General features: G+C 44.1%; 40 protein-coding genes, 1 other RNA gene and 3 pseudogenes. 36 read left to right on the top strand and 8 right to left on the bottom strand.

Annotated elements, in window-relative coordinates; all coding sequences use genetic code 11:
- The first annotated feature begins 73 nt into the window (after nucleotides 1–73).
- From rnr to FU659_RS12870, 6 genes are all read left to right on the top strand, one after another.
- Nucleotides 74–2,914: a ribonuclease R gene (rnr, locus tag FU659_RS12895; protein ID WP_147947995.1), complete on the top strand. Its 2,841-nt coding sequence runs from the start codon at nucleotides 74–76 to the stop codon at nucleotides 2,912–2,914.
- A gap of 95 nt (nucleotides 2,915–3,009) precedes the next feature.
- Complete coding sequence (smpB, locus tag FU659_RS12890) at nucleotides 3,010–3,492, top strand: SsrA-binding protein SmpB (protein ID WP_147947955.1); 483 nt, start codon at nucleotides 3,010–3,012, stop codon at nucleotides 3,490–3,492.
- Between the two features lie 178 nt (nucleotides 3,493–3,670).
- Nucleotides 3,671–4,035, top strand: a transfer-messenger RNA (tmRNA) gene (gene ssrA, locus FU659_RS12885).
- Between the two features lie 703 nt (nucleotides 4,036–4,738).
- Entirely contained in the window at nucleotides 4,739–4,975 is a 237-nt protein-coding gene (locus tag FU659_RS12880; RefSeq protein ID WP_147947954.1) for a hypothetical protein, read from the top strand.
- Nucleotides 4,976–5,217: 242 nt separating this feature from the next.
- Entirely contained in the window at nucleotides 5,218–5,544 is a 327-nt protein-coding gene (locus FU659_RS12875; RefSeq protein WP_147947953.1) for a transposase, read from the top strand.
- A 20-nt stretch (nucleotides 5,545–5,564) separates the two neighbouring features.
- Nucleotides 5,565–6,401: a Mu transposase domain-containing protein gene (locus FU659_RS12870; protein WP_222708537.1), complete on the top strand. Its 837-nt coding sequence runs from the start codon at nucleotides 5,565–5,567 to the stop codon at nucleotides 6,399–6,401.
- Nucleotides 6,402–6,949: 548 nt separating this feature from the next.
- Here the strand turns inward: FU659_RS12870 and FU659_RS12865 are convergent.
- Nucleotides 6,950–7,222 carry an HU family DNA-binding protein gene (locus FU659_RS12865; protein WP_147947951.1) on the bottom strand — a complete coding sequence of 91 codons (273 nt, stop codon included), beginning with the start codon at nucleotides 7,220–7,222 and terminating at the stop codon, nucleotides 6,950–6,952.
- Between the two features lie 112 nt (nucleotides 7,223–7,334).
- On the bottom strand, nucleotides 7,335–7,538 hold the full coding sequence (locus FU659_RS12860; protein WP_119792120.1) for a cold-shock protein: 204 nt from the start codon (nucleotides 7,536–7,538) through the stop codon (nucleotides 7,335–7,337).
- A gap of 173 nt (nucleotides 7,539–7,711) precedes the next feature.
- Between FU659_RS12860 and FU659_RS12855 the strand changes: the two genes are divergently transcribed.
- Entirely contained in the window at nucleotides 7,712–8,629 is a 918-nt protein-coding gene (locus tag FU659_RS12855; protein WP_147947950.1) for a tyrosine-type recombinase/integrase, read from the top strand.
- A gap of 653 nt (nucleotides 8,630–9,282) precedes the next feature.
- Here FU659_RS12855 and FU659_RS12850 read toward each other — a convergent pair.
- A complete protein-coding gene (locus FU659_RS12850; RefSeq protein ID WP_147947949.1) occupies nucleotides 9,283–9,513 on the bottom strand; it encodes a cold-shock protein in 231 nt (76 codons plus the stop codon).
- A gap of 63 nt (nucleotides 9,514–9,576) precedes the next feature.
- Nucleotides 9,577–9,777, bottom strand: coding sequence for a cold-shock protein (locus FU659_RS12845; RefSeq protein WP_056625586.1), 201 nt, complete (start codon nucleotides 9,775–9,777; stop codon nucleotides 9,577–9,579).
- A 319-nt stretch (nucleotides 9,778–10,096) separates the two neighbouring features.
- Here FU659_RS12845 and desA point away from each other — a divergent pair, with 319 nt between their 5' ends.
- The 7 genes and pseudogenes from desA to FU659_RS35435 all read left to right on the top strand — a co-directional run bounded on the left by desA (nucleotide 10,097) and on the right by FU659_RS35435 (nucleotide 17,537).
- Complete coding sequence (desA, locus tag FU659_RS12840; protein WP_147947948.1) at nucleotides 10,097–11,161, top strand: Delta(5) desaturase DesA; 1,065 nt, start codon at nucleotides 10,097–10,099, stop codon at nucleotides 11,159–11,161.
- A 69-nt stretch (nucleotides 11,162–11,230) separates the two neighbouring features.
- Nucleotides 11,231–12,367 carry a sensor histidine kinase gene (locus FU659_RS12835; RefSeq protein ID WP_147947947.1) on the top strand — a complete coding sequence of 379 codons (1,137 nt, stop codon included), beginning with the start codon at nucleotides 11,231–11,233 and terminating at the stop codon, nucleotides 12,365–12,367.
- Nucleotides 12,364–12,963, top strand: coding sequence for a response regulator transcription factor (locus FU659_RS12830; RefSeq protein ID WP_147947946.1), 600 nt, complete (start codon nucleotides 12,364–12,366; stop codon nucleotides 12,961–12,963). The genes FU659_RS12835 and FU659_RS12830 overlap by 4 nt, the downstream gene beginning before the upstream one ends.
- Nucleotides 12,964–13,283: 320 nt before the next feature.
- Entirely contained in the window at nucleotides 13,284–13,634 is a 351-nt protein-coding gene (locus tag FU659_RS12825) for an IS110 family transposase (RefSeq protein ID WP_261807805.1), read from the top strand.
- 1,173 nt (nucleotides 13,635–14,807) lie between these two features.
- A pseudogene (locus FU659_RS12820) lies at nucleotides 14,808–16,347 on the top strand (GNAT family N-acetyltransferase).
- Between the two features lie 18 nt (nucleotides 16,348–16,365).
- The gene (locus FU659_RS12815; protein WP_147947945.1) at nucleotides 16,366–17,247 is read left to right on the top strand and encodes a nitrilase-related carbon-nitrogen hydrolase; all 882 of its coding nucleotides are present in this window, start codon (nucleotides 16,366–16,368) and stop codon (nucleotides 17,245–17,247) included.
- A gap of 131 nt (nucleotides 17,248–17,378) precedes the next feature.
- Nucleotides 17,379–17,537, top strand: coding sequence for a hypothetical protein (locus tag FU659_RS35435; RefSeq protein ID WP_187274123.1), 159 nt, complete (start codon nucleotides 17,379–17,381; stop codon nucleotides 17,535–17,537).
- Between the two features lie 287 nt (nucleotides 17,538–17,824).
- On the opposite strand, the gene FU659_RS12810 is transcribed toward FU659_RS35435, so the two are convergent.
- Entirely contained in the window at nucleotides 17,825–18,010 is a 186-nt protein-coding gene (locus FU659_RS12810) for a hypothetical protein (RefSeq protein ID WP_187274122.1), read from the bottom strand.
- 239 nt (nucleotides 18,011–18,249) lie between these two features.
- Here FU659_RS12810 and FU659_RS12805 point away from each other — a divergent pair, with 239 nt between their 5' ends.
- From FU659_RS12805 to FU659_RS12735, 15 genes and pseudogenes are all read left to right on the top strand, one after another.
- Nucleotides 18,250–19,482: an anhydro-N-acetylmuramic acid kinase gene (locus tag FU659_RS12805; RefSeq protein ID WP_261807804.1), complete on the top strand. Its 1,233-nt coding sequence runs from the start codon at nucleotides 18,250–18,252 to the stop codon at nucleotides 19,480–19,482.
- Between the two features lie 26 nt (nucleotides 19,483–19,508).
- Nucleotides 19,509–21,047: an ABC transporter substrate-binding protein gene (locus FU659_RS12800; protein ID WP_147947944.1), complete on the top strand. Its 1,539-nt coding sequence runs from the start codon at nucleotides 19,509–19,511 to the stop codon at nucleotides 21,045–21,047.
- A gap of 56 nt (nucleotides 21,048–21,103) precedes the next feature.
- Entirely contained in the window at nucleotides 21,104–22,045 is a 942-nt protein-coding gene (locus FU659_RS12795; protein WP_147947943.1) for an ABC transporter permease, read from the top strand.
- Nucleotides 22,046–22,061: 16 nt separating this feature from the next.
- Nucleotides 22,062–22,895 (top strand): ABC transporter permease, encoded by an 834-nt coding sequence (locus FU659_RS12790; protein ID WP_147947942.1) that lies wholly within the window; start codon nucleotides 22,062–22,064, stop codon nucleotides 22,893–22,895.
- 2 nt (nucleotides 22,896–22,897) lie between these two features.
- Entirely contained in the window at nucleotides 22,898–24,073 is a 1,176-nt protein-coding gene (locus FU659_RS12785) for a serine hydrolase domain-containing protein (protein WP_147947941.1), read from the top strand.
- Between the two features lie 29 nt (nucleotides 24,074–24,102).
- Nucleotides 24,103–25,100, top strand: a pseudogene (locus FU659_RS12780) (ABC transporter ATP-binding protein).
- The gene (locus FU659_RS12775; RefSeq protein ID WP_147947940.1) at nucleotides 25,081–26,049 is read left to right on the top strand and encodes an ABC transporter ATP-binding protein; all 969 of its coding nucleotides are present in this window, start codon (nucleotides 25,081–25,083) and stop codon (nucleotides 26,047–26,049) included. Before FU659_RS12780 ends, FU659_RS12775 begins: the two are co-directional and overlap by 20 nt.
- Before the next feature lie 24 nt (nucleotides 26,050–26,073).
- Nucleotides 26,074–26,991, top strand: a complete 918-nt coding sequence (murQ, locus tag FU659_RS12770; protein WP_147947939.1) for an N-acetylmuramic acid 6-phosphate etherase — start codon at nucleotides 26,074–26,076, stop codon at nucleotides 26,989–26,991.
- Nucleotides 26,992–27,014: 23 nt separating this feature from the next.
- A pseudogene (locus FU659_RS12765) lies at nucleotides 27,015–28,090 on the top strand (dipeptide epimerase).
- A 38-nt stretch (nucleotides 28,091–28,128) separates the two neighbouring features.
- Nucleotides 28,129–28,632 carry a GNAT family N-acetyltransferase gene (locus tag FU659_RS12760; RefSeq protein ID WP_147947938.1) on the top strand — a complete coding sequence of 168 codons (504 nt, stop codon included), beginning with the start codon at nucleotides 28,129–28,131 and terminating at the stop codon, nucleotides 28,630–28,632.
- Nucleotides 28,633–28,768: 136 nt separating this feature from the next.
- A complete protein-coding gene (locus FU659_RS12755) occupies nucleotides 28,769–29,608 on the top strand; it encodes a MurR/RpiR family transcriptional regulator (protein WP_147947937.1) in 840 nt (279 codons plus the stop codon).
- Nucleotides 29,609–30,683: 1,075 nt separating this feature from the next.
- A complete protein-coding gene (locus FU659_RS12750) occupies nucleotides 30,684–34,166 on the top strand; it encodes a 5'-nucleotidase C-terminal domain-containing protein (protein ID WP_147947936.1) in 3,483 nt (1,160 codons plus the stop codon).
- Between the two features lie 1,211 nt (nucleotides 34,167–35,377).
- Nucleotides 35,378–36,490, top strand: coding sequence for an SPFH domain-containing protein (locus FU659_RS12745; protein ID WP_147947935.1), 1,113 nt, complete (start codon nucleotides 35,378–35,380; stop codon nucleotides 36,488–36,490).
- 85 nt (nucleotides 36,491–36,575) lie between these two features.
- Entirely contained in the window at nucleotides 36,576–37,550 is a 975-nt protein-coding gene (locus FU659_RS12740) for a TFIIB-type zinc ribbon-containing protein (protein WP_261807803.1), read from the top strand.
- Nucleotides 37,551–37,967: 417 nt separating this feature from the next.
- The gene (locus FU659_RS12735) at nucleotides 37,968–38,510 is read left to right on the top strand and encodes a DUF3231 family protein (RefSeq protein ID WP_147947934.1); all 543 of its coding nucleotides are present in this window, start codon (nucleotides 37,968–37,970) and stop codon (nucleotides 38,508–38,510) included.
- 157 nt (nucleotides 38,511–38,667) lie between these two features.
- Here the strand turns inward: FU659_RS12735 and FU659_RS12730 are convergent, their stop codons facing one another.
- Complete coding sequence (locus FU659_RS12730; RefSeq protein ID WP_147947933.1) at nucleotides 38,668–39,453, bottom strand: FAD-dependent oxidoreductase; 786 nt, start codon at nucleotides 39,451–39,453, stop codon at nucleotides 38,668–38,670.
- Complete coding sequence (locus tag FU659_RS12725; RefSeq protein WP_187274120.1) at nucleotides 39,410–39,784, bottom strand: FAD-dependent oxidoreductase; 375 nt, start codon at nucleotides 39,782–39,784, stop codon at nucleotides 39,410–39,412. The genes FU659_RS12730 and FU659_RS12725 overlap by 44 nt, the downstream gene beginning before the upstream one ends.
- A 533-nt stretch (nucleotides 39,785–40,317) precedes the next feature.
- Between FU659_RS12725 and FU659_RS12720 the strand changes: the two genes are divergently transcribed.
- From FU659_RS12720 to FU659_RS12705, 4 genes are all read left to right on the top strand, one after another.
- Nucleotides 40,318–41,553 carry an S-layer homology domain-containing protein gene (locus FU659_RS12720; RefSeq protein ID WP_222708536.1) on the top strand — a complete coding sequence of 412 codons (1,236 nt, stop codon included), beginning with the start codon at nucleotides 40,318–40,320 and terminating at the stop codon, nucleotides 41,551–41,553.
- 137 nt (nucleotides 41,554–41,690) lie between these two features.
- Nucleotides 41,691–44,108, top strand: coding sequence for an Ig-like domain-containing protein (locus FU659_RS12715; RefSeq protein WP_147947930.1), 2,418 nt, complete (start codon nucleotides 41,691–41,693; stop codon nucleotides 44,106–44,108).
- Nucleotides 44,109–44,375: 267 nt separating this feature from the next.
- A complete protein-coding gene (locus FU659_RS12710; protein ID WP_147947929.1) occupies nucleotides 44,376–45,617 on the top strand; it encodes a hypothetical protein in 1,242 nt (413 codons plus the stop codon).
- Between the two features lie 332 nt (nucleotides 45,618–45,949).
- On the top strand, nucleotides 45,950–47,155 hold the full coding sequence (locus FU659_RS12705; RefSeq protein ID WP_147947928.1) for a hypothetical protein: 1,206 nt from the start codon (nucleotides 45,950–45,952) through the stop codon (nucleotides 47,153–47,155).
- A 574-nt stretch (nucleotides 47,156–47,729) separates the two neighbouring features.
- On the opposite strand, the gene FU659_RS12700 is transcribed toward FU659_RS12705, so the two are convergent.
- Nucleotides 47,730–49,208, bottom strand: coding sequence for an alpha/beta hydrolase (locus FU659_RS12700; RefSeq protein WP_147947927.1), 1,479 nt, complete (start codon nucleotides 49,206–49,208; stop codon nucleotides 47,730–47,732).
- A 122-nt stretch (nucleotides 49,209–49,330) separates the two neighbouring features.
- On the opposite strand from FU659_RS12700, the gene FU659_RS12695 reads away from it, so the two are divergent.
- The 3 genes from FU659_RS12695 (at nucleotide 49,331) to FU659_RS12685 (ending at nucleotide 57,547) form a co-directional block, all read left to right on the top strand.
- The gene (locus tag FU659_RS12695) at nucleotides 49,331–52,429 is read left to right on the top strand and encodes a hypothetical protein (protein WP_147947926.1); all 3,099 of its coding nucleotides are present in this window, start codon (nucleotides 49,331–49,333) and stop codon (nucleotides 52,427–52,429) included.
- A 50-nt stretch (nucleotides 52,430–52,479) separates the two neighbouring features.
- Nucleotides 52,480–56,802, top strand: coding sequence for a carboxypeptidase regulatory-like domain-containing protein (locus tag FU659_RS12690; RefSeq protein WP_147947925.1), 4,323 nt, complete (start codon nucleotides 52,480–52,482; stop codon nucleotides 56,800–56,802).
- 280 nt (nucleotides 56,803–57,082) lie between these two features.
- On the top strand, nucleotides 57,083–57,547 hold the full coding sequence (locus FU659_RS12685; protein WP_147947924.1) for a hypothetical protein: 465 nt from the start codon (nucleotides 57,083–57,085) through the stop codon (nucleotides 57,545–57,547).
- Nucleotides 57,548–57,671: the final 124 nt, after the last annotated feature.

The following is a 57,671-nucleotide window of genomic DNA, read 5'->3' as shown; positions in this document are numbered from 1 at the left end:
GGAGTAAGGGATTCTGTTACGGTGAATGAAGGCTAAGCTCAACCAACAACAAGAAGGTGAAGAGAATATGAGTATGACAACAGAGAAAGAAATACTGCAGCTCATGCAAGAAGAGGCTTACAAGCCGATGTCTTATAAAGAGCTAGAGAAACATTTTGGGATTGAAAGCGCGGCAGAGTTTAAAGATTTTATCAAGTTATTGAATCAATTAGAGGAAAGCGGGCACATTCTCCGAGGCGGGAATGATCGCTATGGCGTTCCTGAACGTATGAATTTAGTACGCGGCAAATTGCAGGCCCATGCTAAGGGCTTCGGTTTCCTCATTCCGGACGACCGGGAACATCCAGACGTTTATATTAATGCGCACGATCTGAACACCGCCATGAATGGGGACATTGTTTTCGTCAAAATAACGTCCAAGAGTCAAGGCGGAGGCCGCATGGAAGGCGAGGTCGTACGCGTTATTACGCGTGCCAACACACAAGTTGTGGGCGTTTTTCAAAGTCAGGAAACGTATGCTTTCGTGATTGCCGATGATAAAAGGATGTCACGGGATATTTTCATCCCTCAGCATGCTTTTATGGGTGCCGTTACGGGACAGAAGGTTGTCGTGAAAATTGTTAGCTACCCGGAAGGCCGAGCTGCGGCTGAAGGAGAAGTTATTGAGATACTTGGTCATAAGGATGATCCAGGTGTTGATATTTTAGCAATCGTACGTAAATTTCAACTTCCTGAGGCATTTAATGAAGAGGTATTGGCTGAAGCGGAAGCTGCGCCGGATGCTATCTCAGAAGAAGAGATCGTTGGACAAGGGCGTCGGGATCTTCGTTCGAAACGCATTGTGACTATCGATGGAGAAGATGCCAAGGATCTGGATGACGCGGTAAATGTGGAAGTTTTGGAAAATGGCAATGTCCGACTAGGTGTCCATATTGCAGATGTGAGCTATTATGTGGGGGAAGGTACTGCGCTGGACATTGAAGCTTATAACCGTGGGTGCTCCGTATATTTGACGGATCGTGTGATCCCGATGCTGCCGCACCGCTTATCCAATGGGATCTGTTCCTTAAACCCTAAAGTAGATCGTCTGACCATGTCCTGTGAAATGGAATTCGATGAGAATTTAAAAGTGGTCAATCACGAGATCTTCACAAGTGTTATTAAAACCAGTGAGCGTATGACATACACGAATGTCCGTAAGCTTTTAACAGGTGAGGCAGAGCCTGAGGTAGTGGAGCGCTACGCCTATTTGATGGAAGATTTTAAACGAATGGAAGAACTAGCGGCAAGACTGCGTTCCAGACGGATGAAACGGGGAGCCATTGATTTTGACTTCGAAGAGTCTAAAATAATTGTGGATCCCGACGGCAAACCGACGGATATCGTGAAAAGAGAGCGCTCGGTCGCCGAAATGATGATCGAAGAATTCATGCTGGCCGCGAATGAAACCGTCGCGGAACACTTCCAGTGGATGAAGGTTCCGTTCCTGTACCGTGTGCATGAAGACCCAGATTCCGAGAAACTGATGAATTTCATGGAGTTTGTAACGAACTTCGGCTACACGATCAAAGGCAAGGGGAATTCAATCCATCCTCGTGCTTTGCAGACGCTGTTGGAAGAAATCAAAGGTACACCTGAAGAAACGGTGTTAAGCAAAATCATGCTGCGCTCGATGAAACAGGCGCGTTATGACGCTCAGAGCTTGGGACATTTCGGGTTGGCGGCAGAATTTTATTCCCATTTCACGTCTCCTATTCGACGTTATCCGGATTTAATTATTCATCGCGTCATTCGTGAAGTGCTTGAGAACGGTAATTTATCTGATAAACGTCATGACTATCTTTCTTCCCGCATGACCGACATCGCGCAGCAATCTTCCGAGCGCGAGCGCGTTGCTGTGGATGCTGAACGTCAGACAGAGGCATTGAAGAAAGCCCAGTATATGCTGGACAAAGTTGGTGAGGAATTCGAAGGCATCATCTCCAGTGTGACAGGTTTTGGGATGTTCGTAGAGCTGGATAATACCGTTGAAGGATTGATTCGTTTAAGCGATTTGACGGACGATTACTATAATTTCCATGAGAGACAGTTTGCTCTCGTTGGTGAACGTACATCTAAGATCTATCGGATCGGTGACGAAATTAAGATCCGTGTGGCTCGTGTGAATATGGATGAGCATACGATTGATTTTGAATTGCTGGATATGAAGCCTCGCAGCGTTAGAAGAGATTTACCTAACCGAGGGGGCGGCAAGTCAGGTTCTGGCTTTAAGGGATCAGCTGGCTTTAAAGGTTTCCGCGGGAAACCGGGCGGCCAAGGCGGCGGTAAAGCCGGTAAAGGCAAAAATGGCTTTGGGGGTAAAGGTGGCGGATTCGTCAAGCCTCAGGGCGCCGGTAAGCCTGGTCGTGGCACAGGATTAAGCGCGGATAGTCAGCAAGGCGCTCCTGCAGGGGAAAGCGGAGCATTAAGCACGCGTACCGGTGAAGAGCGCAAGAATGAGCGCTCAGCTCGCGGTAAAGCCAGAGCAGGCCAGGAGAATGGCAAAGCCAAAGGCGACGCTGTTGGCAGCGGAGCGGGCCAGGAGCAAAGCAAAGCAGGGCGCAGCAAGGGTGGAAGCACGCCGTGGAGCGAAAAGCGCGGCAAAGTTGGAGCTGGCCGCGGCAAGGCGCGCGGACCTAAGCTGAGCGAGGGCGGCAGCTTGAGCGCGCGGCTTGAGGCTGTAGGCGCAGGCCGCACGGAGAGCGGCGCCAAGAAGGGCGGCGGCAAGCGAGGCATCGCGCTTGAAGCAGGATCGCCTGCTGAGCGCAGCAGCGGCGGCAGTGATTGGGCGAGCGGCGTGAACGCGCTAGCCAAGGGCGGCCGTCGGCGCAGCGACGACGGAGGTAGTGGCGGAGACAAGAAGCGGCGGAGATAGTCGCCGCTTCTTGCTTTTCCGCCACGGAATTGCTACAATAGATTGCACATTGTAGCAAGATTTACCTGCATGAACGTGCGGGAGGAGGATCTCACGTGGCAACCAAAAAGGCCGATGGCAAATTACTCGCCCAGAATAAGAAAGCTTCACACGACTACTTTATTGAAGAAACGTATGAGTGTGGTCTTGTCCTGACCGGCACGGAGATCAAATCCTTGCGTTTAGGCAAAGCTAACATTGGCGACAGCTTTTCAACCATTCGTAATGGGGAAGCTTTCGTGCATAACATGCACATCAGCCCATTCGACCAAGGTAACCGGAGCAATCCAGATGATCCTACACGAACGCGCAAGCTCCTTCTCAAAAAGGCACAAATCGCGAAGATGCTAGGGCAAGCGAAGCAAGAGGGGTACACACTCGTTCCGCTTAAGGTGTATATTCGTAATGGCTACGCGAAGCTTTTGGTCGGTATAGGTAAAGGGAAGAAGCAATTCGACAAGCGTGAATCCGCGGCGAAAAAGGATGCGCAAAGAGATATTCAGCGTGCCCTTCGCGAAAAGCAGAAGATTGCCAGATAAATGGCACGGCAGGCAATTGGGAGGATGAACCTTAACTTCCATGAACCTAGTCGTTCAATTTTCTTTTGCTTGTGTTATAATAACTAAGCAGCACAGATTCAACAGCAATTATGCTCAAGATTTTTAACTAGCAGCGTCTTTTACCTTCATCTATCGTTGATAGATACGAAGGCAATCCGGGGGTGTTCTTGGATTCGACGGGGATAGTTTGGGCACGGGTTGCGGGTAGTGGGGCCGCGTCCACTATAAAACGCTAAAGCCTATTAAATGGCAAAACACAAAACAACTACGCTTTAGCAGCTTAATAACCTGTTAGCGTGCTTCTACTCAGCATCGCCCATGTGACTGGGATAGGGGCTCAACTATAGTGGGATACGACGTTTGGTCTCCGCCTGGGGTCGGACGTAGGAAGACAATCAGGCTGACCCAACGCATAGCCGGTTACGGGGCGATGCTCGGGTGACATCAAAACTGTGACTACACCCGTAGATGCCTGTGTGGCGATATTTTCGGACAGGGGTTCGACTCCCCTCACCTCCATACAAATGAAGAAGCACCCTTGCGGGTGCTTTTTTCATTTGTATGGGTGATATAGAGAGGAGAACCCCTCGAGGGTTCAGTCCGCGCGGACTGGAGCGTAAGCGGAGGGAGCACGGCATTGAAATGTACCTCTAGGGTTGTCATCATCGAGCATGCTTCGTAGCAATTTAGTCGAGATTTCAATACTCCCCTCACCTCCATCTTGAAACCCGCTCCTGGAGCGGGTTTTTCCCATTTTTAGTCTGAATTTATAGTCCAAAACCTAGTGAAAATCGATCGATTTGGAAAGTGCTGTAGTCCAAATGGCTACAAGGATTGGTCTCTAGTAGTAGGTGAACGAGACTAAATTAATAGACGAGCTTATAGATGCTTACTTAAATAACAATTTTGAAATCCTTTGTCTGGATCTACATACTGGTCAAGTCATTTTAAAAATTGATGAAGCTTAGATAGGGACCCTGGGTTGAACATGGCTGTTTGATGACAGCGGTGGCAGTATATTTTCCTCATGATTCCACATAATGATTTGAAAGAGTACCCTATACGGTACTCTTTTCTGTATGTTTGAAACATATATACGGTGATTACTAACCTAGCAAATTTAATATGGCACGACTGCGCGTATCCTATTTTGTGGAGAAATAAGAACCTTTGTCGAAAGCAAAATCTCTTAGAGGGTTTAACAAATGGATGTAGAAAGCCTGACATGAAAAAAGAGTTGAGGAGAGGTGAAACTATTAAGCAATATAGAAATGATATTGGCACCATCGAGGAAGTTGTGATGACTTACACAAAAGATGTGGAAAGATTGGCTCTTGGGTTGATCAAAATGAGATTGAATTATAATTGGCTAAAAGAAGACCTAACACAACAAGGATTCATTGGATTAATTGAAGCTGTATTTGCTAATCTAAAAGTGTACCACTTACATAGCGCCTGCTAATGTAAAAGTTGACCACCCTGAGCCAAGTCCCTGCTATGCTGAATTAAGGATTAGCAACCAGGGGAAAAGGGCATGTATGGGATGGAAGACAAAGAGTATGTAAGGAAACGACATTCCGTGAAGGTTGGTCTATCCGTGAGCTAAGCAAGCAATTGAAGATTGCTAGGCAAACCGTTCGTAAAATGCTAGATGATGCGGAAATTCCTAAAGATAATCGCGGGCAAGAACGGGCCTGCCCGGTCATGGACCCGTACCGGGCGTTCATCGAGAACATTCTTCTGGAAGACATGAAGGCTCCGATCAAGCAGCGTCATACATCAGCAAGAATATTTGAACGGCTTTCCGATGAGTACGGATTTACAGGCGGAGAATCAACAGTCCGCCATTACGTAAGAAAGCTAAGGGTGCCGCTGCCGGAGTGTTTCCTCAAGCTTGAAGCGAACCCCGGCGAGCAGATGCAGGTTGACTTCGGTCATGCAGAAGTAAGCATTGACGGTCAGCGGGTTAAGATCTGCCTGTCAAATATAGCGCTGTCCCGTTTGTCGTCGCCTTTCCAACCGAACGGTTAGAAGCTTTCCTTGAAGGCCATGTGCGTGGCTTCAACTACTTTGGCGGCATTCCCAAGGAAGGTCTGTACGACAACGCCACGACTCAAGTGGTTAAGGTCCTCGCTGGACCTGACCGTGAAGAACATGAGTGGTTCTCCAGCTTGCGCGCTCACTACTTATTCGACAGCCATTTTTGCAGACCGGCCCATGCCAATGAAAAAGGCACCATCGAGTCTCTTGTAAAATATGTGAGAAGTCGGGCGCTCGTTCCCGTTCCATCCTTTGCTTCATGGGACGAGTGTAACGCCCACCTGCTGCGCTGGTGTGAGAAGGAAAAGGAGAAGCATGCGGATCGCTGGCAAGAAGAAAAGGCCGCTCTTCGGGCACTGCCAACCACTTCTTTCTCGTCTGCCCGTCCTCTGCCGGTCAAGGTGAATACCTACTCACTCGCTACCGTGGATCGAAATCAGTATTCCGTACCTTGCCAGTACACCGGCCAGATGATCATAGCCAAAGCGTATGTGGATCGGATCGATCTCATCGTGGGAAGCCAGATCGTCTTCACTCACACAAGATGCTACAGGCGCGGGGAGGTCTTCATGGAGATTGGGCACTACCTCTCCGTGCTTGAACGGAAGCCACACGCCATTACGCATGCTTCTGTTGTCCGGCAGCTTCCAGCCGTATTCGGCAGACTGCGGGAGAAGATGCTAGCCGCCCACAGCCGTGGCTACAAAGACTTTTTAGCCGTCCTGCTGCTCCTTCGTGAATACGCCTTGTCCGATGTGGCGACAGCGCTTGAAACGATGGATGAGGCAGATGTTACCGCGACCACACTACGGCAACGCTTATCCCCAATGGACACGTCAGCGCAGTAATAAGATTAACTAACCCTAAATCAACTTAACTTTTGACCCAATTTAACCCATATTTTGTTACGATTCTTTTCACACACTTTTTTGGATTTTCTTGATAGATAGATCAAGCTTTTTTTGTGCTTTATCCATTTTTAGAAATGAATTTCCGAAACTTACCAAGAGGTTTCTGACCTTTCGATTCGAAAAGGCCATGTAAAGGAGGCAACCAAACAAAAGGCATCCCCCCCAAACAGTGAAGAAAAATGAAGAAAAAACGCAGGAAATCATTATCAACCACGAACTTTTCTTAATTGTCCTTACAGGTCGGTTGTAAAGAATCATTTCTCCAATTATGATATATCATCCCTTTCATTACTTGTGTCATTCTTTAAATTGCTCAGATTGGCTGCTTTTGTCTGCAAACCCTGTTTGGAATAAAAATTAATAATGTCATCAATAGTAGAAAATACGACACTAACGTTCGAATCATGTGTACTTATGTTGATAGAAAACCGCTTTTCTGATGTAGTAACATCTTTATTTTATATTAGCATTTGGTGACTTTAAGCTTAATTTAAAGCTTCTTTCAGAGTAATTCCTGCCGTGAATATAGGAACTTTACCTGCCGAAAGTTGCACCTCTTCACCGGTTTTGCGGCTTTTTCCCATGCGTGCTTCACGATTACGGACATCAAATTTCCCGAAGCCGACTAATTGAACTTCTTTGCCTTGCTTTAAAGCTTCAAAAATGGAGTCCAGCACTTGTGTTACAGCTTTTTCAGCGTTCTTTTTTGAAAATCCACTAGATTTAGCTACTTCTTCTACTAATTGTTCTTTGTTCATTTACGATACCTCACTTTTATGATTATAAATTATGAAAATGACAGCCTTCGTGCATGGATGCAAGCAAGAATAAACAAAAAGCTGTCCCACGATTAGGACAGCTTGAAAGATTTTAATATACTTTAGAAACGTTTTCAGCCTGCGGTCCGCGATTGCCTTGGGCCACATTGAACTGGACGCGTTGACCTTCATCCAATGATTTGTAACCATCACCATCAATCGCGCTGAAATGAACGAATACGTCGTTTCCGTCTTCGATTTCGATAAAGCCAAAGCCCTTTTCAGCATTAAACCATTTAACTGTACCTGTTTGCATAGAATTCCTCCAAAAATTAAAATTAATTTAACCATGACCATTTCAATGACCACTAATTAAGATTAGCGGTCATTAGGGTGTTATCAAAGCATACACTTGATGTCCGCTAATGTTTCGGTTAAGATAAGAATACCATGTCCGCTAATGTAAGTCAAGATTTGGAGGCTTTGCTAATGAGAGAGACACCGGGGATTTCGGAACAGGGCGAGCAGATCATTCAGGACTTCATTCACGCACTCACCACCCACGAAGATTTGAATCCCAAAACACTAAAGGAGTACGCAAGCGACTTGAAACATTTTATCGGTTGGTTTGAGACAGCCGACCACCAAGAGGAAGAGGTTATATTTCGAATTGAAGATGTGGCTACTCCAACATTAACACGATATCGGGAAGCCGCTCAAAAAGTAATGGAATTAAAACCGGCGACCATTAATCGACGGCTAATAACCCTGAAACGTTTTTTCGAGTGGGCCTTGTCGGAATCCAGGATTCGCCGCGACCCTTCGAAGCCGGTTAAATTGGTTCCGGAAGAAAAGGTAAGTCCCAGGCAGATGACAGACAAAGAAGAAGCTGCATTGATCGCTGCGGCTGAGCACGGGGGTTCCATTCGGGATCAGACGATTCTTATCGTGATGTTTCATACCGGCTTACGAACAATGGAAGTATGCGATCTGGCTCCCGGAGATATTCAAATCGGTAAACGCAGCGGTCAGCTTACGGTTCGATCCGGAAAACGGAATAAACAGCGAGAAGTACCTTTGAACAATACGTGCAGAACTGCTTTAGAAAAATATCTGCCAGTCCTTCCTTCGGATAGTCCTTATCTGTTTCCATCGGAGAAAACTGGCGATCGATTAACCGAACGAGCTTTACGCCATGTGATTCAAAAATACATGAAATCGGCGCGGCTCGAAGGATTGAGCGCCCACGATCTACGGCACCGGTTCGGTTACGTGATGGCAGAAAAAACCCCGTTGCACCGCCTGGCGCAAATTATGGGACACGATAGTCTGGACACAACGATGATTTACGTCAAGGCGACTCGTGCGGATCTGCAATCGGAAGTAGAAAAAATAGCTTGGCAATAAGGGGATGAGAACGATGTACGCGAGAGTAAGGGAACTGCTAACTCCGGAGGAACGGATGCAATATTCTAAGTCATTTTAGAAAGCAGTATCATGCAAGGTCTGTCAAATCCTGAATCAACTCCAATAGGTACGCTACTCGGCTCGAAATTGTACAGTATTTAGTTTCCCGTCATTGCTAGGGACACACTTTGTCTTTGAGCGTTCCCTAATGCTTAGCGTATAAAATACGCGATTATCTAAACGAGCATGTGAAAAAACCTTGAAATATAAAGGACTCATTTCAGGCCTGATAGTCCCTCAAATTCTGCCGTGGCAGCCGATTTTGCTTCCGTGGAACAATGACAAAAAAACGGCTCTGTTCGCATCGATTGCGAAAGAGCGTTTTTTGTTTTTCTTAGGATTTCTCGAAATAGATGCCTAACTCACTGAAGGTCCCAGGATTCATCTTAAGATCTTTGGCTGATTTCGCAATATGGCATCAGGAAAAATCATCTATTTTCACGACCGCCAAGTTGGAAACCAAGATGACCGTTTTGACCGGCAAGATTTCCATCAAGGCCAAAACCAACGCCATGGCCACCACCTATATGGCCGCCAGCGTGAACACCAATCCCATGACCGCCACCGATTTGACCGACGGTGCCATAAACAGACTAGGAGATCAGCCTGCCTTTATGAAGAGACTTCATATTTTTATTGGAGTTAGAAATGATAGGGAGCATTTTCAAGCTACTAATCATGGGAGAAAGGCAGTGATGGCAAGTTGGGACGTACTCAAACGAAAAATTGTCCCGAATCCACCCCTTACAATCTTCTTTATTGCATGCCCATACTTTCGTGTTTTCCTGAACGAGATCCTCTAACGATTTTCTTCGAAAATACATAGTTTTCTCCTCCTTAGATAAAAAAACTGCCCTTAACACTTGTTAAGGACAGTTCACTGTGAATTACAGTTTTACAACATTTTCGGCTTGAGGACCGCGGTTACCTTGAGCTACATTAAATTCAACGCGTTGTCCTTCGTCCAACGATTTGAATCCATCCCCTTGAATCGCGGAGAAATGAACGAATACGTCATTTCCGCCCTCCATTTCAATAAATCCAAAACCTTTCTCTGCGTTAAACCATTTCACTGTTCCTGTTTCCATAATAAAATTACCTCCAAATTGTTATTAACATGCTTTTTTAAACAAAAAAAATCACACATTGAAAAAGGTACCATTACACAAATGATCACTTTTTCAATATGTGAGTTTATGTTAAAGCTGTTTACAACCTAATAGTAGCACACAAAAGTGTGATAAGCAAATTTGTATTGTTCTCCTTTTCCTATATGACATATGTCATACCGTCTACATGATGTTTATGACTGCAACAAATTGAAAAAGGTATATATAATGAAGATAGGATACTACAACTGATATTCGCTAACAAGTCCTGTGCACCATATCGAGGAGGAACTATACTATGACACAATCCACTCTAACCAGCTTAAAAAAACAGGTTGCCCCTTATGAAAAATCAAATACGAGGGCTAGTATCAAACAGCTAATTAACACCTTAGGACCTTTATTCGTACTATGGTTAGCTGCGTATCTAAGCCTATCTATATCATATTGGATCACACTACCAATTACGATCATCGCATCCGGTTTCGTTATACGAACTTTTATCATTTTCCATGATTGTTGTCATCAATCGTTCTTCAAAAGCCGTAGAACTAACGAAATAATCGGTACGATTACGGGTATCCTTACACTCTTTCCCTATCAGCAATGGAAGAATAGTCATTCTATCCATCATGCAACGAGCAGTAACCTCGAGAAACGTGGAATAGGTGATATGTGGGTACTTACCGTCGACGAATATGCGGCATCTTCCTTATGGGTCAGATTTGCGTATCGGTTATATCGGAATCCATTTATTATGTTCGGACTTGGTCCCATCTTTTTATTCCTATTTACGAACCGCTTTAATACGAAAGGTGCAAGACGCAAGGAAAGAATCAGTACATATATGACGAATGTCTCCATCCTTGCTTTATATGGGTTACTGATCTGGATAATTGGATGGCAGTCGTTTGTTCTGATCCAAGCTCCAATCATGTTCGTAGCGGGCTTGATGGGAATCTGGCTGTTTTATGTACAACATCAGTTTGAAGACTCTTACTTCGAGAAAGAGGATGAGTGGAGTTATGTGAAAGCCGCGGTAGATGGAAGCTCCTATTATAAGCTGCCCAAGCTTTTGCAATGGATAACAGGAAATATCGGGTTTCACCATGTACATCATTTGAGTCCGAAAGTGCCAAATTATAATTTGGAGAAGGCGCATAATGCAACGCCTCCGCTTCAAAAAGCAACGACCATTACAATCGGCACCAGTTTGAAGTCGCTAGGTTTCCGTCTATGGGATGAGCGTAACAAAACGTTTGTCGGTTATAAAAATAATAAACAGGTACACCTTAAGGAAGATGGGAAAGATCCTTTGGGGAACCCAATAAAAGTCCTTAAGTCGAGCTTACAAGGGCAGTAAATACATCGTTTCATGTTTATGCTAAAATATAATTAAAACTATGTTGAAGAAAAAGAGGCTAAATGGACCATGCACAAGTGGTATCAAATATTTCATAAAAACACCGGTCTTAGTCCGTATGTGTGGGTTGTCTTTTACATTCTTCCTTTTTATTTCATATTCCGTTCTTCTGACACGTACCAAATTGTATTAGGCACAATCATGATTATTGTATTCTTTAGTTGCTACGTGCTTTCCTTCGTTTCTAAAGGATGGATTGTATACTTTTGGACTAGCGTACAAATTATTATTTCGATTATCATGGCTTTAGTATTCAGCTATGTGTACTTCTCACTGTTTTTAGCATTTTTTATTGGCACGATGAAAAGTCGGGCAGGATTTATTACGTTGTACTGCATTCATCTAGTCTCCACGATTGTAACGATTAACTATGGATTGGTATCCCAAAATCCTGTGTATTTTACGCAATTGCCTTTTATCATCATTAGTGTAATTGGCGTTATTCTCATTCCAGTCACCACGTTCAACCGAAATAGGAGTGAAAAACTCCAGGGACAGCTAGAGGATGCAAATAAGCGGATTTCCGAGTTGGTAAAGCTAGAGGAGCGTCAAAGAATCGCCCGCGACTTACACGATACACTTGGTCAGAAACTCTCATTAATTGGTTTGAAGAGTGATTTGGCTGGGAAATTAATTAGCAAAAATCCGGCGCAAGCACAAATCGAAATTAATGATGTTCGTCAGACAGCTAGAATTGCGTTAAAGGAAGTTCGGGAAATAGTAACACAAATGCGCGGTACGAGACTAGTGGAAGAGATGTTTCGAATCAAACAAATTTTGAAGGCTGCAGAGATCGACCTCATTTTGGAGGGAGATCCGAAGTTAACCAACACTTCCCTGATCAATGAAAATGTGTTGAGCATGTGTTTGAAGGAATCGATTACGAATATTATCAAACATAGCAGTGCTACTACGTGTTCGATTTCCATTGAGCCATCACCAAGCGATCTCGTTATCAAGGTTTGGGACAATGGGATCGGTATGACGAAAGAATGTCTTGTGTTACTTGGAAATGGATTGAGGGGCATGAAAGAGCGGCTTGAGTTTGTAAATGGTTGTATGGAAATTGTCTCAGAAAATGGAACTTTGATTGTTTTTAAAGTGCCGAATGCCTTCATACCAATGGAAAGGGAGGTAAGAATATGATTCGAATTGTGATTGCCGAGGACCAACGGATGCTGCTGGGCGCACTTGCTTCCTTACTTGATTTGGAAGAGGATATGCAGGTCGTTGGTAAAGCAAGCAATGGCGAGGATGCTGTGAAACTGGTTAAACTGCATAAGCCAGATATTTGTGTCATGGACATCGAGATGCCAATAATGAACGGTTTAGATGCGGCGGAGGAACTAAAGGGACTGGGTTGTAAAGTCATTATATTGACCACGTTTGCCCGTTACGGGTATTTTGAAAGAGCCGTGAAGGCAGGTGCCAACGGTTATTTGTTGAAAGATAGCCCAAGCGAGGAACTGGCTACCTCGATTCGGAGTGTAATGGCTGGTAGGCGAATCTATGCCTCAGAGCTGGTAGATGAGACTTATAATGAAGAAAATCCTTTGACCGAGAGGGAAAAGGAAGTGCTGAACCTGATCGCCGACGGTAAAAATACCAAGGAAATCGCTGATCACATGTATATAACAAGAGGTACCGTTCGCAACTACATTTCTGCTATTCTCGATAAGCTCAATGTCAGTAACCGAATTGAGGCTATTATGCGTTTCAAAGAGAAGGGATGGTTCAAATGACAGGCCAAAAAAAGATAATCGGGTACCCATAGACTGGACACTTTGAAAAAAGGTGTTTAGGTTTGTGGGTACCTTTTTGTATACTATTTGGGTTCAAGCTGAAAGTGAGTAAGAGTCACAACGCTGAATATGAGTGTTTGTCCCAATCCCATCAGCAGTCATTAGTTAATGAAATTATCAACAGGGAGCATCGCAGAAGTAATAATGAATTTAATGTCGTTGTAGATGCAACAACAGGTGTAACTATAGAAGCATTTTCTTATCGTTAGAATATGAGCATTTTTATGACAGCAAATACAAGTACATAGTTTAACAGCTAGATGCTCGTCAGCACCATTGCTACGCTAACGCAGAACGATAGCACACTACGAAAAGCCGGTCTTAATCTAGCTGAAAGTACATTGGGAAAACGAAAGAGACAGATCGTTATATCGAAACGAGGAGATTCTACCTTACGTAAATACTTGTTTCTCGCTACCATCCAGCTCATTGGTGTCAATCCTGTATTTCGAGAATTACATGAGTATAACGTTAAAGTTAAGCATATGAAGAAGCAGAGATCTGTATTTAAACTGCTGGGAAAAGTGGCTCGAATCTTAATTAGTATTGTCCAAAAAGGTGAAGCGTTCACGGCTGAAAAGGCAAGTCACATCATTGCACAAGCTGCATAACACTGCAAATACCACGTTTTTTGACTCATTCGCAGGATTTTACAAAGAAAGCACGGAGAACCGAGTTCCTGCCCGAGAAGGGCTTTGACCCGTCCGCTAAACGCAATCGGTCTCCACATCTTGGATAAGTATGACGATGGAATGTTAGGGCTTAGGCCCGTAGAGCCATGGGATGGTAAACTTCCAGGTATTCGTGGAATATGCGTGCAGTAGAGTGAATTTAGGGGAATGGAATTTAAGGCTCCTCTGTTCCCGCACGCTTAAAATTAAAGAATTTAATCCGTAGGACTTCGTTTTCTAAGCGGTCGTTATTTTCAAGGTGATGAAATCCTGCGAATGAGTGAGTATACGTTAGATAAACCATTAAAACCGAGGGACGGGCAGTATAGTTGAAAAAGGAACTTAATTTTAAATCTCCAATATCTAATGTAATCGGATAGCTAAAAATTTGATGACAGACAGGAGTTAGATGCACTGATAAAAGGTTCAGAGAAATATTTTGGTAAATATTTTAATGCGAGTGTTCCTTGACAATAAAGTTGCTTAATTTTTATCTAAAAAACCCAATAATACCAACATACCTTTCAAACAGATTTTACAATAAAGTCGTTTAACTATTTCGAGTGACTTTTAATGCAAATTTGAGTAAATACGTTTGAGTCCACTCAAAGGTCAATTTCATCGTGTGTCTTTGTTTTTTGCTCTTACTGTGCGGCACGGACGTGGCAACGGCGGGGCCGGAAGAACGATATATTCTATGGTTCTTCCCTTGTCGATCTGCTCCTTTATATATAGCAACAGAATGATCTCGTTTTCCGAGAAGACGTAATGACCCAGTTGGTTCTACGGAAAAAAGGCGGGAAAGTGGGAGGCCCATCGTTTGACGGTCGTTTGGCTGACGCTCAGAAGCTCGGAGGCTTCCTTAGTTTTTACGGTTTTCGCGTTCAAGGCAATCACCCCATTCGCAAGTGTTGCTTACTAATTCGAGGTCGTCAAACCGCCCCCTGCGCCGCTGACAAAGGAAGTGCCGATTCGTTAAACAATGTGTTATTACGAGCGTTTCCGCATTTTCAGTCCCCAAAATAACAAAACCGCTACTACATCCCGATACTAGGGACAAGAAACAATGTGGTATAATATAGTTAAACGCATTTATAAAGGGGTCACATTTCTATGACAACCGATCAAATTTCGCAATTCGAAAAGAAAATCATCATCCGCAACATTGAACGCGAAGATTTCGATAAAATCATCGCGCTGCAAAATATTTGCTTTCCGAACATGGGTCCCTGGAAGCTGGATCAATTGGAAAGTCACGTCCGGACGTTTCCCGACTGGTCAAATGTGCGTCGAGCTCGACGGTGATATTATCGGCTCCTGTTCTAGCCTGATCGTGAACTTCGACGATTATTTGGAGCAGCATACGTATTCCGAAATCACGGACAAGGGCTATATTCGCAACCATAACCCCCGGGGCGGGAACCTCTATGGGATGGAAGTCATGGTGCATCCGGATTTCCGTCGCATGAAGATCGGCAGAAGGTTATACGAGGCAAGGAAACGGCTGGCGGAGCAGCGTAACCTCAAGAGTATTATCGTAGGGGGACGCATCCCGGGGTATCACAATTATTCCGATAAGTTGTCGCCAAGAGCTTACGCGGAGGAAGTGTTGCAGCAGAACATCTACGATCCGGTGCTGACCTTTCAGATGATGAACGGATTTACGCTGAAGAGGATCATTACTAATTATTTGTCCGATGACGCCGATTCTGAGAATTTCGCGGCCCTATTAGAATGGAATAATATCGAATACAGGCCGAGCATCAACAAGACGCTTTATAAAATGTCTTTCCCCGTCCGCATTTGCGTGGTCCAGTATATGATGAAGAAGATCGATTCTTTCGAGGAATTCGCCACTCAGTGCGAGCATTACGTGGACGTGGCATCGGATTACAAGTCCGATTTCGCCGTTTTCCCGGAGAACTTCACCATGCAGCTGCTTTCCTTCTTGGATGAACGGTCTCCCAGCTTGGCCGTCCGGAAGCTCACGACATATACGACCAACTATGTGGAGTTATTCTCCGAACTCGCGGTCAAATACAACGTAAATATCGTAGGCGGCTCCCACTTCGTCGAGAACAATAACCGGATCTACAACGTGGCTCACTTGTTCCGCCGGGACGGCTCAATTGAGCAGCAATACAAGCTGCATATTTCTCCGAACGAGCGGAAGTGGTGGGGCATCAACGGGGGTAGCTCACTCGGGGTGTTCGACACGGATTGCGGTAAAATATCGATTCAACTTAGCAGCGATATCGAGTATCCGGAGTTGTCGCGTATCGTCGCGGAGGAGGGAGCGCAGATTATATTCGTTCCTTTCTGCGCGGAAGATAGGCAGACGTTCCTAAGGGTGAAGTACTGCGCACAGGCCAGGGCGATCGAGAACCAAGTGTTCATTGTGACCGCGGGAACGGTAGGAAATCTAACCCATGTGGACAACGTAGACGTTCAGTACGCCCAGTCCGGTATCTATACGCCGGCCGATTTCTCCTTCTCTCGCGACGGCATCGCGGGGGAGTGCAGCGAGAATACGGAGACGGTCATCATGGCCGAGGTAGACATGGAAACGCTGGAAAGGTACCGTAAGTCCAACGATGCATTGTCGTTCAAGGATCGCCGGACGGACATCTATTCTTTACAAATTCGTACTTAAAACATACCAGAGGTGCATATGAAGAAGTTAAAGATAGCAACAACGCAATACGGTCTCACCGATATCCGTACCGAAGAAGAGTTCTGGACGGGAATCGATACGAAGGTTCGGGATGCTGCCGAGCAGGGCGCCTCCATGATCGTGTTCCCGGAATACATGACGGCTCACTTGCTAAGCTTAGAGCCGTCGATGCTGCACGATGAAGCGTGTTATTTTCTGGACGGGCTGACGGATAAATATATCGAGTTCTTCGGAGAGATAAGCCGAGAATGTGATATTGCCATACAAGCGGGGACGCATATTTGCTTAGAGGAAGAGGGCGAGTACTCGAACAAGGCATTCCTTTTCTTTCCAGACGGACGGGTGGAGACGCAGAGCAAGGTGCATCTTACGCCGGAGGAGCAGATTCGCTGGCCTCTGGTCGCGGGTGACGAGCTTAACGTATTCGACACGGAGTGGGGCAAGATGGCGATCTTGACCTGTTACGACATCGAGTTTCCGGAGCTAGCGAGGGCAGCCGCGCTTCGCGGCGCGGAACTGCTTCTATGCCCTTCCTATACCGATAGTTCCTTCGGGTACCATCGCGTGCGGCATTGCGCCCAAGCGAGGGCGATCGAGAATCAGCTGTTTGTCGTATTGAGCGGCCTCGTCGGAGCCTTGTCCGAGGATCGTCCTCAGGTGGACATTGGTTTTTGCCAAGCGGGCGTATTCACCCCATGCGATCTACCGTTCGCCGCGGATGGCATCTTGCAGGTCGGAGAAACGAACGAAAACAGGACGGTGCTGGCCGAACTTGACTTCCACAGGCTCCGAGAGAATCGCGAACGAGGCGCGGTAGCGCCCTTCTACGACCGCCGCCCCGATCTATACGAACACGAACACCAGAAGACGCTACTGTAAACCGAAAAGCCGTTTGGCCCCTGGAAGAGATGAGTCGCGCAGGTATGGCGCAATTGATGAGGGCGTAACGGCTTCGCACATCTCAGAGTAGCTTCGGAACGTAACACCCTCGTAATAAAGGAGGGGCTTTTATGTTCTTTGAAAATGATAGAAAAGGTAAGAAAAAAAATAAGATTACGACTTGGTCTAACAAAATGAATTCCTACTATTCAAATGTTTCAGATAAAAATTTTCAAACTGATTTGAAGTCTGCCGGCTTTAAAGTTAGAAATAAACCACAAAGCAATTAAGTTTTTGATAGGATGCAAACGAGATATCTCGAACAAAGTTGTAAAACACAAAATAAAACTAAATAAATTTTACAGTACTTTACCCGAGAATCCCCTCGTTTTTTTGTAGCCAACTTGTAGCCAAAAGATCTAAATCAGGGTAAAAACAGCTAAATTTAAACAACATCAATTAACATGATCAGATCCCTGAATGCCGCATAAAATAACACTTCTTAACACTTTTAAAGGAATCCTAAAACCAGTTAAAACGGACGGGACAACTGTTCGACTCCCCTCACCTCCATCTATCAAACCCACAACGGGACCTTAAAGATAACTTCTACATGCTTTTCATAGACGATTACCTTTTCCACATAGCTGACGATGAACTTCTTGATCTCAGGAATGTCTCGCTTAGCGACGTGGTCTCCCATCTGAGAAAGCAGTTGTCGCAGAGATTCTTCTGTGATAGCTGCTTTTTCGCTTTTTGACAAAACACATTGTGTAAAACCCAGAGCAGTGGATTCGTATAAGATTGCGGATGTGTTTGTACATGATAGAGACATAAGTCCAATGGGGATTGTAATTTTATTTCATAAAAAACATTGAAATATAAAATAAAATTCCATATAATATAATTATCAGATTGCTAATGGAAAAAGTGTAGGTCGAATAAATGACAACGCTTTCTCGACTGATTTTTCATAATTAAAGATGAAAGGGAGGTGCAAATATGCAAGAGAATGGCAGCAGTTTCGGCATGTGGAGTGATTATAGAAGCAAGTACGAACACATGATGATCGGTCTCATGTCGGGGACGTCTTTGGACGGAGTTGATGCAGCGCTCGTTCGTATTAAATCGGATCCATCGGGGAAATTGACGGAAGTTTCATTAGTCGATTACGTATGCGTCCCCTACTCGGATGAGCTGAGAAAGGAAGTAATCGCGCTTTGTTCCACCGAGCATGCGAGAATTGACAAGCTTGTTTGTGCGCATTTCGGCATTTCCGAATGGTACGCCTATACTGTTAAGCGGCTTCTTCAATCGGCAAAATTGAACAGCAGTGACATTGATGCGGTTTGTATGCATGGTCAAACCGTATGGCATGCACCCGAAACGAAGATGTTTCCGGGTCCTGAATCGGATTTTGCTGTGAAATCAACGTTGCAAATTGGAGAAGTTTCCGTAGTCCATGAGCGGACAGGTATTCCTGTAATTGGTAATTTCCGATCTCGTGATATGGCTGCGGGGGGAGAAGGGGCACCGCTTACTCCTTACTTGGATGCGCTGCTTTTCGGTAGTCCTCATGAGGGCAGGGTTGTACAGAACATCGGCGGTATCGGCAATGTGACGGTCATACCTGCAGGGGCAGAGCGCGAGCGTATCTCCGCTTTCGACACTGGTCCAGGGAATATGGTCATCGATGCCGTTGTCCGAGCAGAAACGAACGGCCGTCAGCATTATGATCCGAACGGTTCCATTGCAGCTGAAGGAAACGTGAATCAGGAACTTATCGCGCTGTACATGCAAGATCCTTATTTCTCTCGAAAGCCGCCAAAGAGCACGGGGCGTGAATTTTATGGTGCTGCTTTTGCTCAGCGGTTTATCGAAGAAGCGAATCGGCGCTCACTTTCATTTTCCGATACGGTTGCAACAGCAACGGCGCTGACAGCGGAGAGTATAGTTCGCGCGATTGAGGACTTTGTTCTTCCTGATACGCCTGTAGCTAAGTTACTGGCATGTGGGGGCGGGTCATCCAACATGACTTTAATGGATATGATCCGGAAACGGCTTCCGCAAGGTGTTTCGCTGCATAGAACATTGGAGTTCGGCATACCGGATAACGCTAGGGAAGCAATCGCTTTTGCCGTATTGGGACATGAGTCGCTAATGGGTCGTCCAAGCAATCTGCCGGCAGTTACAGGGGCGGGAAGATCAGCCATATTAGGTACAATGAGTTTATAACATTACTATTTACCAGGAGGGTCAAAATGAAGAAAAGTGCAATTTTTACACTTATCCTTGCTATTTCAATGGTATTTACGGCTTGCTCGAGCAAATCCCAAGAAAGCGCGAAAGTAGAAGGTAAGGCGGCAGGTCCAACACAACTTATCGTTGCCGCTGAGCAAGAGCCAGTCGGACTAGATCCCAATAAAGTGCCTGCTGCATCTAGTAAGCGTATTTATTCGCTCATTTACGATTCTCTTACAACGATGGATGGCGACTTTACCGTGAAGCCAGGACTTGCAGACAAATGGGGATTCTCACCAGATGGTAAAGTGCTGACGATGAACCTGCATCCTGGAGTGAAATTCCATAACGGTCGTGAAATGACCTCGGATGATGTGAAATATACGTATGAAAGAATTCTTAATCCAAGTACAGGAGCGCTTTCTAAGTCTTCCTTTAGTAGTATCGCATCCATTGAGACACCAGATAAAAACACGGTTGTCTTCAAATTCAAAACACCGGATACGGCATTCCTAGCTAATGCATCCAGCGTATTTGCATCTATTGTTCCTAAAGAAGTGACTGACTTAAATAAGGAAGCGGTAGGTACGGGTCCGTTCATGCTGGAGAAAATGGAAAATGGACAGTATGTGCTGCTTAAGAAAAATCCGAATTATTTTAACAGCGCTCAACCAAAAGTAGATTCCATCAAGTTTCAACTCATGAAAGATGAGTCCGAGCGTCTTGCAGCACTTCGTTCGGGATCGGTCGATATTTCCATGGTTTCGAATGAATCGGCAAAGCTTCTCGAGAGTGCAAAAAGCGTAAAAGTGATCAACTACTTGTCGGGTGAATACGGTTACTTCGGAATGAACGTGAAGAAGAAACCTTTTGACGATCCGCGAGTGCGCCAAGCTATTTCTTACGCTATGGATCGTAATGAGATCGCCAATACGGTATACAAAGCTCAAGGTGTTCCGAGCGGACCGATTTCACCGGCTTTGAAAGCGTATGCACTTCCTGTCAGTGAATTCCCGGCTTACACGAAAAACATCGATAAAGCCAAACAGCTTCTGAAAGAAGCTGGTTACGAGAACGGCTTTGAAACAGCCATCGATACCGAGGCTATGTATCAAGATCTGGTTGACTTATCTCAAGTTATTCAGCAACAGCTGCAGCAAATCGGTATTAAAGTAACAATTAACAAAATGGAAGAAGCGGCTTATATCGCGAAATGGAAGTCAAAAGATATGGTAACGATGGTTGGACGTAACTCTTCAGGCACAAATCCAGACCGTGCGCTTCGTTTCTTCTTTGCAACTGACGGCAGCGCAAACGTATGGAATTATTCCAATAAAGAGTATGACGCTCTCGTTCAGAAAGCGCTCGAAACAACAGATGATAAACAACGAAAAGAGATTTATAATCAGGCTCAAAAAATGGTAGTCCAAGATGCGCCAAACGTGTTCCTTGCTTCTCCGAAAATTTTCTATGCGGTTAGCAATCGTGTTCAAGGATTCAATCCGACCGCAGCAGGCGAGCAATATGCAATCATTCAAGCTTCTGTTTCTGGCAAATAGTATTTGAAAAATGGGCGGCTGTCAACGCCGCCTTTTTTTCATAAGGGGGGTACATTTTGGGACGTTATATCTTACAACGCATGATCAGTCTTGTTCCCATTTTGTTCGGTATTTCCGTTCTTGTATTTCTTATTCTTCATCTTGTGCCCGGTAATCCTGTTCTAGTTATTCTAGGAACGGAGGCAACTGAAGAATCGATTAAAGCACTCACGCTTCAGCTAGGGCTTGATCAGCCGCTTATTATGCAGTATCTAAAATGGATTGGCGGCGTTCTGCATGGTGATTTTGGCGTATCGGTACGCAGCGGAGGCAATATTTTACCTGAACTGCTCAAAAGATTCAACGTCACTTTACAGCTTACTGTGGTATCAATTCTGATTTCTTGGATAATAGCGATCCCGGTCGGTATGCTGTCCGCGGTTAAAGCGAATAAGCCAGTGGATATCATTGCTCGAAGCATCTCCATGCTGGGCATTTCTGTACCGAGTTTTGCGATTGGCACACTGCTCTTGTTAGTCATGTCACTTGGATTTAATTGGTTTCCTCCGCTTGGATTTGTGAGCTTGTGGGATGATCCGGCAGGCTGGTTCAAAAAGCTAATTCTGCCTTCGATTACTGTCGGTGTCGTACTGGCAGGAGGTTTAATGCGCATGACGCGCTCCGCATTTATGGAGACGCTGGACCGGGATTTTATTCGCACAGCTCGGGCTAAAGGCAATACAAACAGACAAGTGTTAATTCATCACGCATTCCGCAATTCATCGATTCCAATTCTGACTCTGGCTGGCATGCAGTTCGGATATTTACTTGGTGGCTCGGTGATCATTGAGCAACTGTTCTCGATTCCTGGGTTAGGACAATATATTTTGGATGGCATTTACCATCGCGATTACCCAGTTGTGCAAGGCGGCGTGCTGTTTGTCTCTGTTATCTTCGTATCCGTTAATTTACTCGTGGACATTATTTATTCGAAAATAGATCCTCGTATCAAGTATTAGAAAAGGGGATTCATACATGCATACATTCAGACGCAGATTTTTTCAGAACAAGACGGCCATTGTAACTTCTGCCTTTTTACTGCTGATTTGTCTCGGTGCGCTATTTGCTCCGTTCCTAGTCAAGTTCGGACCTACTGTTATGGCAAATGAAAGTCAGCTTATTGGTAGCGGCAACGGGCATATCATGGGGACAGACCAGTTTGGACGAGACATTTTCAGTCGAGTGCTTTATGGTGCGCGCGTTTCGATTTGGGTAGGAATTTCTTCAGTAGCGTTAAGCGCCGTAGTCGGTACGCTTTTGGGGCTTGTTGCAGGCTTCTTCGGCAAGAGGATCGATTCAATAATTATGCGGTGTATGGACGTATTCTTTGCTTTTCCGGAAATTTTGCTTGCGCTGGCCATTGTCGCGACCTTCGGTCCGGGAACTTCCAAAACGATATTAGCTATTGCCATCGTAAATGTGCCGGTATTTACACGGACGGTGCGAGGCGCGGTTCTTTCCGTCAAGCATTTGGAGTATGTGGAAAGCTCTGTAGCAATAGGAGCTAGTACTTGGCGTATTTTGTCTAAAGACATTTTGCCCAATATTAACGCACCGCTTATTGTACAAGCGACTATGGCGATTTCTGGAGCTATTCTTACGGAATCGGCGCTCAGCTTTTTGGGCCTCGGCATTCAGCCGCCAAACCCTTCATGGGGAGGCATGATATCAGAAGCGAGAAGATACATGGAGCTTGCTCCTTGGATGATCGTTTGGCCTGTGGCTGTGATGACAGCTACGATTCTGGCATTTAATTTATTCGGAGATGCGATAAGAGATCTGCTGGATCCAAGGCATCAGGGTAGGTAACGATGGTGAAATGGGAGAAAGTTCCTACAACAGTTCGAGAACAAACGTTGGCATCCTTAATGGAATCAGGTGTTCAGCAGGGGATCTTTCCTGGGGGAGTTGCTTGCTTGATCCAAGAAGGTGCGGTGAACGTGCTTACTTGCGGAATATTAAGCCCAGCGACACTTACGGGCAAGCCAAGCGAGATTTTTCGCTCGGATACGTTGTTCGATTTAGCATCACTCACGAAAGTGGCGGTTACGCTGCCATGCATATTGCTAACCGTTCAGGAAGGCAGACTGCGGCTTGATGATTGTGTTACAACGTATTTGCCTGAATTAATCAGTGGCTTTGATGCGATCCGAAAACGAGAAATTACCATTCATCATCTGCTTACGCATACATCGGGCTTGCCTGCTTGGCGCCCGTATTTTGCAATTCTGCGAAGCAAAGAGGAATATTTGCAGGCGATTACCGTAGAACCGCTTGAGCGAGAGCCGGGTGAGGCAGTAATCTACAGCGATCTAGGCTTTATGCTGTTAGGTTGGGTGCTTGAACGCATCTGGGGAGAACGTCTTGATCATATTGCGCAGAGTCTTGTTTTCGATCCGCTAAGTATGAAGACAGCTTGGTTCCGACCTCGCGATACAGAGGAGATTTATAGTGCCAGTGTGGCGCCAACGGAGTTGGGTAATGAGTTTGAACGAGGCATGGCGCTTACGTACATGGATAAACTGGAGAGCGGCATGCTGCCGGAAGGATCGTTTGGTCTTTGCCGTGAGCAGCTGAGTGGGCTTAACTGGCGCCTAGAGCCGATTTGCGCGGAAGTGCATGATGCGAATTGCTATTATGGAATGCAAGGCATCAGTGGTCATGCCGGATTATTCAGTACGATATGGGATTTGGAACGCTATATGAAGATGTGGAGGGAGCAATCCCTCATTATGGAACCATTATGCCAAAGCGCGGTTCGCTGTCATGCAGAAAGCGGGACATTAAAACGAGGGCTTGGCTGGGAACTTTATGCGAATGAGCTTTACGGACATACAGGATTTACTGGAACATCCATCTACCGACATGATCGAATGGATATTACAGTGATCGTCCTAACTAACCGCATTCATCCCGTCGTGAAGGAAGGAATGATTGAATGGCGGGCAGCGCTCCGTCATGCATTATTTTCATCACACACCAATTGATTAGAAACCAATGAAAGGAGGAGTGGCTAATGACACCAACCACCTCTTTACTGGAAATACAAGATTTGTATGTAGGCTTTAAGAAACGTAATCACACAGTAGACATCGTAAACGGGATTAGTTTGACTTTGAATAAAGGTGAAATTGTAGGAGTAGTCGGTGAGTCTGGGTGCGGCAAGAGCGTTACCAGCCTTTCTGTGCTTCGATTGCTTGCGAGTAATGCAGTCTTGAGAGGAACGATCCGTTTCGATGGAACCGATCTTGCCAAACTTTCTCAAAAAGAAATGACAAAAATTAGAGGCAATCAGATTTCGATGATTTTTCAAGAGCCGATGACATCGCTCAATCCGCTCCACTCCATTGGCAAGCAAATCACGGAGCCTCTTATCCGCCACGGTAAAATGCCAAACCGGGAATTGAAGGCCAAAGCGATCGAACTACTGACGGTTGTAGGCATCTCAAGGCCGGATGAAGTGTATTACGCGTATCCTCACGAGCTGTCTGGAGGTATGCGGCAGCGGGTGATGATCGCTATTGCGATGGCTTGCACGCCGAAATTGATTATCGCCGATGAGCCTACGACAGCGCTTGACGTCACCATTCAGGCACAGATTATCGATTTGATGAAATCGATCAGCAAAAAGTATGGTACTTCGTTCATGTTAATTACACATGATCTCGGCGTTGTAGCGGAAATATGCGATCGCGTGGTTGTCATGTACGCAGGTGAGATTGTTGAAGAGGCGGATGTTCGTACGCTTTTCAAAAATCCTCAGCATCCATATACGATAGGCCTGATGAAATCCATTCCGAGCGCCTCCGAGACGAAAGAACGTCTAGAACCGATTCCGGGTTCCGTGCGCCGGCGGGTGAAATGCCCGAAGGATGTCGATTCGCTCCGCGCTGCGCGCATGCCTCGGAGAAATGCTCTGTGAAACCACCGCTTATTGAAACGGATAGTCATCATCGTAGCCGTTGCTGGCTTTTTGCCGAAAAGGAGGGACAGTATGAGCGAAACTTTGCTTGAAGTCAAAGGCCTAACTAAGCACTACGTTAACAAAAAAGGGCTCTGGGGAGCAAAAAAAACAGTTCGAGCCGTGAATGGTATCGATTTGACTTTGTATAATGGCGAAGTGGTGAGTATTGTCGGTGAATCGGGCTGCGGCAAGTCTACATTGGGCCGTTGTGTACTTCGACTTATCGAGCCTTCAGCAGGATCTGTCTACTTCGAAGGCAACAATATTTTGGAGATGGACAATAAAAGTCTGCGTGCTGTTAAGAGAGATATGCAGTTCGTTTTCCAAGATCCATATGCTTCTCTAAACCCGCGGAGTACAGTTGAAGACATTATGATGGTTCCACTAGAGGTGCATCGCATCGGTGATAAAATCGAGCGCAGGCAAAAAGTGCAGCGAATGATGGATATCGTTGGCCTGTCCAAACAGCATTTGAATCGCTATCCGCATGAATTTTCTGGCGGGCAACGTCAGCGTATTGGGATTGCGCGCGCGTTGATTCTGCAGCCAAAGCTGATTATCGCCGATGAGCCGGTTTCCGCATTGGACGTTTCCGTACAAGCGCAAATTCTGAACTTGATGCAGGATTTAAAAGAAGAGTTCAAGCTGACATATATGTTTATATCCCATGATTTAAGTGTAGTCCGTCATATTTCAGATCGCGTGGCAGTCATGTATCTAGGCAAAATCGTTGAAATTGCCGATAAAAACGCGCTTTACTCGAATCCGCAGCATCCTTATACGAAAGCGTTACTGTCTTCTGTGCCTGTACCGGATCCTGAAGCAAAAAAAGAACGGATTTTGCTGGAAGGCGATGTTCCGAGTCCGTCCAATCCTCCATCGGGCTGCACGTTTCACACGAGATGTCCTTACGCGATTGAAGCATGCAAAACGATCGAACCGACGCTGAGGCCGTTGAGTGATGGGCGCATGGCAGCTTGCCACTTATTGCATCCTTAAGCCGAAGGAAAGGAATTAAAACATATGTCTAATGAACTGAAAGATTTGACAACAGAGCGAAGAAGCGGAGAAGCAATGCCGCTTGATACATGGGATAGCTTTGAGATTGTAAGAAGGATGAATCAAGAGGATCGCAAGGTCGCGGATGCGGTGAACGAGCAGTTGGCATTTGTTGCAAAAGCGGTTGATCTGATTACAGGCTCACTAGAAAAAGGTGGCCGGTTATTTTACTTCGGGGCTGGAACAAGCGGCAGGCTGGGTGTTCTGGATGCTTCGGAGTGTCCACCAACGTTCGGTACGGATTCTGACCTCGTGCAAGGGGTAATTGCCGGAGGCGAGGCTGCGTTGTTGAAAGCAATTGAAGGCGCAGAGGACTATTTCGATGAAGGTGTGGAAGATGTCGGAAAGAACGGTGTTCGTGAAGGTGATGTTGTTGTAGGTATTGCGGCAAGCGGACGTACTCCTTATGTCATGGGTGCGATGAGCGAAGCGCGCCGGTTGCATGCTTTTACGGTGTCCGTTTCTTGCAATGCCAATGCTGAAATGAATGAGCTTGCCGATGTACCGATTTCGGTCGTTGTAGGTCCAGAGATAATCTCCGGCTCCACGCGTCTGAAGGCAGGTACTGCGCAGAAGTTAGTTCTGAACATGCTGACAACCGCTTCTATGATTCGTCTTGGCAAAGTCTATGGCGATTTGATGGTCAATGTACAGCCTACGAATTATAAGTTGCGCGAAAGAGTGAAACGTATCGTTGCAGATGCGGCAGAAGTCACCTACGAGCATTCGGAGAAGCTGGTTGCGATGGCGAATGGTGATCCCAAAGTAGCGATTGTGATGCATAAACGATCTGTAAATGCAGATCAAGCTAGGACACTGTTGCAGCTTTATAATGGACGGATCAGACCGTCTATCGATCATAAAGACAACAACGAATCTTAGTCAGTGGAACGAGGGAATTGATTATGAAAATAGTGGATATCTCAACGCAAAGAATTGCCGTTCCCCTACGAAAACCATTTAAGACAGCGCTTCGCACGCTTCACACCGCGGTATCAATCGTTGTCAAAATAACGGATGAAAGCGGCCGCGTTGGATGGGGAGAAGCTCCACCAACGCTGGCTATAACAGGTGAACAACTCGAGGGGATCGAAGCTTTTATCAATTGGATGAAGCCTCAGCTCATCGGCATGGAGCCGCAGGAACTGGAACGCATCATTGCGCTGCTTCACTGTGGTTCGGTTCGAAACTCAAGCGCTAAGGCCGCCTTGGACATGGCGCTCTATGATTTGGCAACGCAGCAATGCAGTATGCCGCTCTATCGTTTTCTAGGCGGCTATAGAAATGAATTGCAAACTGACTATACGGTCAGTTTGAATTCACCGAAGGAAATGGGCGAAGACGCAGAAGCCTATGTTAAATCCGGATTTACCGTTCTGAAAATTAAAGTCGGCATTGGTGACATTACTGAAGATATAGAGCGTGTGAAGGAAATTCGTAATCGAGTCGGTAAGGGAATTAAATTACGTCTTGATGCCAATCAAGGTTGGAAAGCGAAGCAAGCGATTCAAGCGATTCGAACGATGGAAGATGCAGGTCTTGACCTGGAGCTGGTTGAACAGCCTGTACATGCGGATGATATCGAAGGACTTGAACGGGTGACTCGCTCTGTCGATACATTGATAATGGCGGATGAAAGCGTGTGTAGCCCTCAGGACGCATTCCGTATCCTTAATAGGCGCGCGCCGATTTGATTAACATTAAATTGATGAAAGCCGGAGGCATTCATAAGGCGATAACTATTAATCGTTTAGCAGAAGCTTGTGGGGTAGAATGTATGGTCGGAAGTATGATTGAAACGAGAATCGGTATTACGGCTGCAGCTCATTTTGCTGCTGCAATGAGTAATGTGACGAGAGTTGATTTTGATTCTCCTCTGATGATGTCTAAAGACCCAGTAATCGGAGGCATCCGTTACGATGGTGTTCATATTTTTTTGCTGGAATCGCCTGGTCTAGGGATTACAGGCATAAACGAATAACTTTTTAATCTTTGCTCGAATAGGCGGGAGGTTCAGAAATGATCATTCGACAAATCACCGAAAGTGATGCAGGCGCACATCTTGAGTTATGCAAAACAATTGATGGCGAAAGTTCCTTCATGCTGTTTGAGGCAGGCGAAAGAAAGACGACAGAGGAAGAGCATCGGGAATGGATCTTTAAGATTCTTGCTAGTGGAAATTCCGTTATTTTTGTTGCTGAGACTAAGGAAGGAAAGCTAGTTGGATATTTAACCGCAGTTGGTGGAGAAGCCAATAGGAACAAACACAGTATGTACATTGTGATCGGCATCCTGAAGGCGTTTACCGGGCAACGAATCGGAACGAAGCTTTTTGATGCATTGGAAGAGTGGGCACGGACGAAAGGAATTACCCGCCTTAGCCTCGGATTGATGGAGCCTAATCAAAATGCTTTTGCTTTGTATATGAAAATGGGCTTTGAATTGGAAGGCAAAAAGAAGGAAGTTTTCAAGGTTGACGGACATTTCGTTGACGAGCTGATTATGGGAAAAAGGTTGATTTGAGCGACAGTATTTTTTGGACCGAAGATGCGTCCCGAACTGTGGACTTTCTGTACGAACGTCTTTAGAAAAACAAGTGATCGTATTGAAATGTTGGTATAATAGAGTGATTAATAGGGAATGGAAAGGAGAGCCGGAGATGGATGGAGGCCTAGTTCGGTTAAGGGAAATACTGGGTGACATTACGCCATCTGAGAAGAAAATTGCTAAATATATATTACAGCATCCGGAGCAGACCGTACAGATGTCCGTTGCTCTGCTTGCTGAAGCGAGCGGAGGTAGTCCCGCTGCAATTATTCGTTTATGCAAGTCGATGAGCGTAACAGGGTTTCAAGAATTGAAGCTGAAAGTTGCCGGCGATCTGCAGGGAAATAAAGCATTTAATTACAAAGAGATTCAACCCGATGATTCTATAGAGAATATCATTAACAGTGTATCCTCGAACAATATACAATCGATTAAGGATACAGTTAAAATTCTCGATGTGTCCATGATCTCCAAAGCGGTTGACGCGCTGCAGAATGCGAATCGCATATTTTTCTATGGCATTGGCGCTTCAAATTTGATTGCAATGGATGCTCAATATAAATTTTTGCGAATCAGTCGGATGAGCTTTTCGTTCGCCGATCCTCATCTTCAAATTGGATCTTCGACATCCTTGCAGGAAAACGATGTAGCAGTGGGTATCTCGTATTCGGGTGAAACGGCTCAAGTTATTTCTTGTTTGAATTATGCCAGAGAGTGCAACGCAACTACGATCAGTATTACAAAATGGGGCACTAACACGTTGAGCTCCTATGCTGACATTCCGCTTATGATCACTTCGACTGAGAATGAAATTCGCAGCGGAGCCACTTCATCGAGGATTACGCAGTTAAATGTAATTGATATTCTGTATCTTGGTGTTGCAAGCCGCAGTTATGATCAATCGGTTACCCATCTAGAAAAAAGCCGAAAAGCTATTCGTGAATTCGGATAAGAAGCAAGAGGAGGCCGTCAAGCGGGGGCGATTGGGCTACGATCCCAGTCCAAACCAAACTTCATACCATAAACTGAGAAAGTATCGCCAACTGCGTCTGCGTGACACATTTGATGGTACTTTCGCTTTTTTCAGTTCATATTGTTTCAGGTTAGTCGATACAATATGAGAAGCCTTCGAGATGAACGGATAAGTGCTAATCGTTTATATATAGGAACTGAGCAGTCAAGATTGTCGGTGGGTACATATTTTACTGGGAAAGGTGGGCTTGCCGTCCCTGTTCTAGAGCAAGAGCGGGAAAAAGCGTATGAAATGACCCGGGGAATGATTGCGGCGGTGAATTGTGGTTTTGACATACCACGGTTCGTCCCCATATGTTAAATCCACAAAAACGAAAAGGAGCTTTGCCACTGAAGTGCGGGTGGCAAGCTCCTTTTTGAGTTACACGGCATCGCCGCTGATGTGAAACAGCTCGCTTTGTCTAAAGAATCGGAAAAATCGTCGTGCTGTGTCCGTCAATAGCGATGCCGGCGGGCCCAAGTATCCAGCTTGAAAATGATTTCCACATGATCATTAGATGATGCTTTTTCTGCATAGCTGCCTATGAATTTCTTGATCACAGGAATGCTTTACTAGAGACAGATTCTCTGAATCTAGCGAACAGCTCTCGCAATGTATCCTCGGTGATGCAAGGATGCTGCTCCTTGACAAATGCAACTCCTGGAAGCGAAACTCCAGTCGCGCATGGTATTCCTTCAATGTGGGCTGTGTGAAGCCTTTGGCAACAGTAGAAAACGGATTTCCGCGCCGCAATCGTGCCAAAGCAGCTCGCCGATCAGTCGATTATGCTAGAGCATCGCGGCAATCGGTTCACACTAACAAGCTTACCGAGTCACATTAGAGATTGTGTCCTCACCTGCCCCAAATAGGGTAAGAGTGATCATTTGTTACTTTATGATTTTTACAAAGTCTTATAAATTAATTTCAAATGAATCTTGTATAATGAATTATTGTAATTTAAAAAAGTTATATAGCTAGAATTGAACTCAGAATGATGAGGGAGGTTAACTAACGGATGAGAAACAGTAAAAGTTACAAATTGGTTTCAAAAGCTTTGATCAGTACGATGCTGGCATCGGTCGTAGCTGCTCCGTTTGCTAGTTTGTCGCTTGCCGAGACGGCTATTTCTTACAAAGATCTGGAGGGATCTTACGCCCAGAAAGAGATTGTTGCTTTAACCGGGGCGGGAATTTTGTCAGGTGACGGCTCGGGATTGTTTAATCCCAATGAACAAATGACACGTGCCCAGCTTGCAAAAGTACTTGTAAAGGCTATGAATCTTCCGGAGGAGTCGGCTCCAGCTACCTTCAAGGACGTGCCTAAAGATTCTTGGTATAACCCTTACGTCGGTGCACTTGTTAAAAAGGGGATCACTCAGGGAACTTCCTTAGAGACATTCTCTCCCGATGGACAAGTTAGTAGAGAGCAAATGGCCGTCTTTTTCATTCGTGCACTAGGAATTCAAGACAATGCCAAAAAGCTGGCGGCAAGTCCGCTTCCTTTCACAGATGCTGCAAGCATCTCGAGCTGGGCTAAAGGCGAGGTTGCACTCGCATTTAACATTGGCCTGATTTCTGGCGTACAAAATTCGGACAACACCATTTCGTTTAGTCCATCCAAGCCTGCGGAACGGCAAGCTTTAGCTAAGCTGACTTATCAGTTCGTACAGAATAAAGCAGATCTTGTTAGTAAAGCAGAACAAGTCGCGCCTAAAGAAGATAAAAAGGATTTGACGAAACCCGAACCGGGCAAACCTGTTGGAGAGACGACGACACCTTCAACTCCCTCAACTCCTTCAAATTCGGACCCCAGTTCAGAAAATAACAGCGCATCCCTTACCTTTTCAGGTAATTTTAGCGATCGTATTCCTACTCGCCTCGTAAATACATTGAACCGTACACAGGAAGACTTTAATGGCTCGCTTTCCGAGGTTTCTCCTGCGGTTGATCCAATCCTTGTAGCGCTTAATAATCCAGGGCTCTACAAATTAGCTGCACAATCCGATTCACCGGATAATTTACAGCTGTGGGCACAAGACAATACGGGCAACTGGTTTGACATTAATCATCTTTCTACAAGTATGTCGTCCGTCACCCATTCCGTTTACAATAATGTTTATGCGGTTACGGACAAACCGGGTACTTATAACGTAACTTTTAAAGCCTATAATTTGGGGGGACAACTCAGTAAAACGGAATCCAGAGCATTAAGTTTCCGTTCTCCAAAAGATCCGGTAAAAGTAAAACTATTAAGCTTCAATGACCTGCATGGTCAAATTGATCAATCCTTTAGCTTTAAAACAGTGGATGTTAACGGTGACGGAAGGTATATTTTAAACGGCGTTTATGGAGAAATGGACTATATGGCGGCTTATATGAAAAAGCGGGCCGCTGCTAATCCTAACACGCTATTGGTTCATGCCGGAGATGCGGTTGGAGGCAGTCCGCTCGTATCTTCTATGAACAAGGAAGAACCGACGGTAATGCTCATGAATTCAATGGGCTTTGATGTAGGAACCGTTGGTAACCATGAATTTGATAAAGGCACGACGGAAATGCTTCGCCTTATTAACGGTGGCGACGCAAGCTCTAAAGCGATTCCTGATTACATGGGTATGGGCTTCCCACTGATAGCGGCAAATGTAGTCGACAAAACTACCGGAAACCCTATCTTGCCTCCTTACGCTATTAAAAGTGTGGGCGGTGTCAAGATCGGTTTCATCGGAGTAGTCATTCAAAGTGCAGCCGGCATGATCTTGCCTAGCGGTATTGAATCGATTCGTTTTACAGATGAGGCAGCAGCGATTAATAAATATGTTGCAGAATTGAAGAAGCAGGGTATACGTTCCATTGTGGTATTGGCGCATATGGATGCAACACAAGACGCTAGCGGAGCCGTGACTGGACCGGCGGCCGATCTTGCCAATAAAGTCGATCCTGAGGTTGACGTGATCCTGGCCGGCCACAATCATAAAATCGTTAATGGCACTGTGAACGGAAAACTTATTTTTCAGGGTTATGAATACGGGAAAGCTATAGGCGATATCGACCTTGTTATTGATCCTGTAACCGGTGACGTGATCGAAAAATCAGCTGAAGTTGTGTTAGTCGATCAAGCAAAGATAGATCCGGATCCTCGAATTAAGGCTCAGCTTAATAGATTTAACGATACGGTAGTCGGATTGAAAACTGCCAAAGTTGGAGTTGCCGGAATCGATATGGTCGGCGGATATACTGTAACCAGCGATAATGCTCTTGGAAACCTTATCGCAGATAGTATGCGCGTTTCGATGAGTACAGATTTTGCGTTGATGAACGGCGGAGGCATTCGTCAGAATCTTAGTGCAGGCGACATCACAATGGGGCAGTTATTCACAATTCTTCCTTTTAACAACTTTGTAGTAAAGCTTGATATTACCGGAGAAGATCTCGTAGCCATTATTAACGGTCAGCTTTCTCCGAACTACGCAGCAGATTTCAGTATCAGCGGGTTTAAGTACACTTGGGATGTAGGAAGCCAGTCGGTAACCAGAATTACGTTGCCGGACGGAAAGCCGATTGACCCTAAGGAAAATTATACTATCGCAGTGAATAACTTTATGGCATCTTCCACGGGAAAAAGTTATTTAGAAATCGGTAAGCGAGGCAAAAATCCTTTTGTTGGTCCAGTGGATAGCACAGCACTTATCGATTATGTGAAGAGCTTCAATAACGAACCGATCTCCTATGTGTCTGAAGGCCGCGTCACTACAACGACAAGCAACATGACGCCAACAGTGGGCAGCAACGTTTATGTAAACAGTTTGCCGAAGGACTACGTGGTACGTCTTTATAACAATATCTCGGATACCAAATCAAATGCCTCGGCCACAGTACCAGTGAGCCAATTTGTAACACTTCCGCTTGACTCGGCAGTGACAGGACCTATCGCAATTACCGTATCTACAGGTGCAACTGCTACTGAAGGTTACAAGTACACGGTTTCCTTGGATACGTATCAGTTGAACCCGAACAACGTTACATTTGTTAGCCCCACTTCCGCTGCCAACTTTACGGTTAACGGGGTTCAGCCTGGTCAAGTCGTTCGAGTGTATGCAAGTCCATTTGACTTGGCTCCTATAAGTACGCTGACCGTTGCAGGCGGTCAAAATTCAGTAAGCTTTACAAATCTTCCTGTTACAGGAAGTACCGTTTATATTACACTTGCGACTCATGCATCCTCGGCAGAAGGCCAACGTACACCGGCCGGCTACGCGGCAAGCATTCAGTTAAACAAATACAGTAATACATTAACTGCTGGTGGGGCAACATTCCAATTGTCCGTTACGGGTACTATACCAGCCAATCCGATCAACAAGACAGTAACTTGGGAATCCAACAATCCGGCGGTTGCCACTGTAGATTCGAGTGGTGTTGTAACGCCGATTAGTAAAGGAACGGCTATCATTTTTGTCTATGTTAATGGCAGATTCAATTATTGCACAATAACCGTAAACTAATTAGCAAATAGGATTAGAGACCTGACACAAGCTGTCGGGTCTCTTTTTTGAACTCTCAGGCCAGATTAAGCGGGTCTCTTTGTTTACGAGTTTTTCGTTAGGATATAAAATTTCCGGGGCTCAAGTCTGCTGATATATTGGAAAGTTTCAATGTCATCCCCCCATCCTCTAACCCCCATATATCAATTCCACAACATGGACCTTTAGGATAACTTCTACATGCTTTTCGTAGACGATTACCTTTTCCACATAGCTGGCGATGAGTTTCTTGATTTTAGGGAAGTCTCGGTTTGCAAGGTGGGTTCCCATCTGAGAAAGCAGTTGTCGCAGAGAATCCTCTGTGATGGCTGCTTTTTCTTATACAATTGTAGCCATTAGCAGGCTTTGATCTAACTGTAGCTTTTACTGCTCCATCGGCTTCTTTCGATATGCTTCTCTATTTTATTGTAGGAAATATTCCCATTTACTGTAATGTGGTTATTAGAAAACATCGTAGTGGGGGACCACATGAAAGAGATTATATGTTTTTTGTTGGATTCATACTGTTTGGAGCGATTTCTGGCGTGATGCAGCCTAGCAAGAAGAGAAAATGGAAGAGTTCATCCAAAAGAAGAGCCCTCGGAAAAAGGCTATTGCCAACCCTCAAAGATCATCAAAGGCATGCAGGCCCGATGAGATATTGCTAACACGACCTTTCGAAGATTTGAATGGAGCGGAATTTGAGCGACTGCTTGTTCTTATCAGCATTGCTGGATGATGAAATAGTAATGCTGCGGATTTGCAGAAAATTGCTGCGGATCTGCTATGCACAGCAACGAAGGAAATTAGAAATTCCCAAGTGATAATTGCACATAGGGCGGCTAGTGGCATTCCACAAGTCCGATAACGAACCCCTTTATAAATAATCATGAAACTACCAGATTTGAACGACTACTCGGTGACATCAAGACTATGAATGCACCTCGTATATGCCTGTTTAACGATATTTTCTGACAGGAATTCGACACTCCTCGCTTCACCATGAAAGCCCCGCTCTCATAAGGACGGGGCTTTGTTATGCCCTAATATTGTAGAGGGATTATAGACGAATTGTCTACGAATTGGAATAGGGTATATAGGTATATATACCTTATTCCGAGTTTTTACCGTATAATGAAAATTATTGAAAAACGATAACGCGATGAAGAAAAGATCCGATTGGAGGATGAACGATGGGACTGTTTTCATTTATTAAAGGTCAGTTTATTGAAGTCATCGAGTGGATGGAAGATACGGATTCGATCGTGTATCATTTCCCCGCATACGACAACGCAATTAAGATGGGAGCACAGCTGACGGTGCGTGAAGGGCAGGCGGCGATCTTCGTAAACGAAGGACAAATCGCTGATGTGTTCGGCCCAGGCAAATACGAGCTGAGCACGCAGAATATGCCGGTGCTGACGGCGCTCAAATCGTGGAAGTATGCCTTCAACTCCCCGTTTAAAGCGGATGTGTATTTCGTCAATACGACCAATATCACTGATCAGAAATGGGGCACGACGAACCCGGTCATTATGCGCGACAAGGAATTCGGAATGGTGCGCGCCCGCGGCTTCGGGAATTATTCGTTTAAGGTGAAAGATCCCGCTGTGTTTATGAGAGAAATTTTCGGTTCGCATGAGGAATTCAATTCAGGGCAAATATCCGGCTTCTTCAAAACGATGATCGTCTCGGGCGTAAGTGACCTGCTGGCCGAATCGGGCATCCCGATCATCGATCTGGCTACGCATTATGACGAGCTTAGTTCGCAAGCTGGCGCCAAGCTGCAGCCAAATTTTGCGGCGATTGGGCTTGCGCTGACCGGATTCTTCATAGAAAATATTTCCTTACCTGAAGAGGTCGAGAAGATGATCGACCGCAGATCTTCGATGAATATTGCTGGAAATCTTGATCAATACATGAAGTATCAAACCGCCGAATCGATCCGTGAAGCAGCCAACAACTCCAGCGGCGGATTGGCCGGAGCAGGGGCGGGGCTCGGTGCCGGCATGGCAATGGGACAAATGATTAACCAGATGATGACCGGAGGAGGGCAGCAGCCCATCTCGACCAATCCTGGCGGGGATGCCCAGGCTCACAATCCGAACCAGGCCCCAACCCCAACTGTTCCCGATCAAGACCGCAATATCGAGCTATGCGGCAAATGCAATCATCCGCTAAACGCGAACGACAAATTCTGTTCTGAGTGCGGAACTGCCCGCCCCGAGAACCGTATCTGCCATGAATGCGGAAGCGCGCTGACTCCGGGCGCGAAGTTCTGTTCCGGTTGCGGCACCAAATCGTAAAGGATGATTCGACATGGGAGCCAATAATCCAATACCGCCGCAAAATCAGACGGCTACCTTCCCGTGTCAGGGGTGCGGTGGCCAGATGCAGTTCGATACGGTCAGCCAAACGCTGAAATGCCGCTATTGCGGCAGCGAGAAGCCTATCGGAGACGGTACTGAAGAAGAAAAGCCGGAGGAACACGAACTCGATTTCGCCGACGAAGACGATTCTTCTTTGAAGGATTGGGGTACGGAACAACAGATGATCAAGTGCGGCAACTGTGGCGGCGAAATGCTGCTGCCTGCGAGCCAAACCGCGGTCGTGTGCGGGTTCTGCGGATCTCCGAAGGTGATGCCGCAGGGTAATCCAGGGAGCATCCGTCCGGAGTCCGTCATTCCGTTCCATATCTCTCGGGACCAAGCCACCCAAGCTTTCAACGCCTGGCGCAAAGAAAGGTGGTTCATCCCGAACGAATTCAAGAAACGGTCCGTCAATTCCAATCTGAACGGTATCTACGTGCCGTTCTGGACGTTCGACACCGATACGGATTCATCATATAAGGCGGAGGTTGGCGTCCACCACTATCGGCAGGAGACGCGCACCCGCGTCGTCGACGGCAGGACCGAAACATATACGGAAACGGTCCAATACACAGTATGGCACTGGACCAAGGGGACATACGGGCAATTTTACGACGATATGCTCATCCCAGCCTCTGGACAATACGACAGCGAACTGCTGCACAAGCTGAACGACTTCAAGCTCGACCAGCTTGTCTCTTATAAGCCTGAGTATTTGAGCGGGTTTATTGCTGAGCGCTATACCGTCTCCCTCCAGGAGGGCTGGAACCAGGCGAAGTCCCACGTAGACGTCCAACTGGAAAGCGAGATCCGGAGAAAGATTGGCGGAGATGAAATACGCAACCTGGATATCCGCACGAGATACTTCGACCGGACATACAAGCACATATTATTGCCAGTGTGGAATGCGACATACATGTACAAAAATAAAACGTACCGCTATATGGTGAACGGAGAGACGGGGAGTGTTACCGGCGGCGTTCCACTAAGTCCTTGAAAATCCTGCTGTTTACTTTGTTCTGTATTCTGGTTGTCGTAGTTATCATCTATATGTTCGTCCAACAGGGGTAGAATACGTTTGGATTTATATAGTTTTCCCGCACTTCCTTACAAATGAAGAAGCACCCGCGAGGGTGCTTTTTTTCTCGGAAAGATAGGATATTCCTCTGAAGGCGTTGGAGATTCATAACCTCCGAAGGCAATTTTCCCATAGAAACTGTAAAGTCATTTTTATTCATTCGCTTTAGCATTGGCCTCCGATAAGAATACTCAAATGATTGATCTTCTTGCAACTGCATTATGCACTTGTCCGATGAAATATGTCCTCGCGTTATGTTAGAACTATTATCCAAAACAGAAGCTAATAAAATATAGGCTTGTGGGTACTATAACTAGCAAAAAGGGAGCTGCGAACATGAATATCTTGGAAGTACTTGATGATGCAATTAAGCCGTTTCTGGATGGCGAAAAGCCGCCTTTAAATGTTGGAGAAGTCATGAATCTCTGGTTTTATTTGACGGCGACGGAACAAACAATGCGTGGTGAACAGGTGTCTTTTAATATTACTCAGGATCTGGAACTTAAGGAAAAGCTGCAAGAAGTTATTAACGATGTTCATCGTCCGATATTTAACGAATTAACTGAGTTTTTGAAAGCAGAAGGGGTACCGTTCTCAGAGCCATCGCCGGATAAACCGATTGGAGATTTCCGGAATATGCCGGAGGGCTCCAGATTATCAGATGAGGAAATTGCAAGTCTTCTCAGTTTCAATATTGTACTGGGCATGAATTATGCTTGTCGGGGGCTGACTGAAGCGGTTAGGCCGGATGTAGCTGCCATGTTTGCCAAGTTTCAGATGAAGAAGCTGATTTACGCAATAACTTTAAAAGATCTATTATTGAGAAAAGGGTGGTTAAAAGCACCCCCTTATTTTAAATTGGAAGCATCCGTAAAGTAAGTTTAGGGATGCTTCCACAGCACTTTAATCTATATAGTTCACTGTGAGGGAAAAAATAAGTCCATTTAGGCTTGTCTAATATGCTCATACGGGCCGAATTTAGTTTGTCCATGGAGAGAATTAATTCGATGCTCGCCTATTTTCTCGTTGAGACATCTTAGGAATTGTATGCTAAAACTTTCTCTTCCCAATCGACTCTGTATGAGTACATCCAGTCTGATGCCTTTGGATTTGCAAAGAGTTTCAGAAAGAAAGGCGTCGTAGTATCCCGGAACCACTGCTGGAAGGGACGAACCGCATGCTTGCCAGAATCGCCGCGCTGTCCCACGTCAAACATTTTGACGGTTCGCTCACGCCTCAAATGTCCGTAGGTGGCAAAGGCTTGCTCCAGATCGGGGATATCGCGCAAACATTTCGCCAGAACAATAGCATCCTCCAGTGCCATCGATGCTTCTTGCCCGGAGCTTGGAGAGATGGCATGCGCAGAATCGCCTAGCAAAGCTATAGGCCCCCTGTGCCAACTGGTAGGTTGTTTAGGCAACGCATAGGATGAAAAATAAGGGAAGGTGGTGTCTGCTTCCTGAATGATCTTTCGAATGAAAGGTTGATCGTCTTGATATAGCTCTAGCATCTGTCTTTTTCGTTCATCTTCGGTGATATCATCAAAAGCTCCCATGGCGGGCTCATTGGCTTCCGGCCAATTTGTAAACCAGTAAATATAGCCGGTTGGACTTACGTGATAACCGAAAAAAGCGCGTTTGCAAAAGATGAATTGAGTGGTCTGAGGCGAACTGGGAACTTCAACGCCTGTGGTGTAGCCTCCGCTATTGATTAGGCCGGTGTAGCTGGCGCCTTGGTATGCCGGATCGAGAATTTGACGTGTGCGTGAGTGGACGCCATCACAACCAATTAGTGATGCGTATTCCTTGACGTTCGGCTTCATCCGAAATGATATTGCCAAGGGGAACTCGCTTGATGAAGACGCTTTTGAGGCCACCTCCCGCTAATACTCCTCCGCCTAAACTTTTGCCTTTACTGTTCCCCATGAGCCATTTGCTTACTACGGAGCCTTCATCCAAAACGGCTTGATCAAGCCCGAGTTCCTGTAGTACAGCGAGACCATTGCAGGACAGTGAAAGTGAATAACCTTCTGATGACTTACGGGCTTCATAGATTTCCGCGTCAATTCCCACTCGTTTCAAAAACAGGGCCAACGCGGGACCAGCAATCCCGCATCCAATGATCAATGCTTTTTTCTTGTGTTTAGTCAGCATAAGAACTCTCCTTTTTAGATGGATAAGTTCGTAAATGCGGCTATACCCTATCATCCTCGATTGGGAACAGGCTATTCCTTACTATTTAGGAGTTTTGCCATATCGCGCAGCCATTGATCATCCCAAACTAGTGATCCACTTCGGCTTGTTATACTCCTTTTTTTGGTTTGAGCATTTTCTATCACCTTTTCGTGCTTTCATCGGTTTGTCTAAGAAGCTGCAGCAATTTAACAGACCAGTCACCTTACCCATTATCCTCAGCATCACGCGGCGGTGAATTGTGGATTAGCCAAGCCAGGGTTCACCTGCATCTATTAAATCCACAACGGGAACACCTTATTTTACTGGAGGTGTTCTACCACGGGAGTCCTTTCACCACCAAATATGGGATATAGTACCTCAAGAGGCACTCTTTTTATTGATTAAACCAATATAAGGAAATATACTAAAGTTAGTAGGTTTAATTATTTATAAAATAAAACTATCAATACTAGTAGGAGTGATCAAACCCATTGTTTAAGAATCGGCTCTTAATGAATACTTGGTTAGTAATGACGCTATTTATCCTGATTCCTTTTGGACATATTTACGGAAATTCTGCTCAACTTAATGATATTAAGGGACATTGGGCTGAAGGGAATCTACAGGAATGGTTGGATAAAGGAATCGTAGCGGGATATCCGGATGGTACCTTTCGACCGGACCAAGTCATATCCAGAGGAGAATTTGTAGCACTTGTAAATAGAGCATTTCATTACTCCGATAAGGGGTCCATTAGCTTCAAAGATATAGAACCAACGGATTGGGTATACATAGAGGTGCAAAAAGCTATTGCGCATGGCTATATTGATGGATTTAACGACAATACCTTTCGTCCCAATGAACAAATCACCAGACAAGAAACAGCTGTGATCCTCTCGAAAATATTGAATCTGAAAGATGCAGCAATGGAAACTTCGACCTCTTTTGAAGATTCCAATCTTATCCCGTCCTGGAGTATCTCTGCAATAAATAATATGGCCAATAAAGGAATTATGACTACATATCCGGATGGAATGTTCCAACCACAGCGTCAGATGACACGTGCAGAATCTGTAGCGACTATTCAAAGAACGTTAGCGGCAAGTAAGGTGGTCTACGAAAAAGCAGGTGTCTATGGCGAGCTTACTAAAAGTACTTTGCAAACTAATGTGGTCATCCAATCAGCTAATATTACTCTTCAGAACATGCATATATTGGGGGATCTGATTTTGGCAGAGGGGATTGGAGATGGTGATGCATATCTAGATCGGGTACAGGTAGATGGCGTTACTCGTATTGAAGGTGGTGGCATGAATAGTATCCATATCCAGAATAGCCAAATTGGAAAGCTGATAATAAATAGGCAAGAAAGTGCTGTTAGAGTTGTAGCGGAGGGTGAAACCGTTATTCGGGAAACTCAAGTTCTATCCAGCGCAATCATCGAAGAAAGTAATTTGTCAGGAGAGGGCTTTGTTGATGTAGCCGTACTCCCCGAGACAGACAAAAAAAGGGATATCACACTCGCTGGTGACTTTAATAAATTTAGCTTGAACGCTAATGTGGATGAACTCAAGATTCGTTCTGGGAAAATCAAAAACTTATACATTGAAAAGGAACTGAAGATAAGAAGCATTATTTTGGAGAAGAATGTAATCGTCCAGAAACTTGACTTAAGAAGCAAAACGACGATAACGGGTGAAGGTCAAATCCAAGAATCGCTTCTGTCAGACGATGCAAAGGTTCATTAATATTAGCCTCGGTTCCATTTATCGGAGGAGGAGGAGGGCCTATTGGCGGTGGTGTACCTGGAGGAGGCGCTAATCCGGGACCAGGAAGTGCGGCACCAGCCGTCACAAGCATCAATGCGATCAATGGAAAGATTGAAGTGCTTTTCGACAAGGCTTTGGCGGGACTCCCTGAGGCTTCAAACTTTACTGTGTTAAGAAAGGTCAATAATGGCGTTTTTCAGAAAACGGAAGTTAAACGGATCGGCTTAAAGCAAGGTAATCAAGCAGTGGAATTGACGGTCGAATCCATCGGCAACAGCGATGAAGATCAGGCGGTCATCTATTCCGTATCGTACAAGAATGCGGCTTCAGCGTTATCCCAACCATTTACGGTAAATAAACGCAATACCATTGTAAAAGGCTCCTTGCTTTATTTGAGGTATACCGATCCGACACCGATTGGTATATACAACATGACGATTTATTTGGACGGAGTTAGTGGAACGGAAGAACATTATACGAATAAAACTGTCCTTGGAGGAAGCTTTACATTCGATAATGTCTCCCCCGGCAATTATAAGATTAATGTGTATTTGGGTCTAACAAGATATTCTACGAATGAATTTATTGTAGAAGCGGGACAACCGATCACGTTGCCAGATTTGATTATCAAAGAAGATACGCCAGTGCCAGATGTTGTGCAGAATATATATGCAGATCTTGGTTATATGAACGGTAGTTTCCTGAATTTGAATGAGCCGTTCTCAGTTAAAGTGGAATTGGAGGATGGGACTATACTCCATACACCGGGCAAGTTTAATATGTTTTTCAGCGTTAATTTGTTAGAAAATAATCCGAATTTGGTATTGAGTGGGGGTGACATTTTGTATGTCACTCTATACGCGGACAGCGGATGGAAGAGTAAGAGGTTTGAGGTGAACGTTGTTGAAAGACCGAAAACCAAGTCCCCAACCGTAACGAGCGTTGTTTATGACGATACTAGGTACCTTAAGGGCACGGTTGAAGATTGGTCGAACGAAATCGATGTCACCAAAGCGGATGGGACCTTGATTGGCCGATCCCATAATCATCTCGGAACTATCCTTGATGTATATCTGTTTGAGAACGCTCAGTTAAGAGTCGGAGAACAAATATTAGTGTATGCGCAGGCTGAGGGGAAGAGAAAAAGTGATCCCACCTCTGTTACCGTGGTATCGCCGACCGTTGTTACTCCGTCGCCTACGGTAACAGGTGTGGTCTATGAAGGTGTTCTCAGCATTTCCGGAAAAGCGGAAGAGGGCGCGATCATTATTGTTAAACGGGCTGACGGGAGTATAATCGGTGAAGGGAAAGCGGGATATCAGTATTTGGACGTTAATTTTAATGTATCCTTATTATCGCCAACCATCGCAGGAGAAATTCTACACGTCTCAGCTAAAGGATATGAGAAGGTCGTAAGTGGACCTGTCCAAGTAGCGGTTCAGACGAGGCCAGTTACTGCCACCCCCGCGATAACGGGGGAAGTTTATAGTGATTATGATACAATACAAGCTACTGTCTTCCCCTATCTCAATGTGAGTGTAGATCTATATATCAAAGATATGAGTGGCAAGATTCTTGCGAGCGGATATTCCTTTAATGGGTCAGGCACCTTGTACAATTTGCATCTCCTCCCTAATATGCAGTACCAGTTGACTGCGAAGGCGACAGGGATGAAGGAAAGTTTACCATTCTTATTCACAACGATCGCACCTACGGTCAAAACTGCTGTCCCTATAATTACCGCGCCAGTCTATGCGGATGCAAACTATAAATTGCCTGGATTAACAGAGCCTTTTGCAACACTGTACTACTACTATGAAGATGGTACGTTAATATATAGTTATCCAGCGAATGAGCGGGGTGAGTTCACTTTTTCGTTGCCATCTTTCCCTCCCATGCAACCTGGCCAGAAGCTGAAAATCCAAGCTTATGCGAGAGGTAAATTAATAAGTGATGAGCTTGTGCTTACTGCAATAGCACCAGTTGTGAAGTCCAGCATGCCGACCGTTACTGGACAAGTTTATGGCTATACGAATGCACTCAAGGGGGTGGCTGCCCCAAGTTCAATAATTTACGCCTATCACGAAGATGGAAGTGTCATTTATACAGGGGTCTACTCAGATATGAATACGGGTCAATGGTCGATCTTGCTAGCCTTTTCCGTTCTGCGAGGCGGAGAGAAAATTTATCTCACTGCCCATGAGGCAGGCAAACTGACAAGCGATCGTCAATATATCACTATCCAATCTGCACCAACAAAATCAGTTGCACCGATAGTCACCAGTACTCTTAATGCACAGTCTAAGTATCTTAGGGGGACTTATAGCGGGCCTGATATAGTTAACCATATGAGTTCCATCATTTTGCTTGTCAATAACATGAATCAAGAGGTTGGCGTGAGTTATGTCGCTAGCGATGGGTCCTTCTCCATTGATTTATCGACTATGAAATTAGTAAACGGCCAAACTTTTCAAGTAATTGCGAAAGAGAACCTAAAAGAAGCCAGCGATCCCGTTGTTATAACAGTGAATTAGCAGGCTCGATATGGTTTTTAGCCAACTCTACTATGTAAATCCACAACTGTAAGAGGTTGTGGATTTCTACTGTCGTCGCTAAATGCACACTACATCCGCTCAAGGGTACGTAAACTTTTCAAACAATTATGAAGATACTTGTGTCATTAGAAAAATAACTATTCCGAAACTTCGTGTTGTTGTATGATGGAAAATAATGTGTTTGAGGGCTTTGGTATGAAAATTTGAGAGCAACTCTCATAAGGAAAAGGTGTTGGTTTGATTTCTATGTTAGCAAATATAGTAGATTACTTACAAAATGTATTGAATCTAAATTTATCTCCTTTAGGCATCATAAAGGCAATTATTATTTTCTTATTGGGCTATTATATCAAGAAAATGTATGATGGCATTCATAGTTATCATCTAAAACGCTTTAAATCAAAGGGAGTTAGGAAAAAATTAAACAAACAACTGGCGGCTAATAGTGCTAGTACCCTTGGGAAGTTGAATATCCTTACTTTAGGCAATGCTAATCCTTATGATTCCAAGAACGGCATCAATATAGTACTTTCAAAAAAGAGCTTATACGTTGGCTTTCCTGAAGATTTGAAAAAAGATTTATATAAAAGCTTTCATAAAGAAGATATTGCCGAAGAATTTGTTATGAACACGGACTCATCTTTCGACGGAGGTAATTCGTTCTCAGATATTGCAATGACTACAGAAATATTTAACTTACCTGATCTTATCAATAAGCATAGAAAAATTGTTGCAAGGCATTTTATTGAAAAAAGTAACGGCTGTCATTTTAATAAGGCAAAACTAGGAGTATTCAAGATAAATACGCACAGCAGACACGGTGATAATGAAAATCCAGTTATAAATATGGAATTATATCGTACCGATTATTTTACACATAAGGTATTTAGATCGATCTATAAAGAACTAAGTTCTAGTGGGCATCCTATATCGCAAGTAAATGACGATTTGGAATTACAAAAATACAATTCGTTTACGACGTCATTTGGAGTTAATTCTTTGGTTATTTTGAAGTATGAGCATGAAGTTAAAGACTATATACTTACTAAAAGATCAACTAACGCGACCGAAGTTAACTCTAGGAATCAATATAATATCTCGATGCTCGAGGGTCTAACGGATACGGATAAGGATAACGCTGATAAAATTGATCTTAGAAAATGTGTTGAAAGAGGTTTGTGTGAAGAACTAGGCATAGAGGATATAAATTCTTATGAGTCTACAATCGGATTCTATGATGTATTTTTAGAAAGGAATTTCCTTGAGCTTGGTATTACTTGTGCTGTTGAAATAAGTAATATGAGTTTTCAGGAGTTGCAACACAAAGCTGAGTATGCGAAGGATAGGGCATTAGAGATATCTGAAATGGTCAAAATTACGAATGATAAAAAGGTGTTGAGTGAATTCTTAAGCAAGAGTGAATTTAAGCAACAGGCCTTATTTACTTTACAGAGAATATGCGCAAGGCAAGGAATAAAGATAGAATAGATGAATAATTCCATTTGAATACGTTCCGGTGAATTGTGGAATTGCGACATATCGGTTCGGTATTTGAACTCGTGTCCAGATAAAACCACAATCTATAAACAGGACAGAGGTTCGCTACGCTCAAACAGTTCGGCCTGGAAGATGTTATTAATTGAGTTAGTACCGTTTAGATGCGTCTTGGTAGTGCATTTATAACGGTATTTTTGCTTTCAAGGGTATGAGGAGACTAGTCACGTTGTTATTCTTGTGGTTATCGGGAGTAACGATACTCATTGATAATCATCTGGTTTATACTGGAAGCATGTGGTTGAGAAATTAGGGGGATATGGCGAATGAGCAGTGGACTAAAGAATTATGTGGATTTTTGGAAGGAAGTTTATGAAAGTCCATTTCCGATGAATGCAGTGAGAGAGGTTGACGGCGAGTTCCCTCCTGGAATGGTAGAAGAAATGAGGCAAATGGCTACCTTGTACCCGGAACCATACTATGGTCCGTTTCATGAAGATATAAAAAATGATCTTCTTCTCCTTCTTATGAATCCTGGTGAGGTTAATGAACCTAGAGAATACTTAGACCACTGGAATCCTCATATACAACAGCGGTATACATCATGGAATAGAGCAGATTATTTTAATGAATGTGGCCAGTTTGACAAGGAATGGATCTCTATCCCTGAAAATAAAAACATTTGTTCTCCGGATTGCCCACTTCATGTGCTTTCGAAGGTAGGTTGCAGATGGAGAAGGGTACGATATCGTGAAGCAAAACACGTTATAGGACTTCAGTTTGAACTACTCAATACGATGGAGTTTATTCCGTATCATTCCAAACGGTATAACGAGTTAGGGAAGTTCTCAGAGTGGGTAATGTCTCGAAAGACAACACACATGTCCTATGAAGCGCTTTACGATATTGCTGTTAACCATCGCACGAAATATATCATCGGTATAAATTCAGCATGGCTCGATATTTTTAATTCTTACGGTCACCGGCCCTTAGAGGATATTTCAATACTTGATTCAACCGGTAACTTAAAGGGTCGTCTTGTTAAGTATCAGTTTACGAATAACTCTCTTCCGATCGTCATGCATTTGATATCTAGGACGGTTCGCTTGCCATTATATCCAAGAGTCATTAATGAGATCCTACGAATGCTCGGATTACCACAAGCAAAAGAGCAGGCTCCTGACGACCAGATTATAGATCGACTATCTTCTCAGACGATCTTGGTAAAGAGGAAGGCATCTAGTAGTACTGAAGAAAAAAAGAAATTTCTTAAACAGAATGATTTGGTTCGAATCAATAATGAAGACCTTATGATTAGTGATGTTCAAGAAAGAAAGAGCAACTATACAGAGTGGATGAAGACAATAAAAGCTGGAGATAAATTGGAAATTATTAAGAGCAATAACTCAAAAGAAATTGGAAAGGAGGTCATATTTATTAAATTTAAAGAAAATAACAACATTGTATTTATGAAGTCCAACGGAAAAACTGAGTATAATGCTAAACCTGATTGTTTCAAACCCAAGATGTAATGGAGTGATCAGGTCACGCAAGCTTGCCAAACAACAGCAGTTAGCAAATTGTGGATTTACCCAACCATGCCCTCACCGCTCAAGGGTTCAGTCCACGCGGACTGTTCGTACGAATCACTACTGGGCAATGAGAAAAGGATTGGAAAGCCTTAATTGGACCGTCTAATAAAACACCTACCAATCTTGTATTAATATTAAGATATTGGCTTTTGTTTATTTTCATATTTTCTCCTCCTATTGGATGACAAAAAATAGTAACTACACCAGTGGATACCTGTAGGGCGATATTTTCGGATAGGGGTGGAGGGAGCACGGTATTGGAGAATAATGCTTAGTGGGGAGCCTCATTCTATCTTAGGCGGATGGCAAGTAGGATGTTTGACAGAAAACTGGAGTGATATGGGGAATTTCATTACTTACAGGAAGTCATGGGAAACGAAACAAAAATGGGAGGGATCCCCAGACAATATCCAAAGTGCTCTATTATATAAGCTTAGGTTATACTGTCTTGGGGCAATACCAGAAAGCAAGCGAGCTATTCAACGCAAGTAAAGCATCTTGCTTGATTATCAGTTTAGTTCATGATAGCTTCTTTATTTTCTTGAAATTGATCATGATTAGGATGACGGCTGAGTTTTAAAGACATCATTTGACTGTGATTACTGAGCTTTGATCTGCTTTCCATCCACTGTGCCAATTGGCTTAATTGTTCTTCAATCCTTTCTCTAGTTCCCAATATCCAATCGTCAACATACCCAGATAAAATGTGGTTGGGGAGCTTCCTCCAAACTTGATAGATGCGAGATTCTTTGGTTTCTTCGTCTTGTTCTTGCACAGCCTCATCTAAGTCTTTTATTAATTCCAATAAATCACAACGGATTGTTCCCCTAATCGTTATGTGCTCGCGATCGATGTGAAGGAATTCAAACCGATCAGAGTGCTGCCCGAGCAATAATTTTAAATGGTTTAAACATACTCTTAAATAATTCTGAGCTTTTCGCAGCTCGCTATCTGGCCATAGGTCATCATATAATTGTTCTCGCGTTGTGTTGGGAGATAGCAGCAAGTAAAGCAATAGCTTCTTTGCTAATCGTTTGTTCCATCCGTCAGTGATTTCGATGCCATTCACAGATACTTGGAACTTATGCAACAACTGCACCTTAAGTATTTGTTTTACTTGAAATGTACGGTCAACCGTATGGATACCTTTATGAAGTGAATGCACCATGGGATCTGAGGTTATCGATGAAAAATCGGGCGCCTCTGGGACGGTGGAATCAATATGATTTTTTAGCCAATAGGCAGTCCATTCCGGTTGGTCTAAAAAAGTAAGATTAGATGCATTTGGAACAATAAAAAATCTGCCTTTTTCGATATAACTAGAGTTGATTGCAGAGATAACAGGGGTATAGACAGGGTCCTTTTCTCCGCTTAACATAAGTGTTGGCTGTGTGAGGCTTGCTAAATCATGAATAGTATTATTATCAGCAATTAATTTTAACAATTGAATATATGAGGAACTTGAGACATGGTGTAGGGCATCTCGAATTAAGGAATGGACATCTGGCCGTTTGTAATTAACGGTTAACGAAGGAATCAAATGCTCAACCAATTCTGTACGGTCTATGTTCTCGATTAAATGGGTTTGTTCTTCCATTTCGCGCTGTAAATAAGCACTCCGATTGAATCCGGATAAAGAGATCAGATTAAGTGATTCTATACGTTCAGGACAGTACAGAGCTATCTTTATCGCAAGATTGGCTCCGATTCCATGGCCTACTAAATGAAATTTATTAATTATAGACAGGTCAATAATTGAGATGACTTGTCTGCACAAGCTATTCCAAGTAATAGGGGAAGACGGTTCAGGCTCTAGCCCATGACCAGGAAGATTATAAACAATAATGTTGTATTTATTCGACAAATAGGACCATAAAGGCTCCCACAAAAAACTGTTTAACCCGATGCCATGAATGAAAATTACACTTGGTTTAGAACTGGTGTTATTGTGGTCAGAGGGGGATTGCTTAAGATATTCATTGGTGTGATTCATGGACACACTCCCTTTTCCATGACTAATGTACTAGGTGTAATGCTATTGTAATGCATTACCATATATAATGAATAGTGGTTATTGTCAGATTTTATCAAATCTTTAGGGAGGAAATAAATAGAATGAATATGAAGATTTCATTTCGATGGTTAAAGCTGGCGCTAGCCGTAGTTCTGCTGTTCGGAAGCGGGTTGCCAACCGTTTTGGCACAAACGCAGAATATTAACGGTATAGCAGCTACGGTAGAGGATGAGACAGGTAGGAATTTAAACGAGGCGCAGGTAGAACTTTATGAATACCGAAATGTAAGTTATAACGGACGAGAGGATGAATCTTACTACAATTCTACCAGGACGTATGTTACTTCACTTAAAAACGGCGAGTTTTTTATTCCGAATGCGTATTTGCTAAAAGGCAATATGTACGATTTGGTTGTGAAAGGAAAGTCGCTTTCATCAAACAGAGATATTGTCTACCATTACACCTTTAAAGGCGGAGACACATCTGTTTTGAATTTTACGAAGAATCAGTTGAAAGAACTGACTTTTACGCATCACCAAACCGGAACCACTGGCGATTTAGTAATTTTGGCCAAAAATGCGTTTAATTTCTCAACTGGCGGCAACTACAATTCAGCTTACAGTTACCCGTACTTCAACGTCAAATTTGATAATGCTAATAAAGCAACAGTTTTGTTGGCTTCGAATGTCGAAGCAGAAGCATATGCTTCGCTTAATAATTATGAGAGCCAAAAGAGTTACGCCTTTATGACGGTTGTTACACCGCTGGCCACTAGTGGACAGACTTTTAATATGGATAATGATTTGGTGAAAGTAACTTATCCTGCAGGCTACTCGGATGGATTTGTGAATGTTCGCACGCCAAGTTTACAAGCCCAATATACAGCGAAAGAAATGTTTGTAAGTAAAGGTTTTAAAGGCGGGGTCTCTTTTGGAGTTAGGGATGGTGACTGGGCGTACACTTTCTATAGGGACGGCATTACTTTCGATCAAGATATGTTGCTGCAGCTTGATAAAAATTTTCAAGGCTCTCCTTTTGCCTATAGAAGTTCTGTTTACCCAAGCCAAGAAATGTATAATTATTTTGATGCGAATTATAAGGACCGATACGGCAATGTATTGCAGTATGTGTATAAGATAAATTTTCAGTCTGCTTTCTCTACGAATACGGCATTGCTGGTGAATTCCGTGGACGCAAGCGGGAAGCAAGAACTTATCCCATTACCAGGTACTGGTCAAGGTACGGATGTTCAAGCAGCGACTGTTTCAACAACAGCCGGAGCGGAATCTTTATTTGAATATGATCTTAATGACAATGCAGGCAAGTTTGTGAAGAAAATTCAGACTGATTCGTTATATTATATCCCTCTTGGGAATGTTGCGGTAGGTACCTACAATCTGAAATTAGTTAAGCAAACAATTCCGAATACAAGCTTGCAGCTTAAATTGGAACACTCGATTCAGATACAAGACACGTATTTCAATGGGCCGAATCAGAATAAGATTCAAATTGAGATACCGCAAGATTATAAGCTTAGCTATATAGATACTGCCTCATTATGGAAAGAGGACGAAAATAATTCGTATCAAATGTATGTAAACCAGGAAGGTTCTTCTATTTTTATTGATAGTCAAATTATTACGCTAGACGATAAGTATGTATTACTTGTCGCCCTGAACTTAATGGATAGAGATGGAAGACAGATATCCTATCTCGTGAAACAAAAATATACGGGAAGACAGCTTTTAGATATGCAGTCAATACCGGTGCAGCAAAACTTGGTGAAAACTGAAATTACAACAAAAGGCAGTAAAGTCCAAAATATTGCCCAGGGTTTGATTAAAATTACCAGTAATGATTTAAAAGCTAAATTTACTTGGAGAATTCAGTTCACAAATGGATTTAATGAATCTCCTAAAGCTTATTTGTTAAGCGAGTCCGGCAACTATGATATTGCACTTGTCGGAGGAGACAATGAAGGCAACGGATATAATTACTCGAAAAAGGTCGAGATTCCGAAGCAACAAGTATTCGCAGTTGACTTCCAAAATTTAAACAATCAGCTTGTCTCCGTTGAGTTGAACAATAACGGTACTATTGTGCCATTCACAGGTTTCAATATATATAACAGTGATTATCAGTATGCTGTTTCTGCTGGTGGATTCTATAATCAGAAGTTTAATAGAATCTACACGACTCCGGGCACTTTTAATTTTAACTTTTTAGTAGAGCAAACAACAAAGGCTAACGAGACTCCATGGTTGTATATGATGGAGAGTGGTTATCGTACTGTTCAAGCAGCAACTGTGTTTTTATTTAACGGTGTCTTAGAGAATCCACAGTTTGGGGAAATTAACCAATATAATTACGATGCTGGGAATAAAGCAAGCTCAGTATCTGTAGCCAACGTCAATGCGGGTACGGGTGGTGGAGGTACTGGAGGTGGTGGACAAGTAGTTCTTAACGGCACACATCTACAAACATCCGTATTGGTTAAGAGCGGCGATCTTAAGCTGGTAAACGCATTCGTTATGAGAGAGAATGGATACCAAGCTAGATCGATCACGTATGAAAAGGCCCTTCCGTATGAGGGAGTTTTTGATCAATTTAACTATGTAGAAGGTACACTTACTCTTACGGATGCAGCAGGGAAGGCCATATATATAGGCAGTGTTCAATCGTTGAATTATATGTATGCCAACTTAAAAGACGTATACGGAAATTATCAACTGACATTCAATTATCCGATCGGTCCGAAAGAGGCGCTAACTGTTTCCAAACAGTTGACGATTGGTCAGGATCCGAACACGCCGCCAGGTAAGCCAAAACTGGAAGCGGCATATGCAGGCAAAGGAATTAAGTTAACTTGGGAGGCGGCGTCCGGCGCGTCTTACTATGATGTGTATGCGGCTGAGCAGGGTCAGCCGTTGGTGAAAATTAAAGGGAATGTAACGGGGACATCTTACGATTACACGGATGCGAAAGACGGTAAGAATTATGACCTTAAAGTTATAGCGGTTAATAGCAAAGGTCTGACGACCGAGTCCAATGTAGTCATGTTTGAAGTACCAGACTTAGGTGTATCGCAGCTGAACATTGGAATTGCTGGAATTCAAAGCTCAGCAGGATTTCTGAAGATCGGCAGCAATTTACCTATCGAGCTTATAGGCTCTACAGGTGATGGCATCAGTGCAAAGTAGTCGTTTCATATAAGAAGCTTGGAAGCAATGAAACATTTTCCGATGAACTTGTGCTTCAACGCGGCGAAGGCAAGTTTACAGGTACGTTCCAGATCAAAGAAGGCATAACAGATATCGACTCTGTCAAGGCCAATCTTATTAAAGAGGGCACTGACTTGAAATCAGCTGAGAAAGTACAACAGCTGAACAAGAAAGTCGGCGCAACCTTGAGCGGTAGGATCAAGCAGGGCGGAGTATCTGTAAAAGGGAATCCGCTTGTAGAGTTCATAATAAATGGCCAATATTTGCAAATTAACGCTGACAATGATGGTAACTTCACTTTGGCTGGCGTGCCTAAGGGCAATGGTAAGCTGAATGTGGTCAGTTCAGAGCGCTACCTTGATGTAGTTAACGAAGTTGCAACTGAATACGGTACGACCAAAGCAATGGGGGATATCAACCTGCCACTGCTCAAAAACGTGAAAGTTCGCCTACTAGATCAAGATTCGAAGCAGCCGGTAAACAAATCGCTGCGAGTCTCCATCTCCGGTCCAGCGAGCAAAGAAGGCTATATCGGGCAAGACGGTTATTTCATGACTTACTCTGGAGAATCAGAGCTAAAGCGCCTGAAACCAGGTGTCTATATGATATCCGTCATTGGGGAAGGGGAGTATGAAGGTCTGAAGGATTCATTCACAATTGATGAATCGACCGACTACTTGGTGAATCCGATCTCCATTTATGTTAAAAAGAAAATAAAAGAGATAGCTAATGCAACAATAGAACTGTTCATGCCGGAAGGCACTCAAACTAATCATCTTGATTCCTATTACATGTATAGCACGTCTGCTGCACAAGCTTTCGGTTGGGATGTAGGCTACAGTTATGGGTATAATCAAACGATGACGGTATCGGAACGTGTATATGTAACGAATCCGCAGCATGTGCTGGGTGGTGGTACGTCTACTACCGTTGCGGAACAAGTATATGGATATATGGGTAGATTCACCGTTTCGGGGCTTGCCGCGGCAAGTGACTATTCTTTCAATCTATCTCTACCTGGCTTCCAACCGCTGTACAAGTCGCCAGTATCCATCCATGCAGGCAATCAGATACTTCAGGTTGGACTGCAGCCTGCGGTCGTATACACGGGACGAATTGTTGGCACGAACGGTAATCCTATAGCAGGTGCGGATGTGTCAGCAAGCGCAGGTGGTACTTATACGTATGCACGTACGGATGCTGAAGGGCGATATACGTTGGATCGTTTGGCTGAATCGAATCAAGTACAATTGCAAGTACAGGCTATTGGATTTACGAATTATAATGAAACACAAACTGTTTCTAATCATCAATTACCAGATATTACACTGGAAAACGATAAGTTCATTCACGGTAAAGTGTTAGATAAAGATGGTATTCCTTTGAAGCATGTATACGTTTATGCGAATGGCAACAAAAATAACGGTTGGGCAAGAACAGATGACAATGGTTATTTTAAAATTCGCGGATTGTCTGCGGGAACCTACTCGATTAATGCAAATCTGTATGGCTATCCGAGCTATATGAAAGATTTCAACACAGACACAGTTGAAATCAGCATTGTTATGAAATCACAGAATAGCCAATTCTCCGGCGAAGGCAATAGCTTTGCTCCGTCTGTGACTACGGTCGTAAACGGTAAAGAAATGAGCTATCGTTTGAACTACAAAAACGGCAGTAATTCCTCGGCAAAAAGCACGGTGTGGAATTTCGATCTGCCTTCTAGCGTGAAGCTTGTCGATGATTCTGTAGAGCTGAATGGAAAAACTGTGCATGCAACTGGCGGGTCTCTGCTTCAATTGCCAGTAGGGGACATAGCTGCAGGGGCAAGCGGTACGATATCCTTTAAAGTTCTGGTCAATAAAGCCGACGAAGCTTCAATTCGAACCGTCGCTTATCCAGTTATCAATGGTAAGAAAGAAGAACCTACACAGATTGCAACAACAAGTGTTTTGTACGTGACCTTGAACGCTCCGGCAGTAACGGGAGATAAGAAAATTAAAGTATACGGTAATACGAAACCAGGTTCTACTGTCGAAATTTTCGCAGGCGCCGTTAGCTTGGGACGTGTAACAGCAGAAGGTCGTTGGTGGTATGCAGATGTTGTATTGCCTGTGTCTGCAAACACAACGGAAGCTGAGTACAAATTGACAGCGCATGTTGTTGAAAACGATCAAAACGAATCGTCAGAGATCACGACTGTGAAATATACGGCAGGCATACCAGGACTTGATGAAGCCTTGATTACTGCTGGTTGGAACGTGAATGTAAAGTTGAATCCGAAAATCTCGGTAGCAACATTAGCAATTACGGAGAAAACACCGATTCAAACGAAAGTCACGTTTAAAGAAGCTGTTGATGAAGCATCCATTGAATTTATCGGAAGCAAGTACTCCTTGACCAAAGCAGCCGACGGTAAAACGTTCACAGGCGAAGTGCCTTACGGTTGGAGCTCTTACGGGGAGCAAATGCTCATTCTGACTTATAAGAAGAATGGAGTTTCGGTTAGTATACCGTTGATGGAAGTTATTGTTTTGATCGACCCGTCTGGATATGTATTCGAAGGAAGCATGGAGAACCGTTTGCCGGGTGTAACGGCAGTTGTTCAACAGTATGATGGAAATACAAATCAATGGTCTGGCTGGGATGCTGAGAATTATGGGCAAATCAACCCGCAAACGACTGATGCGGAAGGTCGTTACGGTTGGGATGTGTTGAAAGGACAATGGCGGGTTCAGTTCAGCAAACAAGGGTTTGAAGATTATACGTCCCGTAAAGTAATTGTTCCACCTGCGGAAACAGAACTGAATGTACCGCTTGTACGCACATCGGTACCTCAAATTGTTTCTGTCACACCCGCGGATAACACTAATAATATCAGCGGAACTACAGATATTGAGATTGTATTTGATCGGCCGATGGATGAAGCAGGAATAGATGCCAGTACCATCAGTCTGGTGCAAGTACAGGGGAATCAAGAGACTCCAGTTAATGTTACTTTTGGTTACCAACATATGAAGAGCTATAAAGAGAATACCGATCCAACGTTGAAGAACAATCAATTGCTGGACGGGAATAACCAAAGCGGATGGTTTATAGCAGATGATACAAAAAAGCTGACCAAGAAGCTAACTCTAAAACCAAATACCGTTCTTGCTCAAGGGACCAAGTACAAAGTAAACATCAAAGGAAATTTCTTTGATTACAGTGGCAGCAATGTACTGGCAGTTAACAAAAGCTATACGTTTACTACAGCTTCGGTAACACCTCCACCCCCGGCGAATAATTGTTGCGGAGGCGGTGGCGGCGGTCCTTCCACCGCAGCTAACGAAGTTGACCTGGATTTTGTTGCTTTGTCAAAATTAGTAACGAATAATGAAGTGAAAGTCGTTCTTACGGATAAGCAGGATACACTGTTAGTGAGCTCTAACGTTTGGAACGTAATGCAATCCAGAGGTTATACGGTAAAATTGCAGCAAAAAGACGCATTTTTAACGATTCCGGTCAAAGCATTTTCACTGAAAGATGATGAGACATTGGCGCTAGCATTTAAGCCGTCCAATGCAGCTAATCTATCCGGATATAAAGTTTCAAGCTCCGTGATTCATGTAGAAGTTGCTAAGCAGAAGAATGGTAAAAAGGAAGAGGCTAACGCTTCTGTTCCTCTTACCTTAAGGCTCACAGCATCGCCTTCGAACGAGCCTTCATTGATTGGAGCCTATGAATTTGTTAACGGTAATCCGAAGTACCTTGGCAGAGCCTTAGATGTTGAGTTTAAAGCAACGGGAACATTTGGTTTAGCACAATTCGAGCGTTCGTTTACCGATCTGGATGACCACTGGGCGAAGCAAGATATTCGTTATCTGGTGTCACACCATATTGTAGACGGTGCGACGGATACTGCGTTTGACCCTTCGGGTACGACGACTCGCGGTCAGGTTGCTAAACTATTAGCCGAAATGCTGCAGCTCGAAAAGACAGACGCTAAGTCCACCTTTACAGACGTATCGGGAGACGCATGGTATGCAAGTTATGTAGCTTCTGTTGAAAAGGCGGGAATTTTCCAAGGTGCAAATGGTCAATTCCGTCCAGAAGCGGCAATCAGCCGTCAAGAGTTGGCTGTTGTCATCTCACGTCTTTTGAAGAAGCAAGACCAAGCAAAAGATAAAGATTTTGCGGATCAAACGCAGATTGCTGATTGGGCGCAGGTGGGTGTTGGCACTGCAGTGAAACTTGGTATCATCCAAGGGGATGATGCAGGCAAGTTCTTACCAGAAGCAAAAGCTACCCGTGCCGAAGCAGCTGCGATGGTTCGCCGCTTGATTCAAGTGTTGGATAAAGAAAATCAGTAATGTAGAAAAAGGCTTTTGGTACTAATCGAAATGGAAGGTATGCCACCGGCGGTGAATGTCATCGCAATGCGGCAAATTGTGGATGTATCAAGCCACGAATCACTTCCATAGAAAATAAAAAGCACCCTTACGGGTGCTTTTTATTTATATATGTGAATGAATTTCATAATTCAAAAGCCTTACCACACCTGAGTTTTTAAGATGCAAAAAAAGGAGTGCCTCCCCAAATCTCGAAGTGTTTAGTACCCCTACTAGACACTGAGAGAAGGTTGGACTCCCGATGTATAGTATTCGCCAAGCAGAGCTATTTTCCTTGCATGAACTATTAGAAATGTCACCCAAAGATACGTACACCTTGGTATTTGAGACACTCGACATCATGACAAAACCCAACCAGATCACGATCGATTATAAAGAAAATAGCAATAAGGATTTTCCTTACACTGATCAGGATAAAAAAATAAGTGTATCCATAACAGGTGCTGATCAAACTCCAAGGGAAACATATGTGTCCGGTCAAGTTCAATTAAATGGAGCATTATATGTACGAAATAATGTCGCCTTCACCACTGATATAACCTTGAAAAATGGAACCACAGTACCAACCATAAATGCTTATGCCATGGATATCGGAAAAGATGAACTGAAATCCTTTAAAGCTAAAGGGAGTGGATACTACAACTTAGCTGATATTGCTAAAGCAGAGATTAAAATTGTGGAGATATCCGAATATAAATCAAAGTGAGATAAAATAAGAGCAGGCTCCTTAATACACTGGTACCCACAGTCTGGACACTTTGAAAAAGTGTTCAGACTGTGGGTACCTTTTTTTGTATACTAGAGTAAGCACCGGAGGGGATTACATCATG

Origin of the sequence: Paenibacillus sp. N3.4 (assembly GCF_008017805.1) — a bacterium.
Lineage (GTDB): Bacteria > Bacillota > Bacilli > Paenibacillales > NBRC-103111 > Paenibacillus_E.
The sequence above is the reverse complement of the archived record's forward strand: the minus strand, read 5'-3'. Positions and strand labels throughout refer to the sequence as shown.

Bases quoted from the DNA above. Each gene is read 5' to 3' on its own strand.
- rnr (WP_147947995.1), top strand. From the start codon at position 74: ATGACAACAGAGAAAGAAATACTGCAGCTCATGCAAGAAGAGGCTTAC.
- FU659_RS12880 (WP_147947954.1), top strand. From the start codon at position 4,739: ATGAAAAAAGAGTTGAGGAGAGGTGAAACTATTAAGCAATATAGAAAT.
- FU659_RS12875 (WP_147947953.1), top strand. From the start codon at position 5,218: ATGGACCCGTACCGGGCGTTCATCGAGAACATTCTTCTGGAAGACATG.
- FU659_RS12865 (WP_147947951.1), bottom strand. From the start codon at position 7,222: ATGAACAAAGAACAATTAGTAGAAGAAGTAGCTAAATCTAGTGGATTT.
- FU659_RS12860 (WP_119792120.1), bottom strand. From the start codon at position 7,538: ATGCAAACAGGTACAGTTAAATGGTTTAATGCTGAAAAGGGCTTTGGC.
- FU659_RS12855 (WP_147947950.1), top strand. From the start codon at position 7,712: ATGAGAGAGACACCGGGGATTTCGGAACAGGGCGAGCAGATCATTCAG.
- FU659_RS12850 (WP_147947949.1), bottom strand. From the start codon at position 9,513: ATGTATTTTCGAAGAAAATCGTTAGAGGATCTCGTTCAGGAAAACACG.
- FU659_RS12845 (WP_056625586.1), bottom strand. From the start codon at position 9,777: ATGGAAACAGGAACAGTGAAATGGTTTAACGCAGAGAAAGGTTTTGGA.
- desA (WP_147947948.1), top strand. From the start codon at position 10,097: ATGACACAATCCACTCTAACCAGCTTAAAAAAACAGGTTGCCCCTTAT.
- FU659_RS12835 (WP_147947947.1), top strand. From the start codon at position 11,231: ATGCACAAGTGGTATCAAATATTTCATAAAAACACCGGTCTTAGTCCG.
- FU659_RS12830 (WP_147947946.1), top strand. From the start codon at position 12,364: ATGATTCGAATTGTGATTGCCGAGGACCAACGGATGCTGCTGGGCGCA.
- FU659_RS12825 (WP_261807805.1), top strand. From the start codon at position 13,284: ATGCTCGTCAGCACCATTGCTACGCTAACGCAGAACGATAGCACACTA.
- FU659_RS12815 (WP_147947945.1), top strand. From the start codon at position 16,366: ATGAAGAAGTTAAAGATAGCAACAACGCAATACGGTCTCACCGATATC.
- FU659_RS35435 (WP_187274123.1), top strand. From the start codon at position 17,379: ATGTTCTTTGAAAATGATAGAAAAGGTAAGAAAAAAAATAAGATTACG.
- FU659_RS12805 (WP_261807804.1), top strand. From the start codon at position 18,250: ATGCAAGAGAATGGCAGCAGTTTCGGCATGTGGAGTGATTATAGAAGC.
- FU659_RS12800 (WP_147947944.1), top strand. From the start codon at position 19,509: ATGAAGAAAAGTGCAATTTTTACACTTATCCTTGCTATTTCAATGGTA.
- FU659_RS12790 (WP_147947942.1), top strand. From the start codon at position 22,062: ATGCATACATTCAGACGCAGATTTTTTCAGAACAAGACGGCCATTGTA.
- FU659_RS12785 (WP_147947941.1), top strand. From the start codon at position 22,898: ATGGTGAAATGGGAGAAAGTTCCTACAACAGTTCGAGAACAAACGTTG.
- FU659_RS12775 (WP_147947940.1), top strand. From the start codon at position 25,081: ATGAGCGAAACTTTGCTTGAAGTCAAAGGCCTAACTAAGCACTACGTT.
- murQ (WP_147947939.1), top strand. From the start codon at position 26,074: ATGTCTAATGAACTGAAAGATTTGACAACAGAGCGAAGAAGCGGAGAA.
- FU659_RS12760 (WP_147947938.1), top strand. From the start codon at position 28,129: ATGATCATTCGACAAATCACCGAAAGTGATGCAGGCGCACATCTTGAG.
- FU659_RS12755 (WP_147947937.1), top strand. From the start codon at position 28,769: ATGGATGGAGGCCTAGTTCGGTTAAGGGAAATACTGGGTGACATTACG.
- FU659_RS12750 (WP_147947936.1), top strand. From the start codon at position 30,684: ATGAGAAACAGTAAAAGTTACAAATTGGTTTCAAAAGCTTTGATCAGT.
- FU659_RS12745 (WP_147947935.1), top strand. From the start codon at position 35,378: ATGGGACTGTTTTCATTTATTAAAGGTCAGTTTATTGAAGTCATCGAG.
- FU659_RS12740 (WP_261807803.1), top strand. From the start codon at position 36,576: ATGCAGTTCGATACGGTCAGCCAAACGCTGAAATGCCGCTATTGCGGC.
- FU659_RS12735 (WP_147947934.1), top strand. From the start codon at position 37,968: ATGAATATCTTGGAAGTACTTGATGATGCAATTAAGCCGTTTCTGGAT.
- FU659_RS12730 (WP_147947933.1), bottom strand. From the start codon at position 39,453: ATGAAGCCGAACGTCAAGGAATACGCATCACTAATTGGTTGTGATGGC.
- FU659_RS12725 (WP_187274120.1), bottom strand. From the start codon at position 39,784: ATGCTGACTAAACACAAGAAAAAAGCATTGATCATTGGATGCGGGATT.
- FU659_RS12720 (WP_222708536.1), top strand. From the start codon at position 40,318: ATGAATACTTGGTTAGTAATGACGCTATTTATCCTGATTCCTTTTGGA.
- FU659_RS12710 (WP_147947929.1), top strand. From the start codon at position 44,376: ATGTTAGCAAATATAGTAGATTACTTACAAAATGTATTGAATCTAAAT.
- FU659_RS12705 (WP_147947928.1), top strand. From the start codon at position 45,950: ATGAGCAGTGGACTAAAGAATTATGTGGATTTTTGGAAGGAAGTTTAT.
- FU659_RS12700 (WP_147947927.1), bottom strand. From the start codon at position 49,208: ATGAATCACACCAATGAATATCTTAAGCAATCCCCCTCTGACCACAAT.
- FU659_RS12695 (WP_147947926.1), top strand. From the start codon at position 49,331: ATGAATATGAAGATTTCATTTCGATGGTTAAAGCTGGCGCTAGCCGTA.
- FU659_RS12685 (WP_147947924.1), top strand. From the start codon at position 57,083: ATGTATAGTATTCGCCAAGCAGAGCTATTTTCCTTGCATGAACTATTA.